The organism is Streptomyces sp. NPDC006385, assembly GCF_040612485.1.
Lineage (GTDB): Bacteria > Actinomycetota > Actinomycetes > Streptomycetales > Streptomycetaceae > Streptomyces.
In genome coordinates this window covers 55,134-112,804 of the sequence record NZ_JBEXQG010000015.1, presented here as the reverse complement: position 1 = coordinate 112,804, position 57,671 = coordinate 55,134, and the positions used below count along the sequence as shown (strand labels likewise).

The following is a 57,671-nucleotide window of genomic DNA, read 5'->3' as shown; positions in this document are numbered from 1 at the left end:
CCAAGCGTGACTTCTTCGAAGAAGATCACCTCAGAACGCTGCTCGCCATCAAAGACCTCGCCTGCCAGATCGGTGATGATCGCGAGTGGCTTCGCGACCTACTGCTGCTTGCCGTAGCTTCAAACGCTGTGGCTAGCTCCCACATGACCCGCCGAGCAGATCTGAGGCGGCGACGGCCGAACGAATACGTCACGCGAGTCGTCAACGTTCAGGGGTTTGTTCACTCCACAGTTGAACAAATGGTTCGTGACATCAACATGATTCCGGACCAGTCGGCCGCGATGACCAAGCTATCCGAGGATTGCCGTCAGGTTCTCTCCGGCGAATCGGATCGGTTCGACCTCGCCATCACGTCGCCGCCTTACCTCAACGGGACGAACTATTTCCGGAACACTAAGATCGAACTTTGGATTCTCGACTTCATCAAAGCCGAGAAGGAGCTTCCAGGGTTGTGCAGGAGGGCTGTGACGGCTGGCATCAACAATGTCAGTAAGACCCGCACCCTGGACCACACGTACAAAAGCGTCGAAGAGGTGGCCTCTGCGCTTGATGCGGCGTCTCCTGACAAAAGAATCCCGCTTCTGGTCCGCCAGTACTTCTCTGACATGACGCAAGTATTCCGAGCGGTAGAGCACAGCCTGAAGCGTGGTGGAGAATTCATCTTCGACATCGGGGACTCCAAGTTCTACGGAGTTCACGTCCCCACGGATCGCCTACTTGTCGAGGTAGCTGAGTCCGTTGGACTCGAAGTCGTGTCTGACGAAGTGATTGCTCGCAGGTACTCCCGTGACCGCAGTGCGCTTCATCAGGTCGAAATCATCTTCCGGAAGGGCTGATTGTGGAACGGTCTCGCCTGGAAGCAGCGATTGAAGAATTTCAGTCGTTGCTCCCCTACACCCAAGGCGCGTATGCCAGCCGCGCCTGGGGGCACAAACTGCATTCCCTCTGCTCTTACCAGGGGAAGTTCAAGCCGGCCATGGCTCACTGGCTCGTCAAGTCTTTCTCCACGGAAGGCGGGAGGGTGTTGGATCCCCTCGGCGGAGTGGGAACCGTTCCCTTCGAGGCAGCCCTTCTCGGAAGAAGGGCAATCACCAATGACAAGAGCCCGCTCGCAGCCACTGTTGGCGCGGCCAAGATGAGCCCTCCCAGCCTGGACGAAGCGCTTGAGCAGATCTCCAGGCTGGAGAAGCGAATGCTGACGATTGACCTCAGCGCCGAAGATCTTGTTGAAGCCGAGTTCGGCCTCAATGCTTCGGTATCTGCCTATTATCATCCAGAGACGCTTCTTGAGGTCCTTAAAGCGCGTAAGGTGTTCATGACCGAAGGAGTCCAGGGTGACGCCTTCATGTGGGCTTCTTTGCTGCACGTGCTGCACGGGAACAGGCCCTATGCCCTGTCTCGGACCTCTCACCCGATCACTCCTTTCAACCCCACCGGCGCGTACGTGTACAAGTCGCTGATTGAACGGTTGCAGAATAGAGTGACCTCAGCTCTCGCTGCACCGCTGCCACCGAGCTTCCTACGCGGCGAGGCTTTTCACGGCGACTTCAGGGACCTACCGGATAAGATCAAGGAACCGGTCGACACAATTATCACCAGCCCTCCGTTCATCGGAATGCGCTTTGATCGACCGAACTGGTTGAGAATGTGGTTCTGCGGTTGGCAGGCAACGGACTTCCACACCAAAAGTCTGGACTTTCTGGAGCGTCAGCAAACCAAGTCAACCAGTGTCTACATCGAGTTTTTCACGACCTGCGCTCAGCTACTAAAACCAGGCGGCGTAATGGCGGTACACATTGGGAGCGGTGGTCGCGGCGATCTCGTAGGGGATCTGAGGCAGCTGGGGAAGGGTCACCTGGAACTCGTTGGCGAGACCGTTGAAAACGTCGAGCAGGTATCTAATCACGGCCTGAAGGACAAAGGCCTGACGAAGCACCACCACATGCTGTTTTTCCAACGCGCCTAGTCTGCCGGGGAAGTACGTTGAGCCTCAGCGCATACCCCTGAGGCTCAACCCGGACGTCAGTCGTCCACCATCATCCTCACAGCGGCAGCACGGGCGTGGAGATCGTCATAGAGCTCCGGACTTTCCTGCCACAGCAGTTCTCCGAGTTTGACATCGGGGTGAATTTCTTCGACTTTCCGCGCTATTGAGAAGAATGTTCTGGGTTCCCAGGTAGCGGCATATTTGGCAATGTCCCCGATTATTTTGTCGAGTTGCTCGAGGTTGACGCGCTTCTCGATGAGGTTCTCATAAGGCAGGCCGCAGATGTGCGAGAGGTCTCGAAGCTGCGAGTCGCTGTAGTAATCTACCGGGAAGCGATCCTTCTTGTTGTTGTTGCATTCTGCGCAGAGGCATGTAGCGTGCTCATCGATTGGCCACAGGTACGCCAGTGGACGCGTATGATCCAGCTGAACCTGGTTGAGCGACAGGCTCCTCCTGCAATTGAAGCAACGTCGGCCAAATCTTTCCCAGACCTGTGATTTCAAGCCTTCACCAGTACGCTTCTTGATTTCCTGCAGAATGCTGGATTCCTGCAGGAATATCCTCCTCTCGCGGGTTATCACCGATGACTCATGATGTTGGTCGACGGTTCGAGAAGGATTGAAGTTGTCGTTAATTCTCCACTTCTTACACGCTCTGCATTCATTCTGGTGCAGCGTGCGCTTCGCATTGTGTTTATGGAAGGCGAGCGACCCTGGCTTTTTCATGTCGACTGGAAGAAGGCGCCCGCAGTAGGAACACTTCTTCAAGTCCAGCCAGTCCCCTTCCTCTGTCACGGTCGAAGTGGTCGACGGTTCGAGATCGGCATTCAGTGCGGTCCCGTGATCCAGGTAGTACGTTTCAGGCACTATGGACCTTCCTGCGCCAGCAAGAACATCCCTGGGCGTGAGCCCATCCGGGATTGCAGCCGGGCCTATGTCGAGTCCCCACATATTGAGCGCGTAGGGACCGAACCACGAAAGATCGACGTAAATCGGCCCTCGCTCGTCCGTAAGAAATGCGTGCCCAACTCGGGTGAAGTCCACAGAGAGGTTGAATACGGCATCCAGTGTGGTGGCGCCACAAGAGAGGTGTGCTGTCAGCTCGATGGGAGCCTCGGCTGCGATGTAGGCGCCAAAAGAAGCGATGCTAAGCCCTTCGACGCCGACGACGGCCTCTGAAGTGAAGGTGACGCGGTTCTCCGGAGTCGCCCCCGGAGAGATCCTGACGCTTCGAACTCGATGGAGATCCTGATAATCCCTTTTCGACCCATACGCGTCATCTCGTGTCTGCTTCGCAAGGCGTCTCATAGCGGATGACTGTAGACGAGGATGTGGGCCATACGTGGACAAATATCTGGAGCCGGTCCGGCCACTTGTCACGTTCGACCTGTCCGAGTTCCGCGTTCACGGACAGCCTGGACGGGGCCTACGGAAGGCGCTCGAAAGCGGCCCCCGGCCGGGGCGTGTGCGGCTCAGGAGGCTCCCCGGGCGCAGCAGTGGCCCCGCCCGGCGACCGAGTGGGCCGTGATGCCGTGACGGGGCAGCGTGAGCCGACCGGAGGGGCGTGAGCGAGGGCTCAACGAGCCGGTCCTCGCGGGCTGCGGCACGGACCGTCCGCCGTGCAGGAGCAGCCAGCAGCCAGCAGTCAGCAACCGGCCACCGCCCACCGCCCACCGCGTCGTCCCGCCGACGCCGTTCGCCGTCGGGGCGTGATCCCCGGCATCGCGCCGGCCCTGATCGTCCGGCGCCAACCGGTCATCCGAAGTCGGCGTGGGACTGGGGTCCGGTCGCTCTGTCCCAGTGGGCCTGCTCGCCGCCGCCCAGCAGTTCCGCCGCCTGGCCCTCGGTGTGCGCGGCCGCCATCTGGGCCGCGGCCACCACGTCTCCGCGTTCGCGCACCAGGTCCTCGTAGATCGGCAGGTGAACGTTCTCGGCAGGACTACGCGTCACAATGCCGGTCCTTTCGCTGGTCGTCGCCGTCAGGCTCTGTGGAGTCGGACAGGAAACCCATGTCCGAGCAACACATACAACACAGCCGAAGGATCGTATTTGAGGAGAAATCGTGGCCCCTGCGCGCCCATCATGAAAATGTCCCGTGCACGCCGGGGCTCGGGGTCGTCGGCGGATCAGGTCCGGGGGCCGGTCGGAAGCATGGCCCAGACCGTCTTGCCCATGGGCTGGCGCCGGGTCCAGCCCCAGTGCTCGGACAGGGCGTCGATGATGCGCAGCCCGCGGCCGTTCTCGTCGAGGGGGTCGCTCGTGTGCGGGTACACGGGCGGGCTGTCGCTCGGGTCGGTGACGGCGCACACCAGGTGGGCGGGGCGGCGCAGGCTGAGCCGCAGCCAGATCTCCGCCTCGCCGCGGGCCGGGGCGTGCGCCGCGGAGTCCGGTGCGGCGTGGAGTACGGCGTTGGCGGCCAGTTCGGTGACCACCATGAGGGCGTCGGCGCTGCAGTGGTCCAGCGCCCAGTCGCCGAGCGTGCGACGGACGAAGTCGCGGGCCTCACCGCAGTCCCGTTCGGCGCCGGTGAGGCGCAGAGCGGCCGAGCGGGGGGACGTACGCGGTGGTTCGGACCGGGCGAGATGACGTCGGCCCGGGGCACCGGGCGGTGCGTCCGGGGTCACGCTCAACCCCGTTCGGGACGCGGCGCTGCCGGGCAGTCGGAGCCCTTCGTACGCAGGTAAGGACACAACATCTCCCTGATACATGGTCAGGACAGGGCCACTGCGCAGCAGTTACGCCACGGACTATTATCCACGCCGACGGCGTCTCCGTGCAATTTCACGGGAAATTGCGCGAGTGGCGCCGACGCAGAGCACGAGGTGCGGACCGGGCCCGCTGGGGCGGCCGGGCGCACCCGTGGCGGAACGTGAGCAAGGAGAGTGCAGTGCCAACAGCACCGAACGGCGTGCGGGCAAGCTCGTTGGGCGTCCGCTGGATCAAGAGCCGGCACAGCAATGCCGAGGGCAACTGCGTCGAGGTGGCCACCTTGGGCGACGGCAGCATCGCGATGCGCAACTCCCGCGATCCCGACGGGCCGGCCCTCGTCTACACACCTGCCGAGATCACCGCCTTCCTGGCGGGCGCCAAGGAGGGAGAGTTCGACCACCTGGCGTGATCCGGGGCTCGTCACAGGGTCAGAAGGCCGGCGGGAAGCGGAAGTTGATCCTTCCACTTCCTGCGGTTCCGGCGGCACGGGGCGGCGGGATGCGATAATGCGGTCTGTCGTATGCCGGTCCACGGGGAGTCAGGATGTCCGCCGAGTCACCTCGCATCTCCCGCCTCGAACCGTATCTGACCCGCTCCGAGCCCGCGCCGACCCTGCTCAAGCTGCTGGTCGGCGTCCAGTTGGCGGGTATCCGCGAGGACATCGGTCTCTCCCAGGAGCAGGCGGCGCGCGCCGTCGGGTTCAGTCCGGCGAAGCTCTCGCGCATCGAGGCGGGCAAGGGCCGCCGGCCACCCACGGAGGCCGATGTCCGCGCGCTGCTGAAGCAGTACGAGGCCGACGAGTACGAGGCGTCGGTGCTGCTCCAGTTGCTGCGGCGTGCCGGTGAGCCGGGCTGGTGGCAGCGCTATGACAAGCGGCTGATGCCGGAGTGGTTCGACCGGCTGGTGGGACTGCAGGAGGCCGCGACGACCATCCGTACCTTCGAGCTCCAGTACGTACCGGGTTTGTTGCAGACCGAGGCGTACGCCCGGGCCGTGGTGGAGCGCGGGCTGCCGTCGGCGCCGGCCCGTGAGGTGCAGCGGCGTGTGGAGCTGCGGATGCGGCGGCGGGAGCTGCTGAACCGTCCGGACGCGCCGCGGCTGTGGGCGATCGTCGACGAGTCGGTGCTGCTGAGGGTGCTGGGCAGCCGCGAGGTGATGCGCGAGCAGCTCGAGTACCTGGAGGAGATGGCGCGGCTGCCTCATGTGACCGTGCAGATCGTCCCGTTGGACGCGACCAACGCCTCCGCGCCCGCCATCCCGGTCACCTATCTGCGCTTCGGTGGCGTGGATCTGCCCGACATCGTCTATCTGGAACACATCAAGAGCGCCGCCTTCCTGGAGGACCAGGACGAGACGGAGGAGTACCGGATCGCCCTGGACCGGCTGGGCGACGAGGCTCTCAACCCGCGCGAGTCGCTGGAGCGGCTGCGCCGGACGAAGGCACGGTATTCCCCCACCCCTTAGGGGCACGCGCTTCCTTGTGAGGGGGACGGTCGGCCCTACGGAAGGCGGCCGACTCCGCCGAACTCGATCCACTCCTGGGTGAGCTGACGGGGCGCGACCTCGGTGTCCGGACGCCAGGTGGACACCTCGACCAGGCCCGGCTCCAGGATCTCCAGTCCCTCGAACCACTCGGCGACGTCCTTCTCCTGGCGCACCCGGCCCCAGTGCCCCTGGGTCGCCTGGTCCATGAAGTCGGTGACGAAGTCGCGGACCTCGGCGTCCTCGCTGACCAGCTGGCACATCACCGCGAAGCTGCCGGGCACGAGGTGCTCGATCACCCGGCGGGACACAGCGAGCGGGCCGTCCGTCTCGTCGTCGGGGATGCAGTGGAAGACCGAGTTGAACAGCACGGCCACCGGCTGCGAGAAGTCGATCAGGCGCTCGGTCTCGGCGTGCGAGAAGATGGCGTCGGTCTGCCGCATGTCGGCGTGGATGACGGCGGTGTTCTCGTTCTGCTCCAGCAGGGTGCGGCCGTGGACCAGGACCATCGGGTCGTTGTCGACGTACACCACGCGTGAGGACGGGTCGACGCACTGGGCGACCTGGTGGACGTTGTTCTGCGTGGGCAGGCCGGAGCCGTGGTCGAGGAACTGCCGGATGCCGTAGTCCTGGGCCAGCGTCCTGACCACCCGCTGCAGGAAGCGCCGGTTGTTCAGCGCGAGGGCGCGGGTGCTGGGGACGACCTTGTCCAGCTGCTCGCAGGCGGCTCGGTCGGAGGCGTAGTTGTCCTCGCCGCCGAGGTAGTAGTCGTACATGCGCGCGGCTGTCGGGATCGTGACGTCGATCGATGTGGACAGCTGCTTGCCAGGCTCCATCGTTCCCCCAGGGGGCAGGCCGGCCGAGGAGATCACCTCGCCGACAACGCATCCTAGGGAGAGCGCAGTTGGTGGGGCCAGTCGATCGGTCAACCGCCACGGAACGACCACCCGTGGCGGGGAGATCACGCACGGGATCCAGCCGCTTCGACGGCGTAGTGTCGCCAAACATTCGTAGGTGCCTACGAGACACCGTCGTTCGACGCCTGTCGGAGCGGGGCCCTCGCGACCGCGATCCATGTCTGTGAGGGCTTCTCGGACGCCTTTCATGATCGGGGCTGTGCGGCACGCCACTTCGAACTAAGGTTCTCGGTCGGAAGCCACATTCGACGGGGGGACGTACGTGGCCGATTCGGCGCGTTCGCTGGACGACACCGAGCGGGACGGGGGAAGGCCCGGCCGGTTCACCGGTATGGGTCCCTTCATGCTCGTCTGGAGCGGGCAGGCGGTGTCCCTGGTCGGCAACTCCGTCCTGCGGTTCGCCTTCGTCTACGAGACCTGGTCGGCCACCGGGCGGGCCACGGCGCTGACCACGCTGTCGCTGTGCGCGCTCCTGCCCCAGGTGTTGCTCAGCCCGCTCGCCGGAGCCTTCGTCGACCGCGTCAGCCGGCGTACGGCGCTGCAACTCGCGGACGGCGGCGGGCTGCTGGTCGTGGCGCTGCTGAGCGTCCTGCACTTCACCGGCGGGCTGCACACCTGGCAGGTGTACGCGGCCGTCATGCTGCTCGGCGGCGCCGCCGCCTTCCAGTTCCCGGCGCTGGGCGCCGCCGTGCCGTTGCTGGTGGACAAGGACCGGCTCCAGCGCGCCAACAGTCTGCTGGCGAGCGCCAAGAGCACGGCGGACGTCGGCGGTCCGGCGCTGGGCGGCCTGCTGGTGGCGTTCTCCGGGCTCGGCTTCATCCTCGTCGCCGACCTGGTGAGCTTCGCTGTCGCGCTGGCCGCCATCCGGGTCGTACGGCTGCGGGGGGACACCGGACCCGCGCGGGAGCCCGGCGGCGGGCCGCGCAAGAAGCTCGTCGCCGAGGCCGTCGAGGGCATGCGGTTCCTCTTCCGGTATCCGAGCCTGCGCGATCTGATGCTGGCGTTCTGCGTCGTCAACCTGGTCATGGTCTTCGGCTTCGCCGCCGTACAGCCCATGGTGCTGGCCCGGTCCGGCGGCGAGACCGCGGCGCTGGCGAGCGTCAACACCGCGATCGGGGTCGGCGGGATCGCGGGCGGGCTGCTGATGGCGGCCTGGAGCGGGCCGAAGAACCGGGCCCGGGGCATGCTGCTCGGGATCATCGGCATGTGCCTGTCCGCGCAGGTGGCGATGGCGCTCGCGGGCGGCGTGGTCGGCTGGTGCGCGGCCATCCTGGTCGGCGCGGCGCTCATGCCGATGATCAACGGCGTGATGCAGGCCATCGTGCAGACCAAGGTTCCGCAGGAGTGGCACGGCCGGGTCTTCGGCGCCGTGGTGTTCCTGTCGCAGATCTCCGTCCCGCTGGCGACCGCGGTCTCCGGACCGCTCGCCGACCATGTCTTCGAACCGCGGGCCGCCGACGGCACCGGCGTCTTCGAGGTGCTGGGGCCGCTCGTGGGCGACGGGCCGGGCAGCGGCATGGCCGCCATGCTGCTCATCGCCGGCCTGTGCGGGATCGCCGTCGGGGTGCTGAGCATGACCCGGCGCACGGTGCGGGAGATCGACACGCTGCTGCCGGACATCGACGCCGAGCCGGGCGGCAGCGGCACGGGGGACGGGGCCGGCACGGACGCCGGGAAGCCCGCGACCACCGACGGCCCCGGGCGCCCCGGCGATCCCGCGACCACCGACGGCTCCGGGCGCCCCGGCGATCCCGCGACCACCGACGGCTCCGGTCGCCCCGGCGATCCCGAGGACCCGGAGAACCCCGACAACCCCGAGCACAAAGAACTCGTGGAGGGCTGACCATGACCACCAATCCGTTCGAGGACGAGAACGGGACGTATCTCGTCCTGACCAACGCGCAGGGCCGGCACTCGCTCTGGCCCGACGGGATCACCGTGCCGGACGGGTGGGACGTGGCGCTGGCCGCGAGCAGCCGCGCGCGGTGCCTCGCCTTCGTCGAGGAGAACTGGACGGACATATGTCCCGCTCGCACGGTCTCCGATGCCTGAGAGAGGGGCGACGGGGGCGTCGCACGGGGTGCATGAACTGTTCGAGCGACAGGCGCGGCGGGTCCCGGCGGCCACCGCGCTGGTGCACGGCGACGAGCGGCTGAGCTACGGCGAACTCGACGAGCGGGCCGACCGGTTGGCCGGGCTGCTGCGGCGGCACGGGGTGCGGCCGGGCGACCTGGTGGGCGTGTATCTGGAGCGGTCCGCCGAGATGGTGGTGGCGCTGCTCGGCACCCTCAAGGCCGGGGCCGCCTACGTGATGCTGGACCCGGACTTTCCGGCCGAACGGCTGCGCGGGATGGTGGCCGACGCGGGGGCCGCCGTGGTGGTGTCCCGGCGCGGCACGGGCGCCGGGGAACTCGGTGTCGCGGCCAGGTCGGTGGCGGTGGAGGACGCCGAGGAGGCGTCGCCTCTCGAACGCGGCGTGGTGCGGGTACGGCGGCAGGACCCGGCCTGCGTGATGTTCACCTCCGGCTCCACCGGCCGCCCGAAGGGCATCGTCGCCTCCCATGCCGCGCTCACCGCGACGATGACCGGGCAGGACTTCGCCTCCTTCGGGACCGGCGCGGTGTGGCTCCAGTGCTCCCCCGTGTCCTGGGACGCGTTCGCGCTGGAGCTGTGGGGTCCGCTGCTCGGCGGCGGCCTGTGTGTGCTGCACCCGGGGCAGCGCCCGGACCCGGTGGTGATGGCCGACCTGGTCGTGAGGCACGCCGTCACGTGCCTGTACCTCTCCGCCTCCCTGTTCCACGTGATCGTCGACGAGTACCCGCGGGTGCTCGCCGGAGTGCGCGAACTGATCGTCGGCGGCGAGCCGTTGTCGCCGGCGCACGCCGCCCGCGCCCTGGAGCGCTACCCGGCGCTGCGGCTGAGCAACGGCTACGGCCCGGTCGAGGGCATGGTCTTCCTGACCGTCCATCCGGTCACCGCGGCGGACGTGCGCGACGGCGGCCCGGTGCCGATCGGCCGGCCGCTGGCCGGCAAACGGCTCCGGGTGCTCGACGAGCGGCTGCGGCCCGTCGCGGACGGTGAGAGCGGTGAGCTGTACGCCGCCGGGGCGGGCGTCGCGCTCGGCTACCGCGGCCGTCCCGGTCTGACCGCCGAGCGTTTCGTGGCCGACCCGTACGGGCCCGCCGGCGAGCCGATGTACCGCACCGGAGACCTGGTGCGGCGGCGCGCGGACGGCGTGCTGGAGTACCTGGGGCGGGCCGACGCGCAGGTGAAGATCCGCGGGTTCCGGGTGGAGCCCGGCGAGGTGGAGACGGTCCTGGCCGGCCACCCGGGGGTCGTCCGGGCGGCGGTCGTGGCACGTCCCGACGCCTCGGGTGACAAGCGGCTGATCGCGTACGTCGTCCCGCGCGGGGGACGGCGACAGCCGGTCTCGGAGCGGGAGTTGCGCGCGCACGCGGTTCGCGTGCTGGCCGACTACCTGGTGCCGGCCGCCTTCGTGCTCCTGGACGCGCTGCCCCTCACCCCCAACGGCAAGCTGGACCGCGCCGCGCTGCCGGAGCCCGGCCCGCTCACCGGCTCGCTCGCCTCGACGACCGCACGGCAGCCGTCCGGCCCGGTCGAGGAGGCGCTGTGCGGACTGTTCTCCGAGGTGCTGGGCGTGCCGGCGGTCGGCCCCGACGACGACTTCTTCGCCCTCGGCGGCAACTCGCTGACGGTGGCCCGGCTGCTGGGCCGGATCCAGCTGACGCTGGGGGCGCGGGTCGGGGTGCGGACGTTGTTCGAGTGCCGGACGCCGGGGGCGCTGGTGCCGCACGTGGAGAAGGCCGAGCGGCCCGAGAAGGACGCGAAGCCCGAGAAGGACGCGAAGGAGAGCCGGGCGACCACGCCCCCGCGGGACGGGGACGCGGCGCCCCTGTCGTACGCCCAGCGCCGCCTGTGGTTCCTGGACCGGGTCGACGCGGGCACCGCCTACACCCTGCCGGTGCGGGTGCGGCTGCGCGGCGGGATCGACCCGGAGGCACTGCGGGCCGCTCTCGGGGACGTGGCCGCCCGGCAGACGGCGCTGCGCACCGTCTTCGAGGACCGTGACGGCGAACCGCGGCAGCGGGTGCTCGGTGGCGCCGAGGCCCTGCCCCGGCTGCGGCACGTCACCGTCGTCTCGGACGCGTGGGAACAAGCGGTGCGCGAGGCCGCACGGCACCGCTTCGATCTCACCGCCGAACTCCCCCTGCACGCCGTGCTGTTCAGTGTCCAGGACCGGCCGGGTGAGCACGCTCTGCTCCTCGTCCTGCACCACATCGCGGGCGACGGCTGGTCCCTGCCCCCGCTGTTCCGGGACCTGTCGCGGGCCTACGCCGCCCGGGTCCTGGGAGCCGGACCGGGGCTCGCCCCGCTGCCGGTGGCGTACGCCGACTTCGCCCGCCGCCAGCAGGAACGGCTCGGCTCGGCGGACGATCCCGGCTCCCTCGCCTCGGCCCAGCTCGCCTTCTGGGGCGAGGCCCTGGCCGACCTGCCGCCCGGTGGGCCCCTGCTCCCCCGGCGCCCGGCGCGGCCCGCCGTACCGGGGCGGGACGCCGGCACCGTCGTACGGCGGATGGACGCGGACGCGCACGCGCGGGTCGTCGAGGCGGCTCGGGCGCAGGGCGCCACGCTGTTCATGGCGTTGCACGCCGCCCTCGCCGCCGCGCTGGTGCGGGCCGGGGCGGGCGAGGACCTCGCCGTCGGCTCGCCGATCGCCGGGCGCGGGCACGACGGCACGGTCGACGACGTCGTCGGGTTCTTCGTCAACATGCTGGTGCTGCGCACCGACGCCTCCGGCGACCCCACCGCCCGGCAGTTGCTCGCCCGTACCCGGGAGACGGCGCTGAACGCCTTCGCCCACCAGGACGTGCCGTTCGAAGAGGTGGTGGGCGCGCTGAACCCGGCGCGGTCGCCGGGGCGGCAGCCGTTCACCGAGGTGGTGCTGGCGTTGCAGAACAACGCCCGGGCCGAGGTGGACCTGCCCGGCGCCGAGGCCGGCGTGGAGCCGCTGCGCACCGGCACGGCACGGTTCGAGCTGCTGCTCGACGTCACGGACGACCACGGGCCGGCGGGGGCGCCGGACGGCATGACGCTGGTCTTCGAGTACCGCACCTCCTGTCTGGAGCCGGAGTTCGTCGAGTGGCTGGCGGACGCGGTCGTCGAGGCGCTGCGCGCGGCGGCCGTCGAGCCGGACCTTCCGCTGTCCCGGCTCGCGCTGCCCGAGCCGCCCCGGCGGGCGGACCCGGCCCGGGACGCGGTGCGCACCCCCGCGCCCGCCGACGACGGCTCGTCGGACTCGGCGCTGCGCCGCGAGATCGCCGCAGTCTGGTCCGACGTCCTCGGCGTCGAGGGCATCGGACCGCACGACGACTTCTTCCAGCTGGGCGGCAACTCCCTGCGCGCGGTCCGGGTCGCGGCCCGCCTCACCGGCGCCGGACGCACGGTGACCGCCGCGCAGTTGTTCACCTCTCCCACGGTCGCCGCCCTCGCCACCGCACTGGAGCGGGCACCGGCCGAGGCTCCCGCTACGCCGGCGCCCATCCCGCGTCGGCCGCGCATTCCCCGGCAGCCCGGCCGCGACGGCCGTACCGACACCAGCCAGAAGGAGGTGCCATGGACCTGAGCGTGATGTTCTTCGGCGCCGACACACCCGCCGACACCGCGACCGGGGGCGCTGCCCGGCACAGCGACGTCTACGACGACATCCTCACCGTCGCCCGCACCGCGGACCGGCTCGGCTTCCACGCGATCTGGACACCCGAGCGGCACTTCCAGCAGGTGGGCCAGGTCTTCCCCAGCCCGCCGGTGCTCAGCGCGGCGCTCGCGGTGGCGACCGAGCGGATCGGCATCCGGGCGGGCAGCGTGATCCTGCCGCTGCACCATCCACTGCGGGTCGCGGAGGACTGGGCCGTCGTGGACAACCTCTCGCACGGCCGGATCGGTCTGTCCGCGGCGACCGGCTGGCACTCCGCCGACTTCGTCCTCGCCCCGGACCACTACGAGGACCGCCGCGAGCGGACCCTGCGCGACGTCGCGCTGCTGCGGCGGCTGTGGGCGGGCGAGGCGGCCGAGTTCGCGGACGGCACCGGCACCGCGGTCCGCGTCCTGCCGCAGCCCCGGCCCGTGCAGGACACCCTCCCGCTGTGGCTGACCACCTCCGGCAACCCCGCGACCTGGGAGGCCGCCGGAAGCCTGCGCACCGGGGTCCTCGGGGCGACCGTGGGGCAGAGCCGGGAGGAGCTGGCCGAGAAGATCGCCCGCTACCGGGCCGCCTGCGCCGCCGCTCCCGACCAGGGCGGCACCGACGCGCACGGCCGGGTGACGCTGATGGCGCACACGTTCGTCGGCGCGGACGACAAGGAGGCGCGGCGCCTGACCGCCGTACCGCTGAAGCGGTATCTGCGCTCCTACGTACGGCAGACCACGGCCAACCGCACGGCCGACAAGGCCACCGCGGCGCTCACCGAGGACCAGACCGCGATGCTCGCCGAGTTCGCCTTCCACCGCTATCTGACCTGGGGCAGTCTGCTCGGCTCCGCCGAGACCTGCCGGAAGATGCTCGCCGACCTGCGCGAGCTGGGCTGTGACGAGGTCGCCTGTTTCGTGGACTTCGGACTCGGCCGCGACGAGGTGCTGGCCGGGTTGCACCGGCTGGCAGAACTCCGGGAGGACGTGGCGTGACGGCGGCACCTACCCAGGGCGGCGGTCCGGCCGGCGCCTCGATGGCCGAGCGGTTCAGCGCGCTCAGCGGTGAGCAGCGGGTGCGGCTCATGCGGCGGCTCGTGGAGTCCGGGCAGGCCGGGCTGGTCCCGGCGGTCGTACCGCCGCGCGACGGGGACGGGCCGGTGCGGCTCAGCCCCGCGCAGGAGGACCTGTGGGTGTACGAGTCGCTGTATCCGGGCACCCCGGCCCTGAACCTTTGCTGTGCCTATCACTTCGACACAACCGCCGAGACCGTCGAGCCGGTCGACCCGGAGCGCCTGGAGACGGCGCTGACGCTGGTGCGCGCGCACCACGACGTGCTGCGGGCCCGCATCGGCGGTGAGCCGGGCGCGCTGTCCGTCGCCTTCCCGCCCGAGGAGCGCTTCCGTCTGGAGCGGGAGGACCTGCGGGGCACCGGCACCACCATCGCCGAGGCGTTCGAGACGTTCCGGCGCCGCCCCTTCGACCTGGCGGGCGAGCCGCTGATGCGGGCGCGGTTCGTCACGGTCGACGAGCGGCGGACCACGCTGATGCTGAGCCTGCATCACGTCATCGCCGACTGGTGGTCCTTCGACGTGCTCCAGGCCGAGTTCGCCGAGGCCCACCGCGCGCTGCGCGCCGGTACGGCCCCGACGCTGACCCGGCCCCGCATCCAGTACGCCGATTTCGCGTCCTGGCAGGGCGAGTTGGAGGAGGCGGGCGTCTTCGAGGCGCGGCTGGACTTCTGGCGCCGCTACCTCGCCGAGCCGCCGGGACCGCTCACCGTGCCGGGCGCCGGGAACGGGCTCGCGGAGGGCATCGCGCAGATCCCGTTCAAGGTGGACGCCCCGACCGCGCGGGCGGTGCGGGCGCTGGCCCGCGAGCGCGGCGCCTCCGTCTACGTCGTGCTCATGGCGGCCTTCGCCGTCCTGGCGCACCGCCTGACCGGCGCCGACGACCTGGTGCTCGGCACGCCGACCGCCAACCGGGCAGCCAAGGGCCTGGAGCGGGTCATCGGGTACGTCATGAACGCCATCCCGACCCGCTGGCGGATCCGGCCGGACGACTCCTTCGCCGACGTACTGGCCCGGTTCGCGGCGGACTTCCCCGAGCTGATGGCCCATGCCGACGTGCCCGTGGGCCGGATCGTCTCGGCGGTCGCGCCCGACCGCAGCGCCGGGCGCTCCCCGCTGTTCCAGTGGGTGTTCATGCACCTCACCCAGCAGCGCAGCGTGGCCGCGCTGCGCGAGTTCAGCGAGCCCGAGCGCATCCACACGGGCGGCGAGCACGACCTGGTGGGCATCGTCCGGGACGCCGACGACGGCACGATGGACGGCAGCTTCGAGATCCGTACGGCCCTCTTCGGCGCCGACGCGGTACGGCACTGGACGGACGCCTACCTGGAGTTGCTGCGCCGCTTCACCGCCGACCCGCAGGTGCCGCTCGCCGAGGTCGGCCTGGTGCCCGAGGCCGGCCGGCGCCGGCTCGCGGAGCTCGCGTCCGGTGGTCCCGCGCCCGAGCCGCTGGCCCTGCCCGACCTGGTGGCCCGGCAGGCGGCCCGCACACCCGACGCGCCCGCGCTGGAGGCCGAGGGCCTGCGGCTGACGTACGCCGAACTGTCCGACCGGGTGAACCGGCTGGCGGCTCACCTGGTCCGGCACGGCGCGGGTCCCGGCCGGATCGTCGCCCTCGCGCTCGGCCGCGCCGCCGCCATGGTCCCCGCGCTGCTCGCGGTCCAGCGCACCGGCGCCGCCCACCTCCCGATCGACCCGGACTACCCACCGGAGCGCATCCGGCTGGCGCTTGAGGACGCGGCGCCGGTCCTGGTGGTGGCCGGCGAGCCCGGGGTGGTGCCGGAGACGGACGTGCCCACGCTGGTCCTCGACGAGCGCGCCTACGACGAACAGCCGTTGGCCGCCGAGCGGTTGGACCCGTCCACGCCCGCATACGTGATCCACACCTCCGGGTCCACCGGCCGCCCCAAGGGCGTCGTCGTCCCGCACACGGGCCTGACCGCCCTCGCGCAGGGGTTCGTGGACGCGTTCGGCCTGGACGAGCGGAGCAGGGTGCTGCACCTGGGCTCGCCCGCGTTCGACATCTCCCTGGGCGAGTTGTGCATGGCCTTCGCCTCCGGCGGCACCCTGGTCGTGCCGCCGGAGGGGCCGCTGGCCGGGCAGGACCTCGCGGACGTGCTGACGGGCCGCCGGATCAGCTGTGCGCTGGTGCCGCCGTCGGTGCTGGCGACGGTCCCCGAGGGGGAGTACCCGCAGTTGCGGTCGCTGGCCGCGGGCGCGGAGGCGTGCCCGCCGGATCTGGTGGCCCGCTGGGCCGTCGGCGGACGCCGCTTCCACAATGCGTACGGGCCCACCGAGTACACCGTCGGCGCCACCGTCTCCGGCCCGCTGACCGCCGACGGCACGGCCCCGCCCATCGGCGCCCCGCTGCCGGGCACGCGCGCGTACGTGCTCGACGAGCGGCTGCGGCCCGTGCCGCCCGGGGTGTGCGGCGAGCTCTATCTGGCGGGGCGGGGGACGGCGTACGGCTATCTGGGCCGGCCGGGGGCGACCGCCGAGCGGTTCGTCGCCGACCCGTACGGGCCGCCCGGCGACCGCATGTACCGCACCGGTGACCTGGCCCGGCGCCGGGACGACGGGCAGCTGGAGTACCTGGGCCGGTCCGACGACCAGGTGAAGATCCGCGGCCGGCGCATCGAGCCGGGCGAGATCGCGGCCGTCCTCACCTCGCACCCCTCGGTGCGGCAGGCGGTGGCCGTCGTACGGGAGGACCGGCCGGGCAGGCCGCGGCTGGTCGCGTACGTGGTGGGCGGCGGCGAGGCCGAACCGGTCCCGGACGCCCTGCTCGCGCACGCCGCCGCGCTGCTGCCCGCCGCCCTGGTGCCCGCCGACGTGGTGGTGCTGGACGGGCTGCCGCTGGCACCCAACGGCAAGCTGGACCGGGCGGCCCTGCCCGCCCCGGACAGCGGGGCGAGCGCCGCCGGGCGGGCCCCGGAGGGCGCCCGCGAGGTCACGCTGTGCGCCCTGTTCGAGGAGGTGCTCGGTGTCGAACGGGTCGGCGCCGACGACGACTTCTTCCGCCTGGGCGGCGACAGCATCATGGCGATCCAGCTCGCGGGACGGGCGTCGGGGGCGGGGCTCGGCATCACGCCGCGTGACGTCTTCACGGCGCGTACGCCCGCCGCGCTCGCGCTGACGGCGCGACAGGCGGCGGACCTCGGTCCCGGCCCCGGCCCCGGCGAGGACTCCGGCACGGGGCGCTTCCCGCTCACGCCGGTCATGCGCTGGTGGCGCGAACAGGCCGCAGACGTTGCGGCGTTCACGCAGTCGATGGTGTTCCCGGTGCCGCGTGAGGCGGATCCGGAGCGCCTCGGCGCGGCGGTGCGCGGGCTGGTCGAGCGGCACGGTGTGCTGCGGATGCGGCTGGTGGAGGGGGAGCTGGAGGTTCCCGAGGACGTCCCGGAGGTGACCGTCGAGCGCGTCGAGGTGCCCGCCGGCGCCGATCCGCGGGCGCGGGCCGAGGAGGTGGCGGCGTCCGTGCGGCTCGACCCGGAGAAGGGGGAGATGCTGCGGGCCACCTGGCTGGACGCCGGACCGGGGCGGACCGGGCTGCTGGTGCTGACGGTGCACCATCTGGCGGTGGACGGGGTGTCCTGGCGGCTGCTGGGACCCGAGCTGGCGGCCGGGCTGGCGGGCGAACCGCTGCCCGGGAGCCCGGGCACGTCGTTCGCGCGCTGGGCGCGGCTGCTGGCGCGGGAGGCGGTCCGGCCCGAGCTGGTCGACACGGAAGCGCCCTGGTGGGAGCGGACGCTGACCGGCCCGGACGCGCGGATCGCGGGCGGGCGCGGTGTCGGAGGGCACCGTGCCGTGCTGACCGTGGAGCTGACGCCCGAGGTCACCGAGGCCGCGCTGTCCGAGGTGACCGCCGCCTTCCACTGCGGCGTGGACGCCGTGCTGCTGACGGCGCTGGCCGCCGCGGCGGTACGGCGGCGGGGCGACGGCACCGGCCTGCTCGTCCATCTGGAAGGGCATGGCCGCGAGGCGCTCTCGCGGCCCGCCGACGTGTCCCGGACCGTCGGCTGGTTCACCACCCAGTACCCGGTCCGGCTGGACGCGGGCGCCGCGCTCGGCCCCGACTTCTGGGAACCGTCGCGGGACGCGGCCGGGGAGGCGCTCAAGCAGGTCAAGGAGCGGCTGCGGGCGGTCCCGTCGGGCGGTCTCGGCTGGGGTCTGCTGCGTCACGTCAACGCGGACACGGCCCCGAAGCTGGCCGCGCTGCCCGTCCCGGACCTGCGCTTCAACTACCTGGGCCGGTTCTCCGGCGGCGACACGGCCGACGGCGAGCTGCTCGGCATGGCGGCCGACGCGCTGCCGCTCGGCCATGCCGTCGAGGTGGACGCCCTGGTCCTGGAGCAGGACGGCGGGCGGCTGTGTCTGAGCGCCGGGTTCTCGTACGCGCGCGGCGTGCTCGGCGAGGACGAGGTGCTGGAGCTGGCCCGGCTGTGGTGCGAGGCGATCGAGGTGCTGGTCGCGCACGCGCGCCGGGACGGCACGGGCGGCCACACCAGCTCCGACTTTCCGCTGGTCGAGCTGTCGTCGGACCAGCTCGCCCTGCTGGAGGGCGACCTGGCGTTCGACCTGGACGACGAGGGGGACGACTGATGGGCGGCCGTATCGCGGATGTGCTGCCGCTCTCCCCCGCCCAGGAGGGCCTTCTCTTCCACGCGCTGCGCGATCCGGACCGCCCCGACCCGTATCTGGTGCAGGCCCGCTTCCGGATCGCGCCCGGCGTCCCGGCCGAGGCGGTGCGGGCCGCGGTGAGCGGGGTGCTGGAGCGGCACCCGAACCTGCGGGCGTGCTTCCGGCACGAGCACGTCGACCGGCCGGTGCAGGTGATCCCGCGTGCCGTGAAGGTGCCGTGGACCGAGACCGACCGCACGGGGCGTGGACCGCGGGAGACGGAGGCGGAGCTGGCGCGGCTGACGGCCGAGGACCGGGGCCGCCGGTTCGATCTCGCCCGGCCCCCGCTGGTACGGGCGACGCTGGTACGGCACGACACGGGCGCCGAGCTGCTCCTGACGCTTCACCACATCCTGCTGGACGGCTGGTCGTTGCCGCTGCTCGCGCGGGATCTCCAGGCGCTGGCGGCGGGCGTCGACCCGTCCCCCGCCGTGCCCTTCAAGCAGTACCTGGTCTGGCTCGCCGGCCAGGACCAGACCCGCGCGAAGGCCGCCTGGGGGGAGGCACTGGACGGCCTGACGCGGCCCGCGCTGCTGTCCTCCGCCGAACCGGACGGCCCCGGCGGCCCCGGTGGCCCCGGCGGCCCCGAGGACACCGTCGACGTCGAGCTGACCCCCGAGCTGACGGCGGCGATCACCCGGCGCGCGGCGGACGCGGGCGTCACCGTCAACACCGTGGCCCAGACCGCCTGGGCGCTCGTGCTGGCCCGGCTGACCGGCGCCGAGGACCTGGTCTTCGGCGCGGTCGTCTCCGGGCGGCCGCACGATCTGCCCGGCGTCGAGCGGATGGTGGGGCTGTTCATCAACACGCTGCCGGTGCGGATCCGGCTGCGCGCCGGGGAGGGCGTCGACGAGTTGCTGGCCCGCGTCCAGGACGAGCAGCTGCGGCTGGCGCCGTACCACCACGTACGGCTGTCGGAGGTGCAGCGGGCGGTCGGCGCGGATGAACTCTTCGACACCGTCCTGGCGTTCGAGAACTTCCCGCGCACGACCGGGGCCGCTCGGGACGTCGAGCTGGTCGAGACGCGGGACGCGACGCACTACCCGGTGACGGTCGCCGTCGTCGCCGGGGAGCGGATGCTGCTGCGGGTCGGCTGCCGCCGGGGCATCTCGGCGGCCACGGTCGCCGCCCGTCTGGCGTGCGCCTTCGAGGCGCTGACCTCCGCGCGGGGGACATCGGCCGACCGGCTCGACGTCCTCCCGCAGGAGGAACGGCGGCGCCTGCTCGCCCTGGCCGAGGGCCCGGTGCGCCCGGTGCCGGATGCGGCGGGCATCCCCGGGCGCTTCGCCCAGCAGGTGGCCCGCACGCCCGACGCGCCGGCCGTCGAAGCCGACGGCGAGGTGCTGACGTACGGCGCTCTCGACGCGGCCTCCGACGGGCTGGCGGGGCGGCTGCGGGAGGCGGGGGTACGGCCCGGAGACACGGTGGCGCTCGCGCTGAGCCGGTCCGTGGCCATGGTCGTCGCGCAACTGGCGGTGCTGAAGGCGGGCGGGTGCTGTCTGCCCCTGGATCCCGGGGCTCCGGCGGGGCGGCTGGCGGCGCTGGTGGGGGCGGCGGGGGTGCGGGTGGCGGTCACGGCCGGTTCCCTCGGACTCCCGCCCGGCATACGTGAGGTGAGCCCCACCGCGACTGACGCGACCGCACCGCCGGTGGCCGGCCCCGCCACCGCGCGCCCCGAGTCCGCCGCCTACGTGATGTACACCTCCGGCTCCTCGGGCGAACCCAAGGGCGTCGTCACCCCGCACCGGGCCGTCGTCGAACTGGCCGCCGACTCCCGCTTCGCGGGCGGCGCGCACCAGCGGGTGCTCCTGCACAGCCCGCACACCTTCGACGCCGCCACCTACGAGACCTGGGTGCCGCTGCTGAACGGCGGAACCGTGGTGGTCGCCCCGCCCGGCCCCGTCACGCCCGACCTGCTCAAGAGGCTGCTTCCGCAAGCGCGGGTCACCGCCCTGTGGCTGACCGCCGAACTCCTGCGCACCGTCGCGGAGATCGCGCCCGAGGTGCTCGGCGCCGTGCGCGAGGTGTGGGCCGGCGGGGACGTGCTCGCGCCCGAGGCGGTCCGGCGGGTGCGTGAGCACTGCCCCGGCACCCGGATCGTCAACGGCTACGGGCCCACCGAGACGACCGTGTTCGCCACGGCCCACCGGGTGTCCGGCGAGGTCGGCGCGTCCGTGCCCATCGGCCGGCCCCTCGACAACACCCGCGCCCACGTCCTCGACCACCTGCTGCGCCTCGTACCGGTCGGCGCCGTGGGCGAGTTGTACGTCGCCGGCACGGGGCTGGCCCACGGCTACCTGAACCGCCCCGCACAGACCGCCGAGCGTTTCGTCGCCGACCCGTACGGGCCGCCCGGCGCCCGGATGTACCGCACGGGCGATCTGGTGCGCCGGCTCCCCGGCGGCGAGCTGGAGTTCGTGGGCCGGACCGACGACCAGGTCAAGGTGCGCGGCTTCCGGATCGAGCCCGGCGAGGTGGAGGCCGCCCTGGCCGCGTGTCCGGGCGTGGAGCGGGCCGTGGTCGCCGCGCGCCCGGGACCCGGCGGCGGCAGGCGGCTCGTCGCGTATGTCGTGGGCGGCGACCTGGGCCTCGTACGGGAGCGTGCGGCGCGCACGCTGCCCGCGCATCTGCTGCCCTCGGCGTGGGCCCGCCTCGACACCGTCCCGCTGACCGCGCACGGCAAGGTGGACCGCGCCGCGCTGCCCGAGCCCGGGCCGGAGCCGGCGCGGCGGGGGACCGGGCGGATGGCGCGGCCGGGGCGCGAGCAGCGGCTGTGCGCGCTGTTCGCGCAGGCGCTCGGGGTGGACGCGCTCGGTCCCGACGCCGACTTCTTCGCGCACGGCGGCCACTCGCTGCTGGCCCTGCGCCTGACCGCGAGGATCCACGCGGAGCTGGGCACCCGAGTGCCGCCGGCCACCCTGTTCGAGGCGCCGACACCCGCCGCGCTCGCCGCACGCCTCGCCACAGACCGGCCGGACCAGGACGACGAGGACGCCTACGCCCCGCTGCTCACCCTGCGCCGCGAGGGCGACCTGCCTCCGCTGTTCTGTCTGCACCCGGGCCTCGGGCTCGGCTGGGGCTACGCGGCACTGCTGCCGCACCTCGCCCCCGGGCGGCCGGTGCACGCCCTTCAGACGCCGGTGCTGCACGGTGGGGAACTGCCGGAGACCCTGGGCGAGTTGGCCGAGCGCGCTGTGCCGCTCATCCGGGCGGTGCGGCCGCACGGGCCGTATCTGCTGCTGGGCCGTTCCTTCGGCGGGCCCTTCGCGCACGAGCTGGCGGTGCGGCTGCGCACGGCCGGCGAGGAGGTCGCGCTGGTCGCCGTGCTGGACTCGATGCCGAAGCCGCCCGAGGTGGCGCGGGTGCCGCTGGACCCCGAGGTCGTGGAGCAGGTGTCCCTGGGCAACCTGCTGCGCAACGCGCTGCCCGGGATCCCGGCCGGGCCCGGTCCGCTGGTGCGGGCCGAGGTCGTCGCCCGCGTCCACGCGCACAGCGCGCTCCTCGCCGACCTCGACGAACGGCGCCTGGACACCCTGGTCGGCGCCATGGAGCGGTACATCGCGATGGCCCGGGCCTGGCGGCCGTCGCCGTACGACGGCCGGGTGACCCTCTTCTCCGCCACCCGCGCCTCCGAGGCGACGACCGAGGAGAAGAAGGCCGCGTGGCAGGGCTGCTCGGCCGGGGTGGACGTGCACGAACTGGACTGCGAGCACAGCGATGTGCTCACGCCTGGGCCGGTGGCCGAGATCGCCGCGGCCGTGGAGGACGTACTGGCAAGGAACCGCACGGGGGACGGAGCACAGGCAGATGGACACTGACGACATCGGCACCGGTGGGACATACGAGGAGTACGAGTTCCCGGCCTCGGACGCGCAGGCCCGGCTGCTCGTCCTGGACCACATGGACCCGGGCGGCGCGACCTACCATGTGCCGGCCGCCTTCGCCGTGCGCGGGCCGTTCGACACGGCCGCGTTCGGGCGTGCCCTGGACGCGCTGGTCGCCCGGCACGAGTCGCTGCGCACGGTCTTGCGCACCGGGCCCGACGGGGTGCCGCTGCAGATCGTGTCCGCCGCCGGGAGGGCCGAGGCGCGCGTGGAGCGCGACGTGCCCGTGGCCGGGGTGGACGCCCGGATGCGCGCGGAGGCCGCCCGCCCCTTCGACGTGGCGGCCGGTCCCCTGCTGCGCTGCACGCTGTACGCCGTCGACGACGGCAGCCACCGCGTCCTGCTCGTCGCCCACCACCTGGTCTGCGACGGCTGGTCGCTGGGCGTGCTGCTGCGCGAGCTGGCGGCCGGGTACGAGAACGAGACCAAGGGCCTGCGTCACGAGCTGCCCGAACTCCCGCTGCAGTTCCCGGACTTCGCCGCCTGGCAGCGCGAGCGGCAGGCGGACGGCGCGTACGCACGCTCGGTCGCGTACTGGGCCGAGCGGCTGCGGGGCGCCCCCGAGACGGTCGCGCTGCCGCTGGACCGGCCGCGCGGGGCGGTCCGTTCGGCGGCGGGCGGCACCGAGCGGTTCATGCTGCCGGCCGGGCTCCGCGGGCGGATCGCCGCGGCGGCCCGGGAGCGCGGTGGTACGCCGTTCATGGCGGTGTTCGCCGCGTACGCCGCGTTCGTGAGCCGCCTGTCGGGCGCCGAGGACCTGGTGATCGGCTTCCCCGTCTCCGGCCGGGACCGCCCCGAACTCCAGGACATGGTCGGCATGCTGACCAACACCCTGGCGCTGCGGGTCGACCTGTCGGGCGACCCGTCGTACCACCAGCTCATCGACCGTCTGCGCACCGCGCTCCTTGACTGCCAGCCGTACCAGGACGCCCCCTTCGAGGCGGTCGTGAACGAGGTCGCGCCCGCGCGCGAGATCAGCCACGACCCGGTCGTGCAGGTCGTGTTCGGCTACGACGACGACACCGAGCTGACGCTGCGGCTGGCGGGCGCCGAGGTCGAGCGGGTCCCTGTCGTGCTGGACACCGCGAAGTTCGACCTCCATCTCCAGGTGGAGCGGTGGGGCGAGGATCTCGCCGCGTATCTGATCCACCGCAGCGCGCTGTTCGACGCGGCGACGGTACGGCGGTGGGTGCGGTGCTTCGAGACGCTGCTGGAGGGACTGCTTCAGCGGCCGGATGTGCCACTGTCGACCGTCGACATGCTCCCGGACGACGAGCGGGACCGACTGCTCTGCCTCGACGACCGGACTCCGGGCACGGCAACGCCCCCAAGGGGCAAGGGGAACCGCCTGGTACCCGACCTCGTGGCGGACCGGGCCGCCGAACGCCCGGAGGCCACCGCTCTCGTCTGCGGCGAACTGCGCCTGACCTACCGCGACCTGCTCCAGCGCGCCGACCACCTCGCGGCCCGGCTCCAGGCGCGCGGCGTCCGACGCGGCGACCGGGTCGGCCTGCTGCTGCCCCGCGGCCCCGACATGGGCATCGCCGCCCTCGCGGTGCTGCGCGCCGGTGGCGCGTACGTACCGCTGGACCCGGCGCATCCGGCGGCCCGTCTCGCCTACATGATCACGAACTCGGGCACGTCCCTGCTGCTGACGGCGGCGGGGACGGCGGGCCTGACGGGGACGGACGTGCCGGAACTACGCGTGGACGAGGACCCGGATGCGGTGGCTCCGGGCGCCCCCGTCGCGTGTTCGCCCGACGACCTCGCCTACGTCCTCTACACCTCCGGCTCCACCGGCGTCCCCAAGGGCGTCGCCGTCGAGCACCGTGCGCTGCGCAACCTGGCGGTGAACGTACGCCCCGTGTTCCCGGTGACGGAGAGGGACCGCGTCCTGCAGTTCGTGTCGTTCGGCTTCGACGTGGCCGTGTCCGACCTGTTCTTCCCCTGGGTCGCCGGCGCCGAGCTGCACATCGCGCAGGAGGACGAGCGGCTGGGCGAGGCGCTCCAGGCACGGCTGCGGGACTCCCGTATCACCTACGTCTTCCTGCCGCCGTCCGCGGCGATGACCCTGCCCCGGGTCCCGGGCGCGCTGCCCGAGCTGCGCACGCTCGCGGTGGGCGGCGAGGCGTGCCCGGCCGAGCTGGTGGAGCGGCTCGCCGCGCAGGGCCGCCGGATCGTCAACGCGTACGGCCCGAGCGAGGCCACCGTGTACTCCACGACGGCGGAGCTGCGCCCCGGCGAGCCGGTGGTGATCGGCCACGCGGTCCCCGGCTCGCGGGCCTACGTCCTGGACCGTCGACTGCGCCCGGTCCCGGTCGGTGTGACCGGCGAGCTCTACGTCGCCGGCGCCACCCTGGCCCGCGGCTACTTCGGCCGCCCCGGCATGACCGCCGAGCGCTTCGTCGCCGACCCGTACGGTCCGCCCGGCAGCCGGATGTACCGCACCGGCGATCTGTGCCGCGTCGACGCGCACGGCGTCCTGCACTATCTCGGCCGCGGCGACTCGCAGGTGAAACTGCGCGGCTACCGCATCGAACTGGGCGAGATCGAGGCGCTGTTGGCAGGCCATCCCGATGTCACCGTGGCCGCGGCGGCGGTGCGCGGGGAGGGGGCCGAGCAGCGGCTCGTGGCGTATGTGGTCGGAAAGGGCAAGGACAAGGACAAGGACGAGGACAAGGAGCTGGACAAGGAGCTGGACAAGGAGACGGACACGGACACGGGCCCCTCGGACGAGGCCCTGCGCGACCTCCTCGCCCGACGGCTCCCTGGCTACATGGTCCCGGAGATCTTCGTCCGCCTGCCGGAGCTGCCACTGAACCGCTCCGGCAAGATCGACCGGGCGCGGCTGCCCGAACCCTCGGCCCGACGGCCCCGGTTGACGGAGTCGTACGCCGCCCCGCGCACCGCCGCCGAGCGGCGGGTGGCCGAGGTGTGGCAGCGGGTGCTGGTCCTGGACCGGGTCGGGGTGCACGACAACTTCTTCGACCTGGGCGGCAACTCGGTACGGCTGCTGGCCGTGCTGTCGGCCCTGTGGGAACACCCGGAGGGCCGCGAACTGACCCTGATCGACCTGTTCCGCCATCCCACGGTGGCCGCGGTCGCGGCCCACCTCGACAGCGATGACCGCCCGGCCCCGCGCCACGAGGAGGCGGCCAGGCGCGGCAGTGACCGCCGGGCGGCCCTGCACAAGATCCGTTCCAGGAAAGGCACGACGCGATGACGACCGAGGAAGCCGCACCGCACGATCTTGAGTCCGCGGTGGCCGTCGTGGGGATGAGCGGACGCTTTCCCGGCGCCCCCGACCTCGACACGTACTGGGCCAATCTGCGCGCCGGTGTCCGCTCCCTGTCCACGTTCACCGAGAAGGAGCTGCTGGCCGACGGAGCGGACGCGGCGGAGCTGCGCAATCCCGCGTACGTCCCGTCCCAGGGCCGGCTCCCGGACGCGGACCGCTTCGAGGCGGACCTCTTCGGCTTCAGCCGCACCGAGGCCGCGACGCTGGACCCGCAGCACCGGGTGCTCCTGGAGACCGCCTGGTCCGCCCTGGAGGACGCGGGGTACGCCCCGCTGAACGCCCCGTCCCGCACCGGTGTGTACGTGGGTGGCAGCCCGACGGAACACGCGCTGGCGGCCGGTACGGACCCGAAGCTCGCCGCGTCGATCGGCGCCCTTCAGGTCCGCATCCTCACGGACCGCGAGTTCCTGGCGCCCTGGATCTCCTACCGCCTGGGCCTGGACGGCCCGAGCATGACGGTCCAGACGGCCTGCTCGACGTCCCTCACGGCGGTCCACCTGGCCGTGCAGGCCCTCCTGGTCGGCGAGTGCGACACCGCGCTCGCGGGCGGCGTGGCCATCCCCGGCGTGCGCAGGCAGGGCTACGTCCACTACCAGGGCGGGATCTTCTCGCCGGACGGCCGCTGCCGCCCCTTCGACGAGAAGGCGGCCGGGACGGTGCCGGGCAGCGGCGTGGGCGTGCTGGTGCTGCGCCGGCTGGAGGACGCGCTGGCCGACGGCGACCCGGTGCGCGCGGTGATCCGGGGCACGGCGGTCACCAACGACGGTGCGGGCAAGGTGGGTTTCACCGCGCCGGGGGTGGACCAGCAGACGGCGGCGATCACGGAGGCGTGGGCGGCGGCGGGCCTGGAGCCGTCGGCGGCGCAGTACGTGGAGGCGCACGGGACGGGGACGGAGCTGGGCGACCGCATCGAGCTGGAGGCGGCGAGCGCGGCCTTCGCGGGCGGCGCGGGCATCGGCCTCGGCTCGGTGAAGTCGAACATCGGGCACGCGGACGCGGCGGCCGGGGCGGCGGCGCTGATCAAGACGATCCTGATGCTGGAGCACGCGACGCTGGCGCCGACGGTGGATGTGACGAACCCGGCCCCCGCCCTGCGGGAGTCGCCGCTGCGGCTGGTGACCGAGGCGCAGGAGTGGCCGGGCCGGGCGGGGCTCCCCCGGCTGGCGGGCGTGACGTCGGTGGGCATCGGCGGCACGAACGTGCACGTGGTGGTGCAGGAGGCGCCGGCGCGACCGGCTCCGGCGGACGACGCCGTACGACCGCTGCTCCTGCCGCTGTCGGCCCGGACCGAGCCCCAACTGGCGGCGGCGGCCGAGCGGTTGGCAGCGGTGCTGCGCGCCCCGGACGCTCCCTCCCTGTCGGCCGTCGCGCACACCCTGCGCACGGGCCGGGCCGCCCTGGCCGTACGGGCGTATGTCGTGGCGTCGGACGCGGCGGAGGCCGCGGAGAAGCTGACGGCGCTGGCCCGGGGCCGGGCTTCGCACGGTACGCCCGACCCGCTGGGTGAGGCGTGGGTGCGGGGCGAGGAGGTGACGTGGCCGACGCCGGGGAACGGCGTGCGCAGGGTGCGTCTGCCGACGTACCCGTTCGCGGGCGAGAGCTACGGGGCGCTGACGCCGGGGAGGGCCACCGCCAAGGACGTGCCCGGGCGGACGACGCCGGAAGGCTCGGAAGGCGGCGAGCTCGAAGCCACGGTGGCCGAGCTGGTGGTCGAGGCCCTGGACCTGGACAGCGCCGCCGACCTGACGCAGACGTACTTCGAGGCGGGCGGCGACTCGCTGACGGCCGTCCACCTCGCCGGGCGGCTGCGCGACGAGCTGGACATCGACGTACCGATCCAGCTGTTCCTGGAACCGATCACGCTGAGGGAGATGACGGCCCGCATCTGCGAGCTGAAGCGGAACGGCGCCGCGGACGGGGCCCTGGACGCCCTTCTCGCCGAGTTCGAGGCGGAGTCATGACCGTCCTCGACGACCGGGACCGCTGGCTTCGCGGCGTGAGCGCACCCGGTGCGCGGATCCGCCTGGTGTGCTTCCCGCACGCGGGCGGAGCGGCGAGCTACTTCCACGACTGGGCGGCGCTGACCCCGCCGGAGATCGAGGTCATGGCGGTGAAGTACCCCGGCCGCCAGGACCGCCTGTCCGACCCGTGCCCGACCACGATGGAGGAGCTGGCGGACGCGATCACCGAGGCCCTGGTGCACGGACTGGCCGACGACCTTCCGTTGGCCCTGTTCGGCCACAGCATGGGGTCGGCGGTGGCGTACGAGGTGGCCCGCCGTCTGGAGAGCGTCCCCGGCCCCACCCTCACCCGCCTGATCGTGTCGGGCCGGGCCAGGCCCCGCCTCGCTCACGAGCAGCCGCCCCGCCCGGCCCCGACCGACAGCGAGATCCTGGACCACGTCCGCCGGCTGGACCCCGAGGGCGCCGCCGTCTACGAGCACCCCGCGCTGCGGTCGGTGATCATGCCGGCGCTGCGCGGGGACTTCGGGATCCTGGCGAAGTACCGTCCGACGCACCCGCACCGGCTGGGGATTCCGGTCACGGCGTGCGGGGGCGACCGTGATCCGGTGTGCGCGCCGGAGGATCTCAAGTCGTGGTCGGACGTGACCTCGGAGGAGCTGGACATCCGGATCTTCGAGGGTGACCACTTCTATCTCGCCCCACGCAGACAGGAGTTGCTCACGTTCCTCGGCTCACAACTGGAGTGAGACGGCCCTCACCTCGCCGCCCGGCCTGAGGCGGCACTCGGTCTGCATGTGCAGGACAAGAGAAAACTGGGCATGTTCCCCTTTCAACAATCACCTTCCGGCTCGCCCCACAGCTCGAAGCTCGAAGCTCGACAGCTCGACAGCTCGAACCAGAAGGAGCACGCCCGCCATGCCCGATTCCTGCGAAGCGCCCGAGCCCGTCATCACCGCCCAGGCGGTGAGTGAACCCGCCGCGTCCAGACCCCGCAGAGTCGTCGTCACCGGCCTCGGCGCGGTCACCCCGTTGGGGGTCGGGGTCGGCCAGTTGTGGCAGGGGCTGCTCGAAGGGCGCCACGGCATCCGGGAGTTGGAGGGGGAGGAGTTCGACGCACTGCCCGTGCGCCTCGCCGGGGTGGTGCCGGTGGACCCTTCCGGGCTGCTGCCCCGGCCGGTGGCGCGGCGGATGAACCGGGCCGCGCAGTTCGGGGTGCTGGCCGCCCGGGAGGCATGGGCCGACGCCGGGTTCGTCGCGGGCGGCACCCGGGAGAGCGGGGTCGATCCCGGACGGGTGGGGGTGAGTCTGGGGGCCATTCTCGGGGACGCGTCCGTGCTGGTGGGCGGGGACCGGAGGCTGCGGGAGAAGGGCCCGCGGGCGGTCTCACCCCTCACCACTCCGATGACCGTGCCCTCACAGGCCGCCTCCCAGATCTCCCTGGACCTGCACATCACCGGCGAGGCACGGACCGTGACGAGCGCCTGCGCGTCGGGCACCGAGGCCATAGGGCAGGCGATCGACCGCATACGGTACGGGCGGATCGACGTCGCTCTCGCGGGCGGCGCGGAAGCCGTCGTCACGCCGGCGATCATGGCGTCCTTCGCCGCGATGCGGGCCCTGGCCGACGGGGACCCCGCCGAGGGATCGCCCTCCCGGCCCTTCGCCAAGGACCGGAGCGGGTTCGTCAACGGCGAGGGTGCCGGGATCCTCGTCCTGGAGGCCGAGGAGCACGCGCGGGCCCGAGGAGCGCGGATCTACTGCGAGGCCGCGGGCTGGGGCCTGTCCGCCGACGCCCACCACATGGCGGCGCCCGATCCGTCCGGCAACGGCGTCGCCCTCGCCCTGCGGCGGGCCCTGCAGGACGCCGCCGGCCACGTCGGGGACGTCGTACACGTCAACGCCCACGCCACGGCGACGACCGAGGGCGACCTCGCGGAGGCGGGCGCGCTACGGGCGGTGCTCGGCCGACGCCCCGTACCGGTCACCGCCCTCAAGGGCCACCTCGGCCACCTTCAGGGCGCCGCGGGCGGCGTGGAGGCCGTGGCCGCCGCGCTGACCCTGCATCACGGGGTGGTGCCGCCGACCGTGGGCTGCGCGGAACTCGACGACGCCATCGACCTGGACGTGGTCCGCGGCGCACCACGCCCCCTGCCACAGGACGGCGACCTGGTCCTCAGCAACTCCTTCGGATTCGGCGGACACAACGCGGTGCTGGTGCTGCGGCGGGCAGGCGAGCGGTAGCCGGCTGTGCGCGGGTGCCCCAGCCCGTCCGGGCGGGCATCCAGGAGCCCACCGCCCGCTGCTCACGCCGTCACGCCGTGCGCTTGCGGGACGTCGTCTTCTTGGCCGGGGTCTTCTTGGCCGTGCTCTTGGCGGCGCTCTTGGCCGTGCTCTTGGCCGTCGCCGTCTTCTTCGCCCCCTGGGCCGTCTTCGACGTCGACTTCCTGGCGGACGACGACGCCGTCTTCTTCGCCGCCGTCTTCTTCGCCGCCGTCGACTTCTTCCCGGCCGCCTGCTTCGGCGCCGCCCTGGCGGTCTTGCCCGCCGGCAGGCGTCTGACCTCCGCCGGCTCCTCGGCCGGCTCCTCGCCCCGCGACTCCTTCGCCGCCCGCACGCTGTTCTCCAGGGCCGCCATCAGGTCGAGGACCTTGCCGCCCCCCGTCGGCTCGGGCGCCTCCGGCGGGGCCTCGCCGGCGGCCTTCGCGGCGACGACCTCCTCCAGGGCCTCGCGGTACTCGTCGTGCAGTTCGTCGAGGTCGATTTCACCGAGGGTGTCCATCAGGGCGTCCGCGAGGTCCAGCTCCTTGTCGTTGACCGTGACCTTCGTGTCCGGCGCGACCCCCTCGGGCGCCCGCACCTCGTCCGGCCACAGCAGCCCGTGCATGGCGATGGCGTCGCCGACCACCCGCAGCATGCCCAGCCGCTCCCGGCCCCGGAGGGCGAACTTCGCGATCGCCACCTTCTGGCTGCGCTTGAGCGCCTCCCGCAGCAACGTGTACGGCTTCGCGGCCGGCGCCCCGCCCGCCGCGAGGTAGTAGGCACTGTCCATGTGGAGCGGGTCGATACGGTCGGCCGGCACGAAGGCCACGATCTCGATCGTCTTGGCGGTCGGCAGCGGGAGGTGGGCCAGGTCCTCGTCCGTGATCGGGATGATCGTGCCGTCCGCGTCCTCGTACCCCTTGCCGATCTCCGCCTGGCTGACCTCGCGGTCCTCCAGCTCGCAGACCTTGCGGTAGCGGATGCGGCCGCCGTCCTCGGTGTGGATCTGGCGGAAGGAGATCGAGTGGCTCTCGGTCGCGTTCACGACCTTGATCGGGATGCTGACCAGCCCGAACGAGATGGCACCGTTCCATATGGATCGCACGCACAGCACCCTTTCGGTAGTTTCGCCGGGATCAGTCAGACATCTGTCGCCATTTCTGGAATTCTCATCGTATGACGCCGATCACAGAGGTGGAGGGGCGACGGCTCGCGCTCAGCAATCTGGAGAAGGTGCTGTATCCGGAGACCGGCTTCACCAAGGGCGAGATGCTGCACTACTACGCCACCACCGCCGACGCCCTGCTGCCGCATCTGCGCGATCGGCCGCTGTCCTTCCTGCGGTATCCCGACGGCCCGGACGGCCAGGTGTTCTTCGCCAAGAACGTCCCGCCGGGCACCCCCGACTGGGTCACCACCTCCGAGGTGCCCCGCGTCGAGGGACCGGCGCGCATGGTGCTCGTCCAGGACCTCGCGAGCCTGATGTGGGCCGCCAACCTCGTCACTGAGTTCCATACGCCCCAGTGGGTGATCGACGCGCCCGGCGAGGCCGACCGGCTGGTCTTCGACCTCGACCCCGGCTCGCCCGCCACGGTGGTCGAGTGCTGCGAGGTGGCCCTGTGGCTGCGGGAGCGACTCGCGGCCGACGGCATCGAGGCGTACGCCAAGACGTCCGGCTCGAAGGGGCTGCATCTCGCCGCGGCCATCCGGCCCGCCCCCTCCGAGCAGGCCACGGAGTACGCCAAGGCGCTCGCCGTGGAGGCCGAGAAGGCCATGCCCCGGCTCGTGATCCACCGGATGACGAAAAGCCTGCGGCCCGGCAAGGTCTTCGTCGACTGGAGCCAGAACGCCGCCCGCAAGACCACGGCCACGCCCTACACCCTGCGCGCCCGCCGCGAGCCCACCGTGTCCGCGCCGGTCACCTGGGAGGAGGTCGAGGACTGCCGCTCCCCCGAGAACCTGACCTTCCTCGCCCCGGACCTGGCCCCCCGCCTACAGGACTACGGCGACCTCCTGGCCCCCCTCCTCGACCCGAAGCGCGCGGGCGCGCTGCCCTGAAAGCGGCTCCCCGGGGGCCGTGGACCCCGGCGACGGTCACCCGCGACCGACCCGCACCACCGACCCGCACCACTGAGCCGGACCGCACCGCTCAGCCCACGGCACCCCAGACCCGCCGGTCCCGAGCCATCGCGTGCAGCGCCTCCACATCCGCCGGCTTCAGCACCCCGCCCAGCCGCGCCAGCCCCTCCACCTCGGTGTCCTTGAGGACCCGGACCTCACGCGGCGGCGCCGGGATCGTCACCTCGGCGGGGGCGAGCAGGGCCAGGACCGGGCGGACCTCCGCGGTCAGGGCGTAGGAGGCGCGGTCGGCGTCGGCGCGGACGCGGCGCAGCAGGGGCTGCGGCTCGCGGCGGCCGAGGGAGACCATCGGGTCGGCCACCGTCACCTTCTGCTTACGGGCGTACAGGGTGTGCAGCGCGAACAGCCCACCGGGCCCGATCACCAGGTGATGGATCCGGTCCCCGCCCGGCAGCGGAACGGAGTGCAGCGCGTGCCAGCCCGCACCGTCCAGCCGGTCCAGCGCCTCCCCGACCGTCTGCTCCGCCGTCAGCGCCCGCCGGCGCGGGTCGGGACGCAACCGGTGCGGGGGACCGGGATCCCGGTCGAGGTCGACCAGGAGCGCCTCGCCGGGGCGGTTGGGCGCGAGATCGTCGTCCGGGTGGAGGGCCAGCCTGGCCAGCTCGGCCGGGGTGGGGACCGGAGGCGGGCCCACCGTCACCGGGCCGGTGACGAAGGGGCCGAGGGCCTCCAGCACGTCCTCCCTGCGGTCCTCGCTGAGCAGGTTGATCCGGGCCGCCTCACGGTCGTACCAGGCGAGGTTCCGACCGTCCGTGAGGCAGACGTAGAGCCGTTCCTGGCCGTGCCGCCAGGTCGGTATGACGCGCAGTCCGCTCATGCACCATCACCCCTGTGACCATGGGAACAGGCAGGGTGCTGCCCGGGCAAGAACCTGGTTACCTTTGAGCGGAGTTGGGCAGATCCCCCGGGAGGGCTGGTTGGGGAGGCGCCGTTGCGTACTCGCAGGAAGCAACCCGACGTACCGGCTCCGGACAGCCCGTGGAGTGAGATCGTGCCCGGCCTGTGGATGGGCGGGCACGAGTTCCGGGGGTCGTCGGGACAACTGGAGTTCGCCGTCGTACGGGACGAGTTCGACGTCGTGCAGACGCTGCTGCGGCTGCCGGGGCACGGGCCCGATCCCGGCGTCGAGCACCATGTGTGGCCGATCCCCGACGGGCCGCTGGACGGGACCCAGCTCGCGGGGGTGATCCGCCTGGCGGAAGCCGCGTGCGAGGCACTGGACGAGGGCCGCAGGGTCCTCGTCCGCTGTTACCACGGGTACAACCGCTCGGGGCTCGTCATCGCCCATGCCCTGACCCGCCGGGACCGCTCCGCCGAGCAGGCGATCCGGCTGATACGCTCCCGCCGCTCTCCGTGGGCCTTGCACAACGAGCTGTTCGTCGACTACCTCCGGGCCGGACTCCCGACCGCCCGGCTCCTGGAGGAACTCGCCGAGTAGCCGTTTCGCCCGTCCGCCCACCGGGTGCGCAAAAAGGACTTCCGTACGAATAGGGTGTACGGACCGATCCCCGTCCCGAGTCCCAGGAGAGCCGTGCCCCGCAGCCGCCCCACACGCGTCGCCGCGCTCGTCGCCCTGCTGCTGGCGGCCGCGACGGCGTGCGGTGACGCCGGGGGGCTCCAGGGCGCGGGCCCGACCGAGACCGCGATCAGCCCGGACAAGCTCTGGCCGCAGCTGACGCCGGCGTCCAGCCCGGCCTATGTCGTCGGCGAGGTGAACCGGGAGGTGGTCAAGGGCGTCACCGTCCCCCAGGGCGACATCCGCGACGTGGACCCGGTCGCGGTGGTGCGCAGGGAGATCGCCGAGAGCCCGGGGGACTACGCCGGTGACAAGGCGCCGTACGGCCGCACCGGCCGCCTGATGGCCGAGTGCGACAAGGGCGCCGGGCGCGGCCGCTGCCCGGTGCTCCAGCCGTACTACCGGGACCTGACCGGCGACGGGCGCCCCGACCTCACGCTGGGCTTCCGGCAGATGCCGGGCAACACGACCGCGGTGCGGGTCTACACCGTCGAGAAGCGCAGGCTCGTGCAGGTGATGGAGTGGGACGACGCCATCAGCGGCGTGGAGCTGGCCGGACGGTCGGTGATCATCCGCTCGCCGTCCGAGGTGGCCGGGTACGAGTACCGCCTGCAGTGGACCTGGGACGCCGACCAGAAGGCCATGCTGCTCACGCACGACGAGATGCTGCGCACCGAGTCCCGCGAGAAGACCCCGCACCCCTCCCCTTCCCTCTCCCCCTCCCCTTCCCCCTCCCCCTCGCCTTCTGCGAGCACCCCATGAGGCTCGCGCTCCCCCAGTGGGCCGGCACGCTCGCCGTCAAGGCCGCCGTCTTCATCACGGTGATGTGCTGCGCGCTCGCCGCGCTGCTCGGCATCCTCGTGCATGTCTCGGTGACCAACCAGACCGTCGGCCAGGCCCGTGACCTCGCGCTGTCCCGGCTGGATGACGCGACGGCGTCGTTCGAGGCCGGAGACCCGCTCCGGCCGGGCGTCGCGATCGATCCGCCGGAGCTGCCCGGTTCGCTGCGGGACCTGGCGCTGGCCGGGGACCGGGGCACGATGGTCGCCGAGCACCGGGGGCACCCCGCCATGTGGGCGGCGGGCCCCGTCGACGACGAGCGAGGCGAGATGGGGGTCCCCCCGCCCGAAGGGCGGGGGAGGGTCCTCGCCGTGCGGGTCGACTATGCCCAGCAGGCCCGCACCATCGAGGGGCTGCACCGGGCGATCCTGTGGTCGTCGGGGCTGGCGATCGGGGTGACGGTGCTGGTGGGCGCGTTCGCGGTGACGCGGGTGACGCGACGGCTGCACGCCACGGCCCGGGTGGCCCGGCGGATCAGCGGGGGCGATCTGGACGCGCGGGTCGACGACCCCCGTACGAAGGATCCGGGCCGGCCCCAGGACGAGGTGGGGGCGGTCGCCGCCGCCCTGGACTCCATGGCGGCGTCGTTGCAGGGCAAGCTGCTCGCCGAGCAGCGTTTCACGGCGGACGTGGCGCACGAGCTGCGTACGCCGTTGACCGGGCTGCACGCGGCGGCCGAACTGCTGCCGCCGGGACGGCCCACGGAGTTGGTGCGGGACCGGGTGGCCGCGCTGCGCACGCTGACCGAGGACCTGCTGGAGATCTCGCGGCTGGACACCGGGCGTGAGCGGCTGGAGCTGGACAGCGAGCCGTTGGCGGCGCTGGCGGAGCGGGTGGTGCGGGCGTCCGGGTCCGACACCGAGGTCGTCGTCGTGCGGGACGTCGTGGTGGAGACCGATCGGCGGCGGCTGGAGCGGGTGCTGGGGAACCTGGTGGCGAACGCGCACAAGCATGGGCGCGGGCCGGTGTCACTGACCGTGGACGGGCCGGTCGTCACCGTGCGGGACCACGGCGTGGGCTATCCGGAGTATCTCCTCGCGCACGGGCCGCAGCGGTTCCGTACGGAGGGGGGATCCCGGGGCCATGGGCTGGGGCTGACCATCGCGTTGGGACAGGCGGAAGTGCTCGGGGCCCGGCTGACGTTCGCCAACGCGGTGGACGGCGGGGCCGTGGCTCGTCTCGTCCTGCCGTGAGTGGGCGCTTCCCCTATGGCTCACCAGGACGCGCGAGGGACCGGCATTACTCCTAATGTGGCGATTAGTCAGGTTCGTCCCTCTCTCATGGAGGTTCCCATGGCCCTGCGCTCGCGCCTCGCCATATCCCTCGCCGTCGGCGCCCTTGTCGCCGCGGCCTACGCCACGCCCGCTGCTGCCGACGACGAGTGGGGGTCCGGAAGCGACTCGGGCGCGTCTCAAGGGGACGGGGGCGGCGGCCAGGGGGGCGGGGGCGGCGGCCAGGGAGACGGCGGCGGGGGCGGCGACTGGGGCGGAGGCCAGGGGGAGGGCGGCGGGAACGGCCAGGGCGACTGGGGCGGGGGCCAGGGCCACGACGACCGCCGGTTCACCCGGGGACGGGTCACCGCGGGGACGCTGCTGCTGCGCAGTGCGCCCAACCGGGGCAGCCAGGTCATCCGGACCGCCCACCGAGGGGAGATCGTCAAGATCTTCTGCAAGACGCCGGGCCAGCGGATCGACGGCAACCCCCTGTGGTACCTGCTCGCGGACGGCACCTGGGCCTGGGGCGCGGCCCGGTACATCGACAACATCGGGGCCGCGCCGCGCTGGTGCTGAGACGTAAGGCACATAAGACGGACTATTTGGGTAAGTTCCGGACATGACCAAGGCCGGAACCACCCTGGTGGCAGCGGACGCGCCCGCTCCCGCCGCACGTCTCCCCCGGCGCCGTGGCATCGAACTGGCCCTCATCGTCGTGGCCGTCCTGCTCTCCGTGTACGGCTACTGCGCGGTCGGTCTCGCCAGGAACGGCACCGTCCCGCCCGGCGCCGCCGGTTACGGCGCCGGGCTCGGCGTGCTCGCGGTGCTCGCGCATCTGGCGGTGCGGCTGCGCGCCCCCTGCGCCGACCCGCTGCTGCTGCCGATCGGCGTGCTGCTCAACGGCCTCGGCCTGGTGCTGATCTACCGGCTCGACCTGGAGACACCGAGCGACCGGGCGGCGCCCGCCCAACTCGTGTGGTCCACGCTGGGCGTGGCGCTGTTCATCGGGGTCGTCCTCCTGCTGCGCGACCATCGCGTGCTCCAGCGGTACTCCTACGTGTGTGTCGTCGCCGCCCTCGTGCTCCTCACCCTGCCGATCTTCTTCCCCTCCGTGAACGGCGCCCGCATCTGGATCCGGATCGCCGGATTCTCCATCCAGCCCGGCGAGTTCGCGAAGGTGCTGCTCGCGGTGTTCTTCGCGGCGTACCTGGCCGCCAACCGCAGTGCGCTGGCGTACACGGGCCGTCGGGTCTTCGGGCTGCGCCGGATGCAACTGCCCACGGGGCGCGTCCTCGGCCCGATCGTCGCCATCTGGCTGCTGAGCGTCGGCGTGCTGGTCCTCGAACGGGATCTCGGCACCTCGCTGTTGTTCTTCGGCCTGTTCGTGGTCCTGCTGTACGTCGCCACCGGCCGCACCGGCTGGATCGCCGTCGGCCTGCTGCTGGCGGCGGTCGGCGCGGTGGCCGTCGGGCAGTTGGAGCCGCATGTGCACAGCAGGGTCGAGGACTGGCAGCACCCGCTCGCGTCGATCGAGGCCGGCGAGGGCCCCAACCAGCTGTCCCAGTCGCTGTTCGCCTTCGCGGCGGGCGGCCTCGTCGGCACGGGACTGGGCCTCGGCCACTCGATCCTGATCGGCTTCGCGGCCAAGTCGGACTTCATCCTGGCGACGGCCGGCGAGGAACTGGGCCTGACGGGCCTCGCGGCCATCTTCCTCCTCTACGGACTGCTGGTGGAGCGCGGCTTCCGGGCGGGCCTCGCCCTGCGCGACCCCTTCGGCCGGCTGCTCGCGGTCGGGCTCGCCTCGATCGTGGCGCTCCAGGTGTTCGTGATCGCGGGCGGGGTGACGGGCCTGATCCCGCTGACCGGCATGGCGATGCCCTTCCTGGCGCAGGGCGGCTCGTCGGTCGTCACCAACTGGGCGATCGTGGCGCTGCTGATCCGGTTGAGCGACAGGGCACGGAGCCGGTTCGGCGTCCCGAAGGACAAGGAGGCCCCCCGATGACCCGGCACATCCGCCACGCCGCCTTCTTCTGCGCCCTGCTGCTGGTCGCGCTGCTGGTGAACGCCGCCCGCATCCAGGTCTTCCAGGCCCCGGCCTACGACGACAACAGCGCCAACCGGCGCACCTCCATGGCCCGTTACGGGCAACCGCGCGGCGACATCCTGGTCGGCGGCGAGCCGGTCACCGGATCCCACGACACCGGCGAGCACCTCCGCTACGAACGGACGTACACGGACGGCCCGATGTACGCCCCGGTCACCGGCTTCGCCTCACAGGTGTACGGCACCACCTTCCTGGAGCGGACCGAGGACGGTGTCCTGTCAGGCACGGACCCCCTGCTGTCCCCGTTCCCGCTGTGGCAGGGCACCGCCCGCGACCGCTATCCCGGCGGCGACGTCGTGACCACCCTGCACCGGGCGGCGCAGGAGGCGGCGTACGAGGGGCTGGCCGGCCGCAAGGGGGCGGTCGCGGCCGTCGAGCCGTCGACCGGGCGGATCCTGGCCCTGGTGTCGGCCCCGTCCTACGACCCGTCCGTGCTGTCGGGCAACGGTTCGGCGGTGACGCGGTCCTGGAAGTCGCTGAACGAGGACCCGGACAAGCCGATGCTGAACCGGGCGGTGCGCAAGACCTACCCGCCGGGTTCGACCTTCAAGGTGGTGACCGCGGCGGCGGCCCTGGACGCGGGCGTGGTCGAGGACCTGGACGAGCCGACCGACTCCCCGGACCCGTACCGACTGCCGGGCACCAGGACCTCGCTGACGAACCCGTCCAAGGGCTGTGTGGACGTTCCGCTGCGGACAGCGTTCGAGTGGTCGTGCAACACGGTGTTCGCCAGGCTGGGTGTGCGGGTGGGAGCGGACCGGATGGCGGCGACGGCGAGGGCCTTCGGTTTCAACGACGCGGACCTGAGGATCCCGTTCCCGGTCGCCGAGAGCACCTTCGACCCGAAGGTGGACCGGGCGCAGCTCGCCCTGTCGTCGATCGGGCAGTACAACACGCGGGCCACCCCCTTGCAGATGGCGATGGTCGCGGCGGCGGTGGCCAACGGCGGGCAGGTGCGGTCGCCGTATCTGGTGGAGCGCACCACCCGGGCGAGCGGAGGCACGGTCGCGACGGCCGGGTCGCGGCCGATGCGGCAGGCCATGCGTCCGTCGACCGCCGTCCAGCTCAAGGAGCTCATGGCGGACGTGGTGCGGGAGGGCACCGGCACGAACGCCTGGATCCCCGGCGCGACGGTGGGCGGCAAGACCGGCACGGCCCAGCACGGCCTCGGCAACTCCGGGACGCCGTACGCCTGGTTCGTCTCCTGGGCGCAGGGCGACCGCGATCTGGAGCCCAAGGTCGCGGTGGCGGTGGTGGTGGAGGACGCGGACGCGGACCGGGGCGAGATCAGCGGGGGCGGGGACGCGGCGCCGATCGCCCGGGCGGTGATGGAGGCGGTACTGAAGTCGCCCTCGGGCGCGCGGGGTTGATGGCCGGTGCCCACGTATTGAGACGGCCCCTGCCGCCGCGCCCCCTCCCGACCTATCGTTCGGTCCATGACGCCATCAGCCGCCCCGGAAGCCGCCTACGAACTCGCCCAGGTCAACATCGCCCGCCTCAAGGCACCGCTGGACTCACCGCAGTTGAAGGACTTCGTCGACAACCTCGAACCCGTGAACGCCGATGCCGACGCCGCCGACGGCTTCGTCTGGCGGCTGAAGGACGACTCCGGCGACGCGACGGCCGTACCCGTCTTCGGCGACTCCTGGCTCATCATCAACCTGACGATGTGGCGCGACACGAACGCCCTGACCGCGTACATGTACCAGGGCCGCCACCGCGAGATGCTGGCCCGCCGCCGCGAGTGGTTCGAACGGGTGCAGGAGGCGATGACGGCCCTGTGGTGGGTCCCGGCAGGCCACCGCCCGACCGTCGCGGAAGCCGAGTCCCGCCTCCTCCACCTGCGCACGAACGGCCCGACCCCGTACGCCTTCACCCTGCGCACCTCGTTCCCGCCCCAGGGAGCCGAGCCGGTGCTGGGCGAGGTACCGGACGGACTGGGCTGCTCGGTCTGACGACGGGCCGGGCTCCTCAGCCCTCCGCCCCCGCCCGGACGGCGGCCGCCACCTCGGCCACCCGCTCCCGCTCCTCGACGGCGAACCGCTCGGCGTCGAGCCTCTCGGCGATCTCCTCGTCCTGGGCCATCAGCAGGTCCAGGTTCGAGTCGCCCATCTCGAAGACGCCCATGTCGACATAGGCCTGCTGGAGCCGTTCGCCCCACAGGCCGATGTCCTTGACGCAGGGGACGATGCGGGAGAACAGCAACTGACGGAACAAGGCCAGGAACTCGGACTGTTCGCTGTACTCCTCGGCCTCGGCGGTCGGGATGCCGAAGTTCTCCAGCACCTCCACACCCCGCAGCCGGTCGCGCATCAGGTGGCAGCCCTCGATGACGAACTCCTCGCGCTCACGGAGCTCGGCGTCGGTGAGCTGCCTGTAGTAGTCCCTGAGCGCCATCCGCCCGAAGGCCACGTGCCGGGCCTCGTCCTGCATGACGTAGGCCAGGATCTGCTTGGGCAGGGGCTTGTCGGTGGTGTCCCGGATCATGCCGAAAGCCGCCAGCGCCAGCCCCTCGATCAGGACCTGCATACCGAGGTAGGGCATGTCCCACCGGCTGTCCCGCAGGGTGTCCCCCAGCAGGGACTGGAGGTTGTCGTCGACCGGGTACAGCATCCCGATCTTCTCGTGCAGGAAGCGGCCGTAGATCTCCGCGTGCCGGGCCTCGTCCATCACCTGGGTCGCCGAGTAGAACTTCGCGTCGAGGTCGGGCACGGACTCCACGATCCGCGCGGCGCAGACCATCGCGCCCTGCTCACCGTGCAGGAACTGGCTGAACTGCCAGGAGGCGAAGTGCTTGCGCAGCTCGCCCTTGTCCTGGTCGGTGAGCTTCGCCCAGTACTTGGTGCCGTACAGGGACAGGGACTCGTCGGGGGTCCCGAGCGGATCGTACGGATCCACCTCCAGCTCCCACTCGATTCGCGTCCGCCCGTCCCACTGCTTGTCCTTGCCCTTCTGGTACAGGGCCAGAAGCCGGTCGCGGCCGTCGTCGTACTCCCAGCTGAAACGTGCCGCGCCGGTCGTCGGCACCTGCCAGAGAGGGTCTCCCGGATCTGTGGCGTACAGGTCGAAAGTCGGCATGTTCCGCAGGCTCACACGTAGTAGACGCGGGGTCAACAAGTTGCGCGTGAGGGATTGACGGGCTTGCTGACAAGCAGTCTCATAAGGGCATGACGACGCTGACGGAAGCCGATGCGCTCGCGGGGCTGCGCGATGCGCTCGGCCTGCTCAAGGACCGGGAGCAGGTGGCCCAGCGGCTGCTCGACTCCTCCGCCAAGCACTCCTTCGATCCCGACCAGGAGCTCGACTGGGACGCCCCCTTCGAGGAGGGCAAGTGGTTCTGGCCACCGGAACTGGTGTCCCTCTACGACACCCCGCTCTGGAAGCGCATGAGCGAGGAGCAGCGCATCCTGCTCTCCCGGCACGAGTCGGCGGCCCTCGCCTCCCTGGGCATCTGGTTCGAGATCATCCTCATGCAGCTCCTGGTCCGCCACATCTACGACAAGGCGGCGACCAGCGCACACGTCCGCTACGCCCTCACCGAGATCGAGGACGAGTGCCGCCATTCCAAGATGTTCGCCCGCCTGATCTCCCACGGCGACACCCCCTGGTACCCCGTGAGCCGCGTCCACCAGAACCTGGGCCGCCTCTTCAAGACGATCTCCACCACCCCCGGCTCCTTCACGGCCACGCTGCTCGGCGAGGAGGTCCTCGACTGGATGCAGCGCCTGACGTTCCCCGACGAACGCGTCCAGCCCCTCATCCGCGGCGTCACCCGCATCCACGTGGTCGAGGAGGCCCGCCACGTCCGCTACGCCCGCGAGGAGCTGCGCCGCCAGATGGTGACGGCCCCGAAGTGGTCGCAGGAGTTCACCCGCGTCACGTCCGGCGAGTTCGCCCGCGTCTTCTCGGTCGCCTTCGTCAACCCCGAGGTCTACACGAACGTCGGCCTGGACAAGCGCGAGGCCATGGCCCAGGTCAAGTCCAGCGCCCACCGCCGCGAGGTCATGCAGACCGGCGCCAAGCGCCTGACGGACTTCCTGGACGACATAGGAGTCCTGCGCGGAGTGGGCCGACGCCTGTGGAGGTCGTCGGGCCTCCTGGCATAGGCAGGCGAACCCCCACGGCCCCGCAGCCGCGTACGTCCCCGACCCACAACCCACCGCAGGCGCTACGCGCACCCCCACCGAACACCCGCGGGCCGCCGCAGGCATCAACGCACGCCCCCACCGCCCGCACACGCACCACCACAGCCATGACCACCCGACTACCCTGCTGGTCATGACGCCCTCGGCCGCCACCCCCGCCTACCGCCGCCTGAGCATCGAGGAACGCCGCAGCCAACTCCTCAACGCCGCGCTCTCCCTCTTCGCCCACCGCGCCCCCGAGGACGTCTCCCTGGACGACGTGGCCGAGGCGGCCGGGGTCTCCAGGCCGCTCGTGTACCGCTACTTCCCCGGCGGCAAGCAGCAGCTCTACGAGGCCGCCCTGCGCTCGGCCGCGGAGGAGCTCCAGCACTGCTTCGCCGAACCCCACGAGGGCCCCCTCCTCGACCGCCTCGCCCGGGCCCTGGACCGCTACCTCGCCTTCGTGGACGAGCACGACACCGGCTTCAGCGCCCTCCTCCAGGGCGGCAGCGTCGTGGAGACGTCCCGCACGACAGCCATAGTGGACGGCGTACGCCGCGCCGCCGCCGAGCACATCCTCAGCCACCTGGAGGTCACCGACCCCGGCCTCCGCCTCCGCATGACCGTGCGGATGTGGATCACCGCGGTCGAGGCGGCGTCCCTCATCTGGCTCGACGAGGACAAGCAGCCACCCGTGGAGGAGCTGCGGGACTGGCTGGTCGAGCAGTTCACCGCCGTCCTCGCGGTCACGGCCGCCCGGGACCCCCAGACCGCCGCGCTGGCCGAGAAGCTCGCGGCGGATGGCTGACACTGGTGCCGTGAAGAGCGAAGACACCCCCTTCGAGGGCGGCCCCATGGACGGCCGCGTCCTGCCCGTGCTCCTGGGCATCACGGGCCACCCGCCCAAGACGTACCGCATCCCCGTCCCCGACCCGCACGGCGGCCCGTCCACCGTCCTCGTCTACCGCCGCGTACCACGCACACCGAGCGCCCGCATGGGCCTCAGCGCGCGCTGGAAGTACGAGTACGACCCCGAAGGGGCGCCCACCCGCCGCCTGAACTGGCCGTGGTCCAAGCCGGACGCCACGCCGAGCGGCAAGCCGGACGACACGAACGAGTGACCTTGCTGCGCCGGACCGCGCACAACCGCCGAGCGAAGCACGAGCGATCGACCAATGCTCTCGGTGCGGAGCAGAAAGTCTCCCCGCACCGGAGGTGATGACGTGTCAGGACGGTTTCTGCGTCTGGCGTGCACGGCGACGACGACGACGGCGACGACGGCCGCCGCGGTGGCAGGCACGGTGGCAGGCGCGATCCTCGCGCCGGCACCCGCGCTCGCGGCTCCCGAACCACGGGAACGGTCCGTGGCCGAGCTCCTGACGGACCTTCAGCGCCTGTACCGGGAGACCGAGCAGGCCACGGAGACCTACAACGCCACCGAGGAGAAGCTGAGGAAGCAGCGCGCCGTGGTGACCCGCCTGGACGCCGCGCTGTCCCGCGCCCGGCTGTCCCTGCACGACAGCCGCGGCGCGGCCGGCCGGCTCGCCCGCCAGCAGTACCAGAACACCAGCGACCTCTCCCCGTACCTGCGCCTGCTCCTGGCCCGCGACCCCCAGCACGCCCTGGACCAGGGCCACGTCATCGGCCGGCTGGCACGCGAACGCGCCGCGACGGTCGGCCGGCTGACCGGCACCGAGAGGAAGGCCGACGAACTGGCCCGCAAGGCCCGCAAGGCCCTGGACGAGCAACTCGCCCTCGCACAGCGGCAGAAGAAGGACAAGGAGGCGGTGCACAAGCGCCTCAGGAAGGTCGAGGAGCTCCTGGCCTCACTGACCCCCGACCAGCTCACCGCCGTGGCCGCACTCGAGAGGCAGGACATCGCCACGGCCCAGCGGGCGTTCATGGCCTCCGGCGCCCTCGCCGCGGCGGACGACAAGCCGTCCCGCAAGGCCCACCGAGCGATCCGCTACGCCAGGAAGCAACTCGGAAAGCCGTACAAGTGGGGCGCCGAGGGCCCGAAGTCGTACGACTGCTCGGGCCTGACGTCCCAGGCGTGGGCCCACGCCGGCACCCCGATCCCGCGCACGAGCCAGGAGCAGTGGGCGCAGCTCGAACGCGTTCCGCTGACCGAACTGCGCCCCGGCGACCTGGTGATCTACTTCCCGGACGCCACGCACGTGGCCCTGTACCTCGGCAAGGGCAAGGTGGTCCAGGCTCCACGCCCCGGCGAGAAGATCAGGATCTCCCCGATCGCGTCGAACCCGGTCCTGGGCGCCGTACGCCCCGAGATCAAGCCCCCGAAACCTCCGCGAGGTACGCCCCGGTCTTCTCCGGCTCATAGAAGTAGTCCTCGAAGTCAGCCGGGTCGTTGAACCCGTTGGCGAACCGGTCGGCGACCGGCTGCAGCTGGCCCGCCGCCCCGACGAGGTTGAGGACGTGCTCCGGCGGCGGCGCCAGCATCGCGTTCGTCCACTTGGTCACGTGCTGAGCGGTGGCCCAGTACCGGTCGAAGGTGGCGCGCATCCAGTCCTCGTCGAACTCCTTGTCCCCGTGTTCGAGGATCGAGGCGAGGTAGGCGGCCGCGCACTTGGACGCGGAGTTGGAGCCCTGGCCGGTGATGGGGTCGTTCGCCACGACGACGTCCGCGACGCCGAGCACGAGACCGCCGCCGGGGAGGCGGCCGACGGGGTTGCGGACGGTGGGGGCGTAGCGGCCGGCCAGCGTGCCGCCCGCGTCGGTCAGCTCGACCTTGGTGGCCCGCGCGTACTCCCAGGGGACGTACCGCTCCATGAGTTCCAGGGTCAGGGAGAGGTGCTCCGCAGGGTCCTTGACGCCGTCGAAGACGTCGAGCGGGCCGCCGGGGATGCCCTCCCAGAAGAGGATGTCGGCACGGCCCGAGGTGGTCAGGCACGGCATGACGAACAGCTCGCCGACGCCGGGGACGAGGTTGCAGCGGACCCCTTCGGTGTCCGGGTGCTCGGGGCGCGGGCCGAGGCCGTGGACGTACGACACGGCCAGCGCGCGCTGCGGCTCGCTGTAGGGGGACCGCTCCGGGTCGCGGGCGAACATCTGGACCAGCTCGCCCTTGCCGGCCGCGACGAGCACCAGGTCGTACGTACGCGAGAAGAAGTCGAGGTCGCCGACGGCGGCGCCGTGGATGACGAGCTGGCCGCCGCGCTGGGCGAAGGTCTCCATCCAGCCGGCCATCTTCACGCGCTGGTCGACGGACTGCGCGTACCCGTCGAGGTTGCCCAGCCAGTCGATCGCGCGCGCCGCGGGGCCCTCGGCCCAGGAGCCGGGGGCGGCGACCGAGACGCCGAGCCCCTCGATCCTGGGGGCCTGGGACTCCCAGAAGTTCAGCTTGAGGTCCCTCTCGTGCTGGAGGGCCGTGTGGAACATGCACTGCGTGGACATGACCCGGCCGGTGCGGATCTCGTCCGCCGTCCGGTTCGACATCAAGGTGACCTCGTACCCCTGGGACTGGAGGCCGAGAGCGATCTGGAGTCCGGACTGACCGGCTCCGACGACGAGTATCTTCCGCATGCGGGCTGTCCTCTACTCGGGGGTTTCGTCGAGCGCGTGGCCCACGAGGGCCAGGAGGGTCTCGATCACGGAGATCCGGCGACGCGCGTCCATGATCATGACAGGTATGTGTTGCGGGACGGTCAAGGCCTCCCGCACGTCCTCCGGCTCGAACAGCTCACTGCCGTCGAAGTGGTTGACCGCGACGACGTACGGCAGTCCGCAGCTCTCGAAGTAGTCCAGCGCGGGGAAGCAGTCCTTCAGGCGGCGCGTGTCGGCCATCACGACCGCGCCGATCGCACCGCGCACCAGGTCGTCCCACATGAACCAGAACCGCTGCTGGCCCGGCGTGCCGAACAGGTAGAGCACCAGGTCGTCGTCGAGCGTGAGGCGGCCGAAGTCCATGGCCACCGTGGTGGTCAGCTTGCCGGGCGTCGAGGAGAGGTCGTCGGTCTCCTCGCTCGCCTCGGTCATCAGCGCCTCGGTCTCCAACGGCGTGATCTCCGAGACGGCCGTGACCAGCGTGGTCTTGCCGACGCCGAAGCCGCCGGCCACGACTATCTTCGTGGCGACGGGCGCGCGGGTGCGGTCCGTCTGCCAGGACCTCAGGTCCTCGTCCGGCTCGACGAACGGGCTGCTGCCGCCGACGGAGGCGGCGTCAGAGACGACGGAGTCCACTCAGCACCCTTTCCAGCAGAGCGCGGTCCGGCCGGCCCGTGCCGTGACCGGTTCCGGTGCCGTACACACGGATCTTTCCCTGGTCCGCGAGATCGCTCAGGAGCACGCGGACCACGCCGAGCGGCATCTTCAGCAGCGCGGCGATCTCGGCCACCGTGCGCATACGGCGGCACAGTTCGACGATGGCCCGCATCTCCGGCATGACCCGAGTGGAGAGGGAACCATTCGTCAGCTCCTTGCGCTCCTCGGCCGCCTCCAGCGCGGCCGTGCTGCTGACGAACGTCTCGACGAGCAGGACGTGGCCGAAGCGGGTACGGCCGCCGGTGAGCGAGTAGGGGCGCACCCGGGCGGGCTTGCGGTCGCCGCCGCGGACGGGGAGGTGGGGTTTGGCGGGCGGCTTCTTCGGAACGTTGCTCATCGCGTACTCCCTGCCGACGCGGCTTCGAGGGACTTCCTCAGCTCGCTGCGGAGTTCGGGGGTGAGGACATGGCCGGCGCGGCCGACGAAGAGTGCCATGTGGTAGGCGACCACGCTCATGTCGCAGTCCGCGGAGCCGTGCACACCGAGCAGCGAGCCGTCGCTGATGGACATCACGAACAGGCTGCCCTCGTCCATCGCGACCATCGTGTGCCGCACCGCGCCGGACTCCATGAGCTTGGCCGCGCCGATGGTGAGGCTGCCGATGCCGGAGACGATGGTGGCGAGGTCCGCGGAGGAGCCGCGGGGGCCGGTGGGCCGGTCGGTCCTGAGCTCGCGAGCCTCCGCGTTGCGGGAGTGGTCCGAGGAGAGCAGCAGCAGGCCGTCGGAGGAGACGACCGCGACCGACTGGATGCCCGGCACCTCCTCGACCAGATTCGTCAACAACCAATGCAGGTTGCGGGCTTCACTGCTCAGTCCGAAGGTACTGGGCGCGGTCAACTGCTTGCCTCCTCGACTGTGCCCCCGTCGGTTGCTTCGGATTCCGTGCTCGGTGTCTTGTGCCGGCCGGTCTGTTCGGCGATCTCTGCTTGTACGTCGCGGTATCCGGCCTCCGCTCCTCGACGGAAGCCACCCAGCCTCCTGCGGAGGGCTTCGGCGTCGACGCCGGCGGTCCGCTGGCGCGGGGCCTGGGCCGGGCTGGTGATCTTCGGGGTGCGCTTGGGCAGGCCCTTGTCGGTGAGCAGCTCCTCGTCCGGGGTGCGTGCGTGTTCCGCCTCCGCTTCGTCTTCGGCGGGTTCGCTCCCGGGCGCGTCGTCCGCGCGGCCGTCGTCGTCGGGTACAGGGGGACCCTGTGGGGCCTCCTCACCGTCGGCGGCCGCGGGTTCGTCGCTCGCCTGCGCCGGGATCAGGAGCTCCATCGTGGTCTCGGCAGGGTGCTCCCGCTCCTGCTCCGCGGTCGCCGGTACGGCCTCCTCGGCGCCCTCCGTCTCCCGTACCGCCTTCTCGGCCAGGGCCACCAGCGGGTCCGCGGCCTTCGTGCGGCCGTGCAGGACGTTGGAGTTGGCCTCCGCGTCGGCGCCCGGCAGGGAGAAGGTGTGGGTGCCCGTGTGGTGCGGCGACTGGGACGGGACCGCGGCCGCGGGGGCCGCCGCCAGCAGGCCCTTGGGCAGGACCGCGACCGCCGCGACGCCGCCCTGCTTCTGCTCGCGGAGCTGGACGCGGACGCCGTGGCGGTGGGCGAGGCGGGCGACGACGTACAGACCGAGACCGAGGCCCTCCGCGCCCTCCTGGTCGTAGGTGGCCTCGGGGTCGAAGTCGGTGAGGCGGGAGTTGAGACGCGTCAGGCGCTCCTCGGTCATGCCGATGCCCTCGTCCTGCACCGAGAGCATGACCTCGCCGCTCTCCAGCAGCCAGCCGGAGATCTCGACGGGCAGGTCGGGCGGGGAGAACGAGGTGGCGTTCTCCATCAGCTCGGCCAGCAGGTGGGAGAGGTCGTCGGCGGCGAAACCGGCCACGTGCGCGTGCGGCGGGAGCGCGGCGATGCGGACCCGCTCGTACCGCTCGATCTCACTGACCGCCGCGCGGACGACGTCGACGAGCGGCACCGGCCCGGCGTGCTGCTGGACGTGTTCGGTGCCGGCCAGGACGAGGAGGTTCTCGCTGTGGCGGCGCATGACCGTGGCGAAGTGGTCGAGCTTGAAGAGGGTCGCCAGACGGTCCGGGTCCTGCTCGCGCTCCTCCAGCCCCTCGATGACGGCGAGTTGCCGCTCGACCAGGCCGAGGGTGCGCAGCGCGAGGTTCACGAAGGTGCCACTGATGCTGCCGCGCAGCCGCTCCAGCTGGGCGGCGGAGTCGGCGAGTTCGGCGCGCAGTCGCTCGCGCGCGTCGGCCATCTTCTGGCGCTGGCCGACCAGGTGCTTGCGGTCGGCCTCCAGGGTGGTGATGCGCTCGTGGAGGGCGACGGCGTGCGCGTGCAGGGCGTTGACGGAGTCGACGACCTGCGCGAACTCGTCCTTGCGCCCGGTGAACTTGACGGGCTCCTCGGCCGCCGGGTCCTCCGCCCCGGCGAGCCGGGCGGAGCCGAGCCGCAGGACGGCCAGCGGGCGGGTGAGGCTGCGGGCCATGCCGGTGGCGACACCCACGGCGAGCAGCATCAGCGCGCCGAGGACCGCGATACGGATCTCCAGCGCGGTGACGTCGTCGTCGCGCAGCCCTTCGAGGGCCTTGGTGCGGCGGTCGTAGAGGGCGGACTCCACGCCGCGCATCAGGTCGACGCGGGCGGAGAGGGCGGCCCCGGCACGCCGGGCGTCGGTGGCCAGGTCCCGGTCGGAGAAGGTGGGCTGGTCGGTGAGCGCCGCCAGATACTTCTCGGCGCTGTTGACCTCGGGTCCGGTGACCGTGGAGTCGAACGACGTGCGGGCGGTCTTGGGGGCGGTGTCGTGGAAGTCGGCGAGGGCCGCGTCGGAGCGCAGCCGGGCCTGCTGGGCGGCGGCGCTGAGGGCGGCGCGCTGCCTGGCGTCGGCGTCCGAGGAGGTCCGCTGGGTGGTCGCGAGGCCGGTGACCGGGTCGATGACCGTCGCGGTGGAGGTCGGCACGCTGAGGGCGGCGAGCAGCAGACCACGGGCGGCGGCGGCCTGCTGCACGGCGGAGTCCAGCTCGGCGAGGGCGTGGGCGTCGGCGCCCGCGCGCGGCGGCATCTGCTCGGCCAGCCGCTCGGCGAGCCGGTGGAGTTCGGTGATGGCGGCCGAGTAGGCGGCGTGCGCCTCCAGCGCGGTGCTCTTGCCGGTGAGCGCGGACCTGCGCACGGCCGCGATGCCGTCGAGGTCGTCGCGCAGCGGGACGGGGGCGTCGGTGTCGGCGCGCAGCTCCTCGACCTGCCGGTCGACCCGGGCGCTGCGCTGCTCGCTGGGCGCCTTGGCCTTGGGCCGGCCGGCGGCGATGTACGAGGTGACCTCGTCGCGCTCGTCGGCGAGGGAGTGCGCGAGGGTGAGCGCGTCCTCGGTCTGCTCGGCGAGCGTCACCAGCTCCTGGGAGTCGTGCAGTTGCCCGGAGGCGGCGACGATCGAGGGCACGCCGGCCCCGGCGATGGCGGCGGCCACGACGGCCACGGCGACGATCAGCCGGTTCCGCACATGAGTGGGGCGCCCCTTGCCGGCGGGCGCGGCGTCGGTCGTGGTGCCGGGAGCGGGCTGCGGGGCCCCTGCGGAGGCCGACTGCTTGCCTGAGCGACGAGGCCGCATCTTCTGCACCGGTGCTCGCATTCCTGACTCGTGAAACCCATGGGTCCGGGTGACGCTGCGTCAACTACCGCCGACCTCGCGTACATCCCTCCCCCGAGCGCTCGACCTTGCTCGAGCAGGGGGGTGCCCTCACCGGTCCCCGACCCTCCCAGTGCCGGTGGGCAACGGTCGCGCATCACCTGACCCGCCACCCGAAGGAGTGAACCCCGGAGGGGAGTTGGCGGGCAAGTTCCTCTGGCGCACACACGCGCCTTGCGCGGCGGGCCGGTTGGACGTCTGCGGCAGGCAGTGGCAATATTCGCCGCCACGCCTGTCCGGAGCCAACCATTCCACCCCAAATCAGGCGCTTGACCTGCATTGCCGCACCGATTCCGCAACCGATGCAGGCTGTTCGCGAACCTTGTGAAGGGCTCGTGCAGACTGGCTGAATGCAAACTCAGCTTGTTTCGGAACCCGGCGACCCGTCCCGCCGCAACGAGGACTTCGCGAGTGTCGCGCTCCCCGCCTCGGGACAGGGCGGCGCGCTGGTGGTCCTGGACGGGGTGACCCCGCCGAGGGGTGAGACGGGCTGTCTGCATTCCGTCCCCTGGTTCACCGCACGGCTCGGCGGAGCACTGACCGAACTGACCGTTTCACTCCCGGATGTTCCCCTCGCCGACGCCCTGACCCACGCCCTCACGCGTACCGCCGACTCCCACGCCGAGACCTGTGACCTTTCTCACCCGCGCACCCCACAGGCAACCGTGGCCCTGGCCCGGTGGTCGGCGGCGACCGTGGAGTATCTGGTCCTGTCCGACTCGGCCCTCCTGGTGGAGTCGCCCGACGGCGCCGTCACCCCGTACCTGGACGACCGGCTGTCCCGTCTGCCGCGGGCGTCCCTGGCCACGGACGCGCTGATCGACGCCCACATCCGCAACAAGGAGGGCGGCTTCTTCACGGCCGCCGCGGATCCGTCGGTGGCGGCGCGGGCGGTGACGGGGGTGCTGCCGCGCGCGCGGGTCCGGGCGCTGGCCGCCCTGACGGACGGGGCGACGCGGTGGGTGGAGACGTTCCGGGAGGGGGACTGGGGGGACTGCTTCACATTCGTACGGAAGGAGGGGGCGCGGGCGCTGGTGGAGCGGGTGCGGGCGCTGGAGGCGGCGGACGCCGAGGAGCGGGCCTTTCTCGGGCGGAGCAAGACGCATGACGACGCGACGGTCGTGTACGCGGAGCTGTGAGCCGCGCAGCCCCCGGCGTGCCTACTTCTCCATCCCCCGGTTCAGCTGGTTCAGCAACCGTGCGAGTTCGGCCACCTCGCCCCGGCCCCAGTGGGAGAGCTGCTCGACGTACCGCGCCCGCCGCGCCTCGCGCACCTTGGCGACCCGGCCGCGCCCCTCCTCCGTGAGGTGCACCAGCCAGGCCCGCCCGTCGGCGGGGTCCGGCTCGCGGGCGACCAGTCCGAGGTCCTCCAGGGCACGCAGCTGCCGGGACATGGTGGCCTTGCCGACGCCGATGTAGGCGGCGAGTTCGGTGGCCCGCTGACGGCCGCATTCACCCAGCCGTACCAACAGCCCGTACGCCGCGGACTCCAGGTCCGGATGGACCTCGCGGGCCATCTCGCCCTGCTTGGCCCGGGCGCGCCGCAGGAGCACCGTCAACTCGCGCTCCAGGTCCAGGAACTCGGGCCGGCCCATACCACCACCGGGCACACCGGACCCGACCGCCCGTCCGTCGCCGTTTCCGTTGTCGTGCACGTCAGCCCCTGCCTCGAGTGTCCCGGCCCTGAAAGTTCCGCCGGCCGCCGCCATTGCCGCTGCTCCGCCAGTATTTCGCAGGACTGGACCAACGGCAGCCTCCGGACCCCCTTCCACCTGCTGTTCCGTGCTCCTGGCGGCATGAACCGGGCGCGTTACTGGCATGCACACGCCATACCGGATCCGGGCCCCCGGCTCGCTCGTCCACCGAGCGGCCTCGGGCCTGCGGAGGCACGCTATGCCCGTGCACAGATCCGAACCGCTCCGCTCCCGGCGCCCGCACCGCTCCGGGCTCCTGTTCGCCGCCGCCGTCACCCTCCTCACCCTCCTCGCCGCCCAGACCTCCGCCGCCTCCGCCGACGACCGCCCGCCCCGCGGCTCCGCCCACATGGGCATGGGCGTCGCGGCCCACGACGGCGTGCACGGCCTGCCCACCGGCACCAAGGCCGCCCAGACGGAGGGCGTGGACGTCTCCAGCCACCAGGGCGACGTCGCCTGGTCGACCCTGTGGAAGAGCGGGGTCAAGTGGGCCTACGTGAAGGCCAGCGAGGGGACGTACTACACGAACCCGTACTTCGCCCGGCAGTACAAGGGCTCCCACGACGTCGGCATGATCCGCGGCGCCTACCACTTCGCGACCCCCGACACCACCAATGGAGCAGCGCAGGCCGACTATTTCGTCGACCACGGCGGGGGCTGGTCCCGCGACGGCAAGACCCTGCCGGGCGCCCTCGACATCGAGTGGAACCCGTACGGCGACGCCTGCTACGGCAAGACGCCGAGCGGGATGGTCACCTGGATCCGCGACTTCCTGACCCGGTACAAGGCCCGCACCGGACGCGACGCCGTCATCTACACGGCAACCAGTTGGTGGATCCAGTGCACCGGCAACCACAAGGGCTTCGCCTCCGCGAACCCGCTGTGGATCGCCCGGTACGCGGCGACGGTGGGGGCACTGCCGGCGGGCTGGAGCTACTACACGATGTGGCAGTACACGTCCTCCGGACCGACGGTCGGTGACCACAACAGGTTCAACGGGACACTCGACCGGCTCAAGGCACTGGCCGACGGCGACTCCCACGCCGCCGCGGCCGAGGACCCGGACACCGCCCCCAAGGGAGTGCAGGACGGGGCACCGGACCAAGAGCAGACAGCGACCACGGCCACCACCACACCGCCCCTGCCGGGGGCTGGGCCGTCCCCGGGGACATGCACGACGGAGCACCGGACCGGCACCAGGCGATAGCCCACGGCTGACCCACCGCCGTGCCGCCCCCTCCCACGGCGAGGGCCCAAGGCGAGGGCCCGGGCCTCCCTCACGGGACCCGGGCCCTGCCTGTCCGGTCGCGTCCGTCACGCCGCGACCGGAACCTCGGGGGCCGCGCCGTCGGTGGCCGGCGACAGGGCCAGTTCCAGGACCTGGCGGACGTCGGTGACGGTGTGGACGTCGAGCTTGTCCAGCACCTCGGCGGGGACGTCGTCCAGGTCGGGCTCGTTGCGCTTGGGGATGACGACGGTCGTGACGCCCGCCCGGTGGGCGGCCAGCAGCTTCTGCTTCACGCCGCCGATGGGCAGGACCCGGCCGGTCAGCGAGACCTCGCCCGTCATCGCCACGTCCGTACGGACCAGCCGGCCCGACAGCAGCGACGCCAGCGCCGTCGTCATCGTGATGCCCGCGCTCGGGCCGTCCTTCGGCACCGCGCCCGCCGGGAAGTGGATGTGCACACCCCGGTCCTTGAGGTCGGCGACCGGCAACTCCAGTTCGGCGCCGTGGGAGCGCAGGAAGGACAGGGCGATCTGGGCGCTCTCCTTCATCACGTCCCCCAGCTGACCCGTCAGCGTCAGTCCCGCCGCGCCCGTCTCCGGGTCGGCCAGCGACGCCTCCACGTACAGCACGTCACCGCCGGCTCCCGTCACCGCTAGGCCCGTCGCGACGCCCGGCACGGCCGTGCGGCGCTCGGCGGGGTCCTGCGCGGACTCGGGCACATGGTGCGGCCGTCCGATCAGGCCGCGCAGGTCGCCGTCCGTGACGGTGAACGGCAGCTCCCGCTCGCCCAGTTCGTGCTGCGCCGCGACCTTGCGGAGCAGCCTCGCGATGGAGCGCTCCAGGTTGCGCACGCCCGCCTCGCGGGTGTACTCGCCGGCGAGCTTGCGCAGCGCGCCCTCGTCGAGAGCGACCTCGTCCTCGTCCAGACCCGCCCGCTCCAGCTGGCGCGGGAGCAGGTGGTCGCGGGCGATGACGACCTTCTCGTCCTCGGTGTAGCCGTCGAGGCGGACCAGCTCCATACGGTCGAGCAGCGCCTCGGGGATGGCCTCCAGGACGTTGGCGGTCGCCAGGAACACCACGTCGCTCAGGTCCAGTTCCACCTCCAGGTAGTGGTCCCGGAAGGTGTGGTTCTGGGCCGGGTCCAGCACCTCCAGGAGCGCCGCCGCCGGGTCGCCGCGGAAATCGGACCCCACCTTGTCGATCTCGTCGAGGAGGACGACCGGGTTCATCGACCCGGCCTCCTTGACGGCCCGCACGATCCGGCCGGGCAGCGCGCCGACGTACGTACGGCGGTGGCCGCGGATCTCGGCCTCGTCGCGGACGCCGCCGAGGGCGACGCGGACGAACTTGCGCCCCATGGCGTGCGCGACCGACTCACCGAGCGAGGTCTTGCCGACGCCGGGCGGGCCGACGAGGGCCAGCACGGCACCGCCGCGCCGCCCGCCGACCACACCGAGCCCCCGCTCGCCACGGCGCTTGCGCACCGCCAGGTACTCGGTGATCCGCTCCTTGACGTCCTCCAGGCCCGCGTGCTCGGCGTCCAGCACGGCCTTCGCGCCCTGGATGTCGTACGCGTCCTCGGTCCGCTCGTTCCACGGCAGTTCGAGGACCGTGTCCAGCCAGGTGCGGATCCACGATCCCTCGGGCGACTGGTCGCTCGCCCGCTCCAGCTTGTCGACCTCCTTGAGCGCGGCCTCGCGGACCTTCTCCGGCAGGTCGGCGGCCTCCACGCGGGCGCGGTAGTCGTCGGACTCCTCGCCGTCCTTCTCGCCGTTCAGCTCGCGCAGTTCCTTGCGGACCGCCTCCAGCTGACGCCGCAGCAGGAACTCGCGCTGCTGCTTGTCGACGCCCTCCTGGACGTCCTTGGCGATGGTCTCGGCGACCTCCTGCTCGGCGAGGTGGTCGCGCAGGTGCTGGGTGGCGAGCTTCAGGCGGGCGACCGGGTCGGCGGTCTCCAGCAGCTCGACCTTCTGCTCGGTGGTCAGGAAGGGCGAGTAGCCGGAGTTGTCGGCGAGGGCGGAGACGTCGTCGATGGCCTGGACGCGGTCGACGACCTGCCAGGCGCCGCGCTTGCGCAGCCAGGCGGTGGCGAGGGCCTTGTACTCCTTGACGAGTTCGGCGACCTGACCGGGCAGCGGGTCGGGCACGCTCTCGTCGACCCGGGTCCCCTCGACCCACAGCGCGGCACCCGGCCCGGTCGTGCCGGCGCCGATCTTCACGCGGCCGCGGCCGCGGATCAGGGCGCCCGGGTCGCCGTCGGCCAGCCGGCCGACCTGCTCGACGGTGCCGAGCACACCGGTGCTCGCGTACGTCCCGTCGAGGCGGGGCACCAGCAGCACCCGTGGCTTGCCCGGCTCCGACCGGGCGGCGGCCTGCGCGGCCTCCACCGCGGCGCGCACATCGGCGTCGTTCAGGTCCAGCGGGACCACCATCCCGGGCAGCACGACCTCGCCGTCGAGCGGCAGCACGGGCAGGGTGAGCGATGTGAACGCCGTGGACTCAGCAGCCATGATCTCCCCTTCGGCAGTCAAGTTGAGCTATGCCGACTCAATGCTCGGGGGCTTTTGAATGTTCCCCCGCAGGTGTTCGCTCTGAGCGATCGTCTGAGCGATCGTTCGTGACGCCAGGGGCGGGCCGGCACGGGAGTCGTGGGGCTGCACGATCGACGTGGGGGCCGGGTGTGGCTGAAGGTGTTCAGCCCTCGCCCCGCGGCGGGGTGGCCCTGCTGACCAGTGCCAGACACTCCCCCGCGGACCCCTGGTCCGGCCTGAACGGCGTCAGACGCCGGACGGGCCGGGGGCGGCAGCGCGGCTCGTGTGCCAGGACCGGACCAGCGGCCAGGTGGCGACGCCGACGGCCAGGGAGAGCAGGTGCCCCCAGTCCGTCATCGGGTCGGTGAATTCGGCCAGGTCCTGCAGCAGCGTCCCGACGACGGCGGCCAGCACCGGCCACCGCAGCCACGGCCGGAGGAGCCCCGCCAGCGCGCCGGTACTCGCGGCGACGCCGAAGCTGATGCCGTAGTCGAGGCGGTGCAGCGAACTGTCCGGGAGGTGACCGGCCAGCACCGCGAGACCCACCGGGACCTCGGTGGCGAGGGTCGCCAGGACGTGCCCCAGCAGGAAGACACCGGCCGTCCGCAGACCGCCGATCCGCCGCTCCAGCGCGGTCAGCACGAGCAGGAACCCGATGGCGTACGGGGACCCCGGCCCGCCGGCGACCCACAGCGCGCTGGCCGGCAGCACCAGCGCGGGCACGCGCACGAGGTGTGCCACATCGGTGCTGGAGCCCTGGAGCAGGGTGTGGACGAGGGCCGGGTCGGCGTAGGCGGCGATCAGTGAGGTGACGGTCAGCACGGCGGCGTAGGAGAAGGTGAACGGCGTGCCGGTGGGAGTGGGGAGCAGACGCCACGGGTGGAGCCGAGGACGGAGGGGGCGGGCGGTGGGCGCGGGGGTGTCGCCGAGGACCGGCCCGAGGACCGGCTCCAGGCGCGGGGCGGTCGCGGCGCCGAGCGGTCCGCGCTGTCGCGGCAGGCCGTCCAGCAGTTCGGCGACATCGGGCACGCCCGCGTCGGTGGAAGCACCGGCCCCAGTCCGCTCCAAGGTGAGGTGCTCCTTCCGTTTTCCTCACTCTTGGCCCGCCGCCCGCCCGTGTCTGTGACGGGCGCCACACATGAGTGGATTCTCAGGAACCTCTCAACAAGGTGCCGCCTGGCAGGATGACCGGATGCCCACTTCGTATGACATCCCGGAAGTACTGGACCGTCGCGAAGGCCCCCACGGCGAGGTCGTGCTGCGGCGGCACGGGGAGTTGCTCCAGATCATCGCCAACGGCTGCTTCCTGATGGACACCTCCGACGGGCGCTCGGAGCGGCTCCTCGTCGACGCGGCGCTCGGCGCGCTGGACGGGCGCGCGCAGCCGGACGTGCTGATCGGCGGGCTCGGCGTCGGGTTCTCGCTCGCACACGCCGCGGCCGATCCCCGCCCCGGACGGATCACCGTCGTGGAGCGCGAACGCGCGATTATCGACTGGCATCGCGACGGGCCCTTGTCCGACTTCTCCGCCCATGCCCTCGCCGATCCGCGCACCGAGATTGTGGAATCGGATCTCGTGGCGTACGTACATGAGACTTCCGCCACGTATGACGCACTGTGTCTCGACATCGACAACGGCCCCGACTGGACCGTCACGGAGGGCAACGACAGCCTGTACTCGCCGACCGGACTGGCGGACTGCGCAGGGGCGTTGAGACCGGGTGGGGTCCTGGCCGTGTGGTCCGCCCAGCCCTCTCCGGAATTCGAAGAAACCTTGCGTAATGCCGGATTCCAGCAGGTGCGTACCGAAGAGATCCCCGTTGCCCGGGGCGTTCCGGACGTCGTGCACCTCGCCGTCCGACCTGGATAGCCGTGGCGCGGTGACTCCCCGTACTCTGCTTCTCTGACGCGGATCATTCAAGCGTCAATCGCAAGCATGCGCAGGCATATGCAGTCAGAGGAATCACCCCACGGATTCCGGAAAGCAACTTTGGGGCGGGCGATGGAGCAGACACACACCTCCCACAACGGCACGGCGGCGACCCCTGGCGCACAGCGCCGGGTCCTCGTGGTCGAGGACGATCCGACCATCGTGGACGCCATCGCGGCCCGCCTGCGCGCCGAGGGATTCCTCGTGCAGACCGCGGGTGACGGGCCGGCTGCCGTCGACACCGCGGAGGCCTGGCAGCCCGACCTGCTGATCCTCGACATCATGCTGCCGGGCTTCGACGGCCTGGAGGTCTGCCGCCGGGTCCAGGCCCAGCGGCCGGTGCCGGTGCTGATGCTGACCGCGCGCGACGACGAGACCGACATGCTGGTCGGGCTCGGCGTCGGCGCGGACGACTACATGACCAAGCCGTTCTCGATGCGGGAGCTGGCGGCACGCGTG

43 protein-coding genes and 2 pseudogenes (2 of these 45 cut by a window edge) are annotated in these 57,671 nt (G+C 72.0%); 30 read left to right on the top strand and 15 right to left on the bottom strand.

The window, feature by feature from the left end; translation table 11 throughout:
- On the top strand, positions 1-836 hold the 3' portion of the coding sequence (locus tag ABZ078_RS14785) for a restriction endonuclease (RefSeq protein WP_356575177.1). It extends 397 nt beyond the left edge of the window; only the last 836 of its 1,233 coding nucleotides appear in the window; the start codon falls outside the window, past its left edge; its stop codon occupies positions 834-836.
- A 2-nt stretch (positions 837-838) separates the two neighbouring features.
- Positions 839-1,966, top strand: a complete 1,128-nt coding sequence (locus ABZ078_RS14780) for a hypothetical protein (protein ID WP_356575175.1) — start codon at positions 839-841, stop codon at positions 1,964-1,966.
- 56 nt (positions 1,967-2,022) lie between these two features.
- Here the strand turns inward: ABZ078_RS14780 and ABZ078_RS14775 are convergent, their stop codons facing one another.
- The 3 genes from ABZ078_RS14775 to ABZ078_RS14765 form a co-directional block, all read right to left on the bottom strand.
- Entirely contained in the window at positions 2,023-3,294 is a 1,272-nt protein-coding gene (locus ABZ078_RS14775; RefSeq protein WP_356575173.1) for a hypothetical protein, read from the bottom strand.
- 447 nt (positions 3,295-3,741) lie between these two features.
- Positions 3,742-3,936: a hypothetical protein gene (locus tag ABZ078_RS14770; protein ID WP_356575172.1), complete on the bottom strand. Its 195-nt coding sequence runs from the start codon at positions 3,934-3,936 to the stop codon at positions 3,742-3,744.
- Between the two features lie 176 nt (positions 3,937-4,112).
- On the bottom strand, positions 4,113-4,610 hold the full coding sequence (locus tag ABZ078_RS14765; protein ID WP_356575170.1) for an ATP-binding protein: 498 nt from the start codon (positions 4,608-4,610) through the stop codon (positions 4,113-4,115).
- A 263-nt stretch (positions 4,611-4,873) separates the two neighbouring features.
- On the opposite strand from ABZ078_RS14765, the gene ABZ078_RS14760 reads away from it, so the two are divergent.
- Together ABZ078_RS14760 and ABZ078_RS14755 are read left to right on the top strand one after the other, a co-directional pair.
- Positions 4,874-5,104 (top strand): DUF397 domain-containing protein, encoded by a 231-nt coding sequence (locus tag ABZ078_RS14760; protein WP_356575168.1) that lies wholly within the window; start codon positions 4,874-4,876, stop codon positions 5,102-5,104.
- Between the two features lie 134 nt (positions 5,105-5,238).
- Complete coding sequence (locus tag ABZ078_RS14755; protein ID WP_356575166.1) at positions 5,239-6,159, top strand: helix-turn-helix transcriptional regulator; 921 nt, start codon at positions 5,239-5,241, stop codon at positions 6,157-6,159.
- Positions 6,160-6,194: 35 nt separating this feature from the next.
- On the opposite strand, the gene ABZ078_RS14750 is transcribed toward ABZ078_RS14755, so the two are convergent.
- Positions 6,195-7,013 carry an SAM-dependent methyltransferase gene (locus tag ABZ078_RS14750; protein WP_356575164.1) on the bottom strand — a complete coding sequence of 273 codons (819 nt, stop codon included), beginning with the start codon at positions 7,011-7,013 and terminating at the stop codon, positions 6,195-6,197.
- 343 nt (positions 7,014-7,356) lie between these two features.
- Here ABZ078_RS14750 and ABZ078_RS14745 point away from each other — a divergent pair, with 343 nt between their 5' ends.
- The 10 genes and pseudogenes from ABZ078_RS14745 to ABZ078_RS14700 form a co-directional block, all read left to right on the top strand.
- Positions 7,357-8,937, top strand: coding sequence for an MFS transporter (locus ABZ078_RS14745; protein WP_356575162.1), 1,581 nt, complete (start codon positions 7,357-7,359; stop codon positions 8,935-8,937).
- A gap of 2 nt (positions 8,938-8,939) precedes the next feature.
- Positions 8,940-9,146 (top strand): MbtH family protein, encoded by a 207-nt coding sequence (locus ABZ078_RS14740; protein WP_356575160.1) that lies wholly within the window; start codon positions 8,940-8,942, stop codon positions 9,144-9,146.
- A 28-nt stretch (positions 9,147-9,174) separates the two neighbouring features.
- The gene (locus ABZ078_RS14735) at positions 9,175-12,738 is read left to right on the top strand and encodes an amino acid adenylation domain-containing protein (RefSeq protein ID WP_356575159.1); all 3,564 of its coding nucleotides are present in this window, start codon (positions 9,175-9,177) and stop codon (positions 12,736-12,738) included.
- On the top strand, positions 12,729-13,796 hold the full coding sequence (locus ABZ078_RS14730) for a MupA/Atu3671 family FMN-dependent luciferase-like monooxygenase (protein ID WP_356575157.1): 1,068 nt from the start codon (positions 12,729-12,731) through the stop codon (positions 13,794-13,796). The genes ABZ078_RS14735 and ABZ078_RS14730 overlap by 10 nt, the downstream gene beginning before the upstream one ends.
- The gene (locus tag ABZ078_RS14725; RefSeq protein WP_356575155.1) at positions 13,793-18,472 is read left to right on the top strand and encodes an amino acid adenylation domain-containing protein; all 4,680 of its coding nucleotides are present in this window, start codon (positions 13,793-13,795) and stop codon (positions 18,470-18,472) included. Before ABZ078_RS14730 ends, ABZ078_RS14725 begins: the two co-directional genes overlap by 4 nt.
- Positions 18,472-22,368 (top strand): amino acid adenylation domain-containing protein, encoded by a 3,897-nt coding sequence (locus tag ABZ078_RS14720; protein ID WP_356575153.1) that lies wholly within the window; start codon positions 18,472-18,474, stop codon positions 22,366-22,368. Before ABZ078_RS14725 ends, ABZ078_RS14720 begins: the two co-directional genes overlap by 1 nt.
- Positions 22,358-25,657, top strand: a complete 3,300-nt coding sequence (locus ABZ078_RS14715) for an amino acid adenylation domain-containing protein (protein WP_356575151.1) — start codon at positions 22,358-22,360, stop codon at positions 25,655-25,657. The genes ABZ078_RS14720 and ABZ078_RS14715 overlap by 11 nt, the downstream gene beginning before the upstream one ends.
- On the top strand, positions 25,654-27,693 hold the full coding sequence (locus ABZ078_RS14710) for a beta-ketoacyl synthase N-terminal-like domain-containing protein (RefSeq protein ID WP_356575149.1): 2,040 nt from the start codon (positions 25,654-25,656) through the stop codon (positions 27,691-27,693). Before ABZ078_RS14715 ends, ABZ078_RS14710 begins: the two co-directional genes overlap by 4 nt.
- Positions 27,690-28,442 carry an alpha/beta fold hydrolase gene (locus ABZ078_RS14705; protein WP_356575147.1) on the top strand — a complete coding sequence of 251 codons (753 nt, stop codon included), beginning with the start codon at positions 27,690-27,692 and terminating at the stop codon, positions 28,440-28,442. The genes ABZ078_RS14710 and ABZ078_RS14705 overlap by 4 nt, the downstream gene beginning before the upstream one ends.
- Before the next feature lie 241 nt (positions 28,443-28,683).
- A pseudogene (locus tag ABZ078_RS14700) lies at positions 28,684-29,937 on the top strand (beta-ketoacyl-[acyl-carrier-protein] synthase family protein); the annotation flags it as partial.
- Between the two features lie 70 nt (positions 29,938-30,007).
- On the opposite strand, the gene ABZ078_RS14695 reads toward ABZ078_RS14700, so the two are convergent.
- Positions 30,008-31,060: a Ku protein gene (locus ABZ078_RS14695; RefSeq protein WP_356575145.1), complete on the bottom strand. Its 1,053-nt coding sequence runs from the start codon at positions 31,058-31,060 to the stop codon at positions 30,008-30,010.
- Positions 31,061-31,131: 71 nt separating this feature from the next.
- Between ABZ078_RS14695 and ligD the strand changes: the two genes are divergently transcribed.
- Positions 31,132-32,013 carry a non-homologous end-joining DNA ligase gene (gene ligD / locus ABZ078_RS14690; RefSeq protein WP_356575143.1) on the top strand — a complete coding sequence of 294 codons (882 nt, stop codon included), beginning with the start codon at positions 31,132-31,134 and terminating at the stop codon, positions 32,011-32,013.
- A gap of 91 nt (positions 32,014-32,104) precedes the next feature.
- On the opposite strand, the gene ABZ078_RS14685 is transcribed toward ligD, so the two are convergent.
- Entirely contained in the window at positions 32,105-32,911 is an 807-nt protein-coding gene (locus ABZ078_RS14685) for a nuclease-related domain-containing protein (protein ID WP_356575141.1), read from the bottom strand.
- A gap of 114 nt (positions 32,912-33,025) precedes the next feature.
- Between ABZ078_RS14685 and ABZ078_RS14680 the strand changes: the two genes are divergently transcribed.
- The 7 genes from ABZ078_RS14680 to ABZ078_RS14650 all read left to right on the top strand — a co-directional run bounded on the left by ABZ078_RS14680 (position 33,026) and on the right by ABZ078_RS14650 (position 39,723).
- The gene (locus ABZ078_RS14680; RefSeq protein WP_356575138.1) at positions 33,026-33,532 is read left to right on the top strand and encodes a dual specificity protein phosphatase; all 507 of its coding nucleotides are present in this window, start codon (positions 33,026-33,028) and stop codon (positions 33,530-33,532) included.
- A 93-nt stretch (positions 33,533-33,625) separates the two neighbouring features.
- Positions 33,626-34,372, top strand: coding sequence for a hypothetical protein (locus ABZ078_RS14675; RefSeq protein ID WP_356575136.1), 747 nt, complete (start codon positions 33,626-33,628; stop codon positions 34,370-34,372).
- Positions 34,369-35,643 carry a HAMP domain-containing sensor histidine kinase gene (locus ABZ078_RS14670; protein ID WP_356575135.1) on the top strand — a complete coding sequence of 425 codons (1,275 nt, stop codon included), beginning with the start codon at positions 34,369-34,371 and terminating at the stop codon, positions 35,641-35,643. Before ABZ078_RS14675 ends, ABZ078_RS14670 begins: the two co-directional genes overlap by 4 nt.
- A 99-nt stretch (positions 35,644-35,742) precedes the next feature.
- Positions 35,743-36,240: an SH3 domain-containing protein gene (locus ABZ078_RS14665; protein WP_356575134.1), complete on the top strand. Its 498-nt coding sequence runs from the start codon at positions 35,743-35,745 to the stop codon at positions 36,238-36,240.
- 43 nt (positions 36,241-36,283) lie between these two features.
- The gene (locus ABZ078_RS14660) at positions 36,284-37,666 is read left to right on the top strand and encodes an FtsW/RodA/SpoVE family cell cycle protein (RefSeq protein WP_356575132.1); all 1,383 of its coding nucleotides are present in this window, start codon (positions 36,284-36,286) and stop codon (positions 37,664-37,666) included.
- Positions 37,663-39,138, top strand: coding sequence for a penicillin-binding transpeptidase domain-containing protein (locus tag ABZ078_RS14655; RefSeq protein ID WP_356575130.1), 1,476 nt, complete (start codon positions 37,663-37,665; stop codon positions 39,136-39,138). Before ABZ078_RS14660 ends, ABZ078_RS14655 begins: the two co-directional genes overlap by 4 nt.
- 66 nt (positions 39,139-39,204) lie before the next feature.
- Positions 39,205-39,723, top strand: coding sequence for a DUF3291 domain-containing protein (locus ABZ078_RS14650; RefSeq protein ID WP_356575128.1), 519 nt, complete (start codon positions 39,205-39,207; stop codon positions 39,721-39,723).
- Positions 39,724-39,739: 16 nt separating this feature from the next.
- Here ABZ078_RS14650 and ABZ078_RS14645 read toward each other — a convergent pair whose 3' ends face one another.
- Positions 39,740-40,846 carry a ferritin-like domain-containing protein gene (locus tag ABZ078_RS14645; protein ID WP_356575127.1) on the bottom strand — a complete coding sequence of 369 codons (1,107 nt, stop codon included), beginning with the start codon at positions 40,844-40,846 and terminating at the stop codon, positions 39,740-39,742.
- Between the two features lie 89 nt (positions 40,847-40,935).
- Here ABZ078_RS14645 and ABZ078_RS14640 point away from each other — a divergent pair, with 89 nt between their 5' ends.
- The 4 genes from ABZ078_RS14640 to ABZ078_RS14625 all read left to right on the top strand — a co-directional run bounded on the left by ABZ078_RS14640 (position 40,936) and on the right by ABZ078_RS14625 (position 44,264).
- A complete protein-coding gene (locus tag ABZ078_RS14640) occupies positions 40,936-41,874 on the top strand; it encodes a diiron oxygenase (RefSeq protein WP_356575125.1) in 939 nt (312 codons plus the stop codon).
- A 172-nt stretch (positions 41,875-42,046) separates the two neighbouring features.
- On the top strand, positions 42,047-42,700 hold the full coding sequence (locus tag ABZ078_RS14635; RefSeq protein WP_356575123.1) for a helix-turn-helix domain-containing protein: 654 nt from the start codon (positions 42,047-42,049) through the stop codon (positions 42,698-42,700).
- Between the two features lie 10 nt (positions 42,701-42,710).
- Complete coding sequence (locus ABZ078_RS14630; protein ID WP_356575121.1) at positions 42,711-43,013, top strand: hypothetical protein; 303 nt, start codon at positions 42,711-42,713, stop codon at positions 43,011-43,013.
- Between the two features lie 168 nt (positions 43,014-43,181).
- Complete coding sequence (locus ABZ078_RS14625) at positions 43,182-44,264, top strand: NlpC/P60 family protein (RefSeq protein ID WP_356575246.1); 1,083 nt, start codon at positions 43,182-43,184, stop codon at positions 44,262-44,264.
- On the opposite strand, the gene ABZ078_RS14620 is transcribed toward ABZ078_RS14625, so the two are convergent.
- The 5 genes from ABZ078_RS14620 to ABZ078_RS14600 are packed head-to-tail and all read right to left on the bottom strand — an operon-like array spanning position 44,182 to position 49,760.
- On the bottom strand, positions 44,182-45,435 hold the full coding sequence (locus tag ABZ078_RS14620) for a styrene monooxygenase/indole monooxygenase family protein (RefSeq protein ID WP_356575119.1): 1,254 nt from the start codon (positions 45,433-45,435) through the stop codon (positions 44,182-44,184). The two genes, ABZ078_RS14625 and ABZ078_RS14620, sit on opposite strands and share 83 nt — an antisense overlap.
- A gap of 12 nt (positions 45,436-45,447) precedes the next feature.
- Positions 45,448-46,092, bottom strand: coding sequence for an ATP/GTP-binding protein (locus tag ABZ078_RS14615; RefSeq protein ID WP_356575117.1), 645 nt, complete (start codon positions 46,090-46,092; stop codon positions 45,448-45,450).
- The gene (locus ABZ078_RS14610) at positions 46,073-46,510 is read right to left on the bottom strand and encodes a DUF742 domain-containing protein (RefSeq protein WP_356575116.1); all 438 of its coding nucleotides are present in this window, start codon (positions 46,508-46,510) and stop codon (positions 46,073-46,075) included. Before ABZ078_RS14610 ends, ABZ078_RS14615 begins: the two co-directional genes overlap by 20 nt.
- Positions 46,507-47,010, bottom strand: a complete 504-nt coding sequence (locus ABZ078_RS14605; protein WP_356575115.1) for a roadblock/LC7 domain-containing protein — start codon at positions 47,008-47,010, stop codon at positions 46,507-46,509. The genes ABZ078_RS14610 and ABZ078_RS14605 overlap by 4 nt, the downstream gene beginning before the upstream one ends.
- Positions 47,007-49,760 carry a nitrate- and nitrite sensing domain-containing protein gene (locus ABZ078_RS14600; RefSeq protein WP_356575113.1) on the bottom strand — a complete coding sequence of 918 codons (2,754 nt, stop codon included), beginning with the start codon at positions 49,758-49,760 and terminating at the stop codon, positions 47,007-47,009. Before ABZ078_RS14600 ends, ABZ078_RS14605 begins: the two co-directional genes overlap by 4 nt.
- Positions 49,761-50,179: 419 nt before the next feature.
- Between ABZ078_RS14600 and ABZ078_RS14595 the strand changes: the two genes are divergently transcribed.
- Positions 50,180-50,968 (top strand): hypothetical protein, encoded by a 789-nt coding sequence (locus ABZ078_RS14595; RefSeq protein WP_356575111.1) that lies wholly within the window; start codon positions 50,180-50,182, stop codon positions 50,966-50,968.
- Positions 50,969-50,989: 21 nt separating this feature from the next.
- Here ABZ078_RS14595 and ABZ078_RS14590 read toward each other — a convergent pair whose 3' ends face one another.
- On the bottom strand, positions 50,990-51,484 hold the full coding sequence (locus ABZ078_RS14590; RefSeq protein ID WP_356575109.1) for a MarR family transcriptional regulator: 495 nt from the start codon (positions 51,482-51,484) through the stop codon (positions 50,990-50,992).
- 238 nt (positions 51,485-51,722) lie between these two features.
- Here ABZ078_RS14590 and ABZ078_RS14585 point away from each other — a divergent pair.
- Positions 51,723-52,556, top strand: a pseudogene (locus tag ABZ078_RS14585) (lysozyme); the annotation flags it as partial.
- A gap of 281 nt (positions 52,557-52,837) precedes the next feature.
- Here the strand turns inward: ABZ078_RS14585 and lon are convergent.
- On the bottom strand, positions 52,838-55,261 hold the full coding sequence (gene lon, locus ABZ078_RS14580; RefSeq protein ID WP_356575107.1) for an endopeptidase La: 2,424 nt from the start codon (positions 55,259-55,261) through the stop codon (positions 52,838-52,840).
- A 267-nt stretch (positions 55,262-55,528) separates the two neighbouring features.
- Positions 55,529-56,350, bottom strand: coding sequence for a rhomboid-like protein (locus ABZ078_RS14575; protein ID WP_356575105.1), 822 nt, complete (start codon positions 56,348-56,350; stop codon positions 55,529-55,531).
- A 124-nt stretch (positions 56,351-56,474) separates the two neighbouring features.
- Between ABZ078_RS14575 and ABZ078_RS14570 the strand changes: the two genes are divergently transcribed.
- Together ABZ078_RS14570 and ABZ078_RS14565 are read left to right on the top strand one after the other, a co-directional pair.
- Entirely contained in the window at positions 56,475-57,152 is a 678-nt protein-coding gene (locus tag ABZ078_RS14570) for a spermidine synthase (protein ID WP_356575244.1), read from the top strand.
- Between the two features lie 132 nt (positions 57,153-57,284).
- Positions 57,285-57,671, top strand: partial view of a response regulator transcription factor gene (locus ABZ078_RS14565; protein WP_003997964.1) — the 5' portion only. 351 nt of this gene lie beyond the right edge of the window; only the first 387 of its 738 coding nucleotides appear in the window; the start codon lies at positions 57,285-57,287; its stop codon lies beyond the right edge, outside the window.

Bases quoted from the DNA above. Each gene is read 5' to 3' on its own strand.
- ABZ078_RS14775 (WP_356575173.1), bottom strand. From the start codon at position 3,294: ATGAGACGCCTTGCGAAGCAGACACGAGATGACGCGTATGGGTCGAAA.
- ABZ078_RS14755 (WP_356575166.1), top strand. From the start codon at position 5,239: ATGTCCGCCGAGTCACCTCGCATCTCCCGCCTCGAACCGTATCTGACC.
- ABZ078_RS14750 (WP_356575164.1), bottom strand. From the start codon at position 7,013: ATGGAGCCTGGCAAGCAGCTGTCCACATCGATCGACGTCACGATCCCG.
- ABZ078_RS14740 (WP_356575160.1), top strand. From the start codon at position 8,940: ATGACCACCAATCCGTTCGAGGACGAGAACGGGACGTATCTCGTCCTG.
- ABZ078_RS14730 (WP_356575157.1), top strand. From the start codon at position 12,729: ATGGACCTGAGCGTGATGTTCTTCGGCGCCGACACACCCGCCGACACC.
- ABZ078_RS14720 (WP_356575153.1), top strand. From the start codon at position 18,472: ATGGGCGGCCGTATCGCGGATGTGCTGCCGCTCTCCCCCGCCCAGGAG.
- ABZ078_RS14715 (WP_356575151.1), top strand. From the start codon at position 22,358: ATGGACACTGACGACATCGGCACCGGTGGGACATACGAGGAGTACGAG.
- ABZ078_RS14710 (WP_356575149.1), top strand. From the start codon at position 25,654: ATGACGACCGAGGAAGCCGCACCGCACGATCTTGAGTCCGCGGTGGCC.
- ABZ078_RS14705 (WP_356575147.1), top strand. From the start codon at position 27,690: ATGACCGTCCTCGACGACCGGGACCGCTGGCTTCGCGGCGTGAGCGCA.
- ligD (WP_356575143.1), top strand. From the start codon at position 31,132: ATGACGCCGATCACAGAGGTGGAGGGGCGACGGCTCGCGCTCAGCAAT.
- ABZ078_RS14685 (WP_356575141.1), bottom strand. From the start codon at position 32,911: ATGAGCGGACTGCGCGTCATACCGACCTGGCGGCACGGCCAGGAACGG.
- ABZ078_RS14670 (WP_356575135.1), top strand. From the start codon at position 34,369: ATGAGGCTCGCGCTCCCCCAGTGGGCCGGCACGCTCGCCGTCAAGGCC.
- ABZ078_RS14665 (WP_356575134.1), top strand. From the start codon at position 35,743: ATGGCCCTGCGCTCGCGCCTCGCCATATCCCTCGCCGTCGGCGCCCTT.
- ABZ078_RS14660 (WP_356575132.1), top strand. From the start codon at position 36,284: ATGACCAAGGCCGGAACCACCCTGGTGGCAGCGGACGCGCCCGCTCCC.
- ABZ078_RS14655 (WP_356575130.1), top strand. From the start codon at position 37,663: ATGACCCGGCACATCCGCCACGCCGCCTTCTTCTGCGCCCTGCTGCTG.
- ABZ078_RS14650 (WP_356575128.1), top strand. From the start codon at position 39,205: ATGACGCCATCAGCCGCCCCGGAAGCCGCCTACGAACTCGCCCAGGTC.
- ABZ078_RS14645 (WP_356575127.1), bottom strand. From the start codon at position 40,846: ATGCCGACTTTCGACCTGTACGCCACAGATCCGGGAGACCCTCTCTGG.
- ABZ078_RS14640 (WP_356575125.1), top strand. From the start codon at position 40,936: ATGACGACGCTGACGGAAGCCGATGCGCTCGCGGGGCTGCGCGATGCG.
- ABZ078_RS14635 (WP_356575123.1), top strand. From the start codon at position 42,047: ATGACGCCCTCGGCCGCCACCCCCGCCTACCGCCGCCTGAGCATCGAG.
- ABZ078_RS14620 (WP_356575119.1), bottom strand. From the start codon at position 45,435: ATGCGGAAGATACTCGTCGTCGGAGCCGGTCAGTCCGGACTCCAGATC.
- ABZ078_RS14610 (WP_356575116.1), bottom strand. From the start codon at position 46,510: ATGAGCAACGTTCCGAAGAAGCCGCCCGCCAAACCCCACCTCCCCGTC.
- ABZ078_RS14595 (WP_356575111.1), top strand. From the start codon at position 50,180: ATGCAAACTCAGCTTGTTTCGGAACCCGGCGACCCGTCCCGCCGCAAC.
- lon (WP_356575107.1), bottom strand. From the start codon at position 55,261: ATGGCTGCTGAGTCCACGGCGTTCACATCGCTCACCCTGCCCGTGCTG.
- ABZ078_RS14570 (WP_356575244.1), top strand. From the start codon at position 56,475: ATGCCCACTTCGTATGACATCCCGGAAGTACTGGACCGTCGCGAAGGC.